Annotated in this window: 57 protein-coding genes, 2 pseudogenes and 1 riboswitch (2 of these 60 only partly in view); of the genes and pseudogenes, 31 read left to right on the top strand and 28 right to left on the bottom strand. The window is 67.5% G+C overall.

The genetic code is table 11. The annotated features are described in order from the left end of the window. From OQ789_RS12880 to OQ789_RS12855, 6 genes are all read left to right on the top strand, one after another. Positions 1-360, top strand: partial view of a carboxymuconolactone decarboxylase family protein gene (locus tag OQ789_RS12880; protein WP_324686234.1) — the 3' portion only. Its footprint begins 135 nt before the window's first position; 360 of the gene's 495 nt are visible here — the last part of the coding sequence; the start codon falls outside the window, past its left edge; its stop codon occupies positions 358-360. 80 nt (positions 361-440) lie between these two features. After that, positions 441-1,325: a TIGR03854 family LLM class F420-dependent oxidoreductase gene (locus OQ789_RS12875; RefSeq protein WP_324686232.1), complete on the top strand. Its 885-nt coding sequence runs from the start codon at positions 441-443 to the stop codon at positions 1,323-1,325. Between the two features lie 51 nt (positions 1,326-1,376). Then, positions 1,377-2,729 carry a glutamine synthetase family protein gene (locus OQ789_RS12870; protein ID WP_324686230.1) on the top strand — a complete coding sequence of 451 codons (1,353 nt, stop codon included), beginning with the start codon at positions 1,377-1,379 and terminating at the stop codon, positions 2,727-2,729. A gap of 11 nt (positions 2,730-2,740) precedes the next feature. Next, positions 2,741-3,853, top strand: coding sequence for an amidohydrolase family protein (locus OQ789_RS12865; RefSeq protein WP_324686369.1), 1,113 nt, complete (start codon positions 2,741-2,743; stop codon positions 3,851-3,853). 31 nt (positions 3,854-3,884) lie between these two features. Beyond that, positions 3,885-4,718 carry a lysophospholipid acyltransferase family protein gene (locus OQ789_RS12860; protein WP_324686228.1) on the top strand — a complete coding sequence of 278 codons (834 nt, stop codon included), beginning with the start codon at positions 3,885-3,887 and terminating at the stop codon, positions 4,716-4,718. Next, a complete protein-coding gene (locus tag OQ789_RS12855) occupies positions 4,718-5,152 on the top strand; it encodes an SRPBCC family protein (protein ID WP_324686226.1) in 435 nt (144 codons plus the stop codon). The genes OQ789_RS12860 and OQ789_RS12855 overlap by 1 nt, the downstream gene beginning before the upstream one ends. A 51-nt stretch (positions 5,153-5,203) precedes the next feature. Here OQ789_RS12855 and OQ789_RS12850 read toward each other — a convergent pair whose 3' ends face one another. Continuing rightward, on the bottom strand, positions 5,204-5,647 hold the full coding sequence (locus OQ789_RS12850; RefSeq protein ID WP_324686367.1) for a nuclear transport factor 2 family protein: 444 nt from the start codon (positions 5,645-5,647) through the stop codon (positions 5,204-5,206). Between the two features lie 97 nt (positions 5,648-5,744). Between OQ789_RS12850 and OQ789_RS12845 the strand changes: the two genes are divergently transcribed. Next, on the top strand, positions 5,745-6,755 hold the full coding sequence (locus tag OQ789_RS12845) for a class I SAM-dependent methyltransferase (RefSeq protein WP_324686225.1): 1,011 nt from the start codon (positions 5,745-5,747) through the stop codon (positions 6,753-6,755). 76 nt (positions 6,756-6,831) lie between these two features. Here OQ789_RS12845 and OQ789_RS12840 read toward each other — a convergent pair whose 3' ends face one another. The 7 genes from OQ789_RS12840 to ag85B all read right to left on the bottom strand — a co-directional run bounded on the left by OQ789_RS12840 (position 6,832) and on the right by ag85B (position 12,237). Continuing rightward, on the bottom strand, positions 6,832-8,154 hold the full coding sequence (locus OQ789_RS12840) for a cytochrome P450 (RefSeq protein ID WP_324686224.1): 1,323 nt from the start codon (positions 8,152-8,154) through the stop codon (positions 6,832-6,834). A gap of 58 nt (positions 8,155-8,212) precedes the next feature. Beyond that, the gene (locus OQ789_RS12835; protein ID WP_324686223.1) at positions 8,213-8,635 is read right to left on the bottom strand and encodes a lipoprotein LpqH; all 423 of its coding nucleotides are present in this window, start codon (positions 8,633-8,635) and stop codon (positions 8,213-8,215) included. Between the two features lie 12 nt (positions 8,636-8,647). Continuing rightward, positions 8,648-9,478: an SDR family oxidoreductase gene (locus OQ789_RS12830; RefSeq protein WP_324686222.1), complete on the bottom strand. Its 831-nt coding sequence runs from the start codon at positions 9,476-9,478 to the stop codon at positions 8,648-8,650. A gap of 5 nt (positions 9,479-9,483) precedes the next feature. Further along, positions 9,484-9,957, bottom strand: coding sequence for an SRPBCC family protein (locus OQ789_RS12825; protein WP_324686366.1), 474 nt, complete (start codon positions 9,955-9,957; stop codon positions 9,484-9,486). A 35-nt stretch (positions 9,958-9,992) separates the two neighbouring features. Then, positions 9,993-10,442, bottom strand: a complete 450-nt coding sequence (gene rpfC, locus OQ789_RS12820; protein ID WP_420716108.1) for a resuscitation-promoting factor RpfC — start codon at positions 10,440-10,442, stop codon at positions 9,993-9,995. Between the two features lie 93 nt (positions 10,443-10,535). Then, positions 10,536-11,108, bottom strand: coding sequence for a chorismate mutase (locus OQ789_RS12815; RefSeq protein WP_324686221.1), 573 nt, complete (start codon positions 11,106-11,108; stop codon positions 10,536-10,538). A 136-nt stretch (positions 11,109-11,244) separates the two neighbouring features. Beyond that, positions 11,245-12,237: a diacylglycerol acyltransferase/mycolyltransferase Ag85B gene (gene ag85B, locus OQ789_RS12810; protein ID WP_324686220.1), complete on the bottom strand. Its 993-nt coding sequence runs from the start codon at positions 12,235-12,237 to the stop codon at positions 11,245-11,247. Between the two features lie 710 nt (positions 12,238-12,947). Between ag85B and OQ789_RS12805 the strand changes: the two genes are divergently transcribed. Next, positions 12,948-14,099: a DUF7159 family protein gene (locus tag OQ789_RS12805; protein ID WP_324686219.1), complete on the top strand. Its 1,152-nt coding sequence runs from the start codon at positions 12,948-12,950 to the stop codon at positions 14,097-14,099. 16 nt (positions 14,100-14,115) lie between these two features. Here OQ789_RS12805 and OQ789_RS12800 read toward each other — a convergent pair whose 3' ends face one another. Genes OQ789_RS12800 through OQ789_RS12790 form a run of 3 tightly spaced genes read right to left on the bottom strand, consistent with a single transcriptional unit; the run spans position 14,116 to position 17,014 of the window. Beyond that, a complete protein-coding gene (locus OQ789_RS12800; protein ID WP_324686216.1) occupies positions 14,116-14,676 on the bottom strand; it encodes a YceI family protein in 561 nt (186 codons plus the stop codon). A gap of 13 nt (positions 14,677-14,689) precedes the next feature. Beyond that, positions 14,690-15,703, bottom strand: coding sequence for an alcohol dehydrogenase (locus OQ789_RS12795; RefSeq protein WP_324686215.1), 1,014 nt, complete (start codon positions 15,701-15,703; stop codon positions 14,690-14,692). Positions 15,704-15,715: 12 nt separating this feature from the next. Then, entirely contained in the window at positions 15,716-17,014 is a 1,299-nt protein-coding gene (locus OQ789_RS12790; protein ID WP_324686214.1) for a cytochrome P450, read from the bottom strand. Positions 17,015-17,260: 246 nt separating this feature from the next. On the opposite strand from OQ789_RS12790, the gene OQ789_RS12785 reads away from it, so the two are divergent. From OQ789_RS12785 to OQ789_RS12775, 3 genes are all read left to right on the top strand, one after another. Continuing rightward, positions 17,261-17,659 (top strand): hypothetical protein, encoded by a 399-nt coding sequence (locus OQ789_RS12785; protein WP_324686213.1) that lies wholly within the window; start codon positions 17,261-17,263, stop codon positions 17,657-17,659. Next, complete coding sequence (locus OQ789_RS12780) at positions 17,656-17,973, top strand: hypothetical protein (protein ID WP_324686211.1); 318 nt, start codon at positions 17,656-17,658, stop codon at positions 17,971-17,973. The genes OQ789_RS12785 and OQ789_RS12780 overlap by 4 nt, the downstream gene beginning before the upstream one ends. A 78-nt stretch (positions 17,974-18,051) precedes the next feature. Then, the gene (locus OQ789_RS12775) at positions 18,052-18,276 is read left to right on the top strand and encodes a hypothetical protein (RefSeq protein ID WP_324686210.1); all 225 of its coding nucleotides are present in this window, start codon (positions 18,052-18,054) and stop codon (positions 18,274-18,276) included. A gap of 6 nt (positions 18,277-18,282) precedes the next feature. On the opposite strand, the gene OQ789_RS12770 is transcribed toward OQ789_RS12775, so the two are convergent. Both OQ789_RS12770 and OQ789_RS12765 read right to left on the bottom strand, forming a co-directional pair. Then, on the bottom strand, positions 18,283-19,413 hold the full coding sequence (locus OQ789_RS12770) for a nitronate monooxygenase family protein (RefSeq protein ID WP_324686208.1): 1,131 nt from the start codon (positions 19,411-19,413) through the stop codon (positions 18,283-18,285). Positions 19,414-19,525: 112 nt separating this feature from the next. Next, positions 19,526-19,990, bottom strand: a complete 465-nt coding sequence (locus tag OQ789_RS12765) for a hypothetical protein (RefSeq protein WP_324686207.1) — start codon at positions 19,988-19,990, stop codon at positions 19,526-19,528. Between the two features lie 236 nt (positions 19,991-20,226). Between OQ789_RS12765 and OQ789_RS12760 the strand changes: the two genes are divergently transcribed. The 5 genes and pseudogenes from OQ789_RS12760 (at position 20,227) to OQ789_RS12740 (ending at position 27,455) form a co-directional block, all read left to right on the top strand. Beyond that, positions 20,227-21,147 carry an ATP-binding protein gene (locus OQ789_RS12760; protein WP_324686206.1) on the top strand — a complete coding sequence of 307 codons (921 nt, stop codon included), beginning with the start codon at positions 20,227-20,229 and terminating at the stop codon, positions 21,145-21,147. Then, positions 21,096-22,823: a hypothetical protein gene (locus OQ789_RS12755; protein WP_324686205.1), complete on the top strand. Its 1,728-nt coding sequence runs from the start codon at positions 21,096-21,098 to the stop codon at positions 22,821-22,823. Before OQ789_RS12760 ends, OQ789_RS12755 begins: the two co-directional genes overlap by 52 nt. A gap of 176 nt (positions 22,824-22,999) precedes the next feature. Next, a pseudogene (locus OQ789_RS12750) lies at positions 23,000-24,365 on the top strand (HNH endonuclease signature motif containing protein). A 104-nt stretch (positions 24,366-24,469) separates the two neighbouring features. Next, positions 24,470-26,419, top strand: coding sequence for an NAD(P)/FAD-dependent oxidoreductase (locus OQ789_RS12745; RefSeq protein WP_324686203.1), 1,950 nt, complete (start codon positions 24,470-24,472; stop codon positions 26,417-26,419). 10 nt (positions 26,420-26,429) lie between these two features. Beyond that, positions 26,430-27,455: an alcohol dehydrogenase catalytic domain-containing protein gene (locus tag OQ789_RS12740; protein WP_324686202.1), complete on the top strand. Its 1,026-nt coding sequence runs from the start codon at positions 26,430-26,432 to the stop codon at positions 27,453-27,455. 4 nt (positions 27,456-27,459) lie between these two features. Here the strand turns inward: OQ789_RS12740 and OQ789_RS12735 are convergent, their stop codons facing one another. Both OQ789_RS12735 and dtd read right to left on the bottom strand, forming a co-directional pair. Next, positions 27,460-28,371 (bottom strand): class I SAM-dependent methyltransferase, encoded by a 912-nt coding sequence (locus OQ789_RS12735; RefSeq protein ID WP_324686201.1) that lies wholly within the window; start codon positions 28,369-28,371, stop codon positions 27,460-27,462. A 65-nt stretch (positions 28,372-28,436) separates the two neighbouring features. Further along, positions 28,437-28,868, bottom strand: a complete 432-nt coding sequence (dtd, locus tag OQ789_RS12730; protein WP_324686199.1) for a D-aminoacyl-tRNA deacylase — start codon at positions 28,866-28,868, stop codon at positions 28,437-28,439. Positions 28,869-28,919: 51 nt separating this feature from the next. Here dtd and OQ789_RS12725 point away from each other — a divergent pair, with 51 nt between their 5' ends. Both OQ789_RS12725 and OQ789_RS12720 read left to right on the top strand, forming a co-directional pair. Then, the gene (locus tag OQ789_RS12725; protein WP_324686198.1) at positions 28,920-29,225 is read left to right on the top strand and encodes an MTH1187 family thiamine-binding protein; all 306 of its coding nucleotides are present in this window, start codon (positions 28,920-28,922) and stop codon (positions 29,223-29,225) included. Positions 29,226-29,280: 55 nt separating this feature from the next. Beyond that, entirely contained in the window at positions 29,281-30,585 is a 1,305-nt protein-coding gene (locus tag OQ789_RS12720) for a competence/damage-inducible protein A (protein WP_324686197.1), read from the top strand. A 2-nt stretch (positions 30,586-30,587) separates the two neighbouring features. On the opposite strand, the gene OQ789_RS12715 is transcribed toward OQ789_RS12720, so the two are convergent. Together OQ789_RS12715 and OQ789_RS12710 are read right to left on the bottom strand one after the other, a co-directional pair. Further along, positions 30,588-31,862 carry an MFS transporter gene (locus OQ789_RS12715; protein ID WP_324686195.1) on the bottom strand — a complete coding sequence of 425 codons (1,275 nt, stop codon included), beginning with the start codon at positions 31,860-31,862 and terminating at the stop codon, positions 30,588-30,590. A gap of 41 nt (positions 31,863-31,903) precedes the next feature. Further along, positions 31,904-32,782, bottom strand: coding sequence for a lipase family protein (locus OQ789_RS12710; RefSeq protein WP_324686193.1), 879 nt, complete (start codon positions 32,780-32,782; stop codon positions 31,904-31,906). A 264-nt stretch (positions 32,783-33,046) separates the two neighbouring features. Here OQ789_RS12710 and OQ789_RS12705 point away from each other — a divergent pair. The 3 genes and pseudogenes from OQ789_RS12705 to OQ789_RS12695 all read left to right on the top strand — a co-directional run bounded on the left by OQ789_RS12705 (position 33,047) and on the right by OQ789_RS12695 (position 35,867). After that, positions 33,047-33,496 (top strand): annotated as a pseudogene (locus OQ789_RS12705) (amidohydrolase family protein). Positions 33,497-33,614: 118 nt separating this feature from the next. Next, positions 33,615-33,817: riboswitch (cobalamin riboswitch) on the top strand. 197 nt (positions 33,818-34,014) lie between these two features. After that, on the top strand, positions 34,015-35,313 hold the full coding sequence (locus OQ789_RS12700; protein WP_420716110.1) for a PPE family protein: 1,299 nt from the start codon (positions 34,015-34,017) through the stop codon (positions 35,311-35,313). 164 nt (positions 35,314-35,477) lie between these two features. Continuing rightward, a complete protein-coding gene (locus tag OQ789_RS12695) occupies positions 35,478-35,867 on the top strand; it encodes a phage holin family protein (RefSeq protein WP_324686191.1) in 390 nt (129 codons plus the stop codon). Between the two features lie 2 nt (positions 35,868-35,869). Here OQ789_RS12695 and OQ789_RS12690 read toward each other — a convergent pair whose 3' ends face one another. The 5 genes from OQ789_RS12690 to OQ789_RS12670 form a co-directional block, all read right to left on the bottom strand. Continuing rightward, positions 35,870-36,838, bottom strand: a complete 969-nt coding sequence (locus OQ789_RS12690) for an FAD-dependent oxidoreductase (protein ID WP_324686190.1) — start codon at positions 36,836-36,838, stop codon at positions 35,870-35,872. A gap of 69 nt (positions 36,839-36,907) precedes the next feature. Then, positions 36,908-37,441 carry a hypothetical protein gene (locus OQ789_RS12685; protein ID WP_324686188.1) on the bottom strand — a complete coding sequence of 178 codons (534 nt, stop codon included), beginning with the start codon at positions 37,439-37,441 and terminating at the stop codon, positions 36,908-36,910. Between the two features lie 70 nt (positions 37,442-37,511). After that, complete coding sequence (locus tag OQ789_RS12680) at positions 37,512-38,006, bottom strand: SRPBCC family protein (protein WP_324686185.1); 495 nt, start codon at positions 38,004-38,006, stop codon at positions 37,512-37,514. After that, on the bottom strand, positions 38,006-38,647 hold the full coding sequence (locus OQ789_RS12675) for a nitroreductase family protein (protein WP_324686184.1): 642 nt from the start codon (positions 38,645-38,647) through the stop codon (positions 38,006-38,008). Before OQ789_RS12675 ends, OQ789_RS12680 begins: the two co-directional genes overlap by 1 nt. Positions 38,648-38,738: 91 nt before the next feature. After that, positions 38,739-39,338, bottom strand: coding sequence for a TetR/AcrR family transcriptional regulator (locus tag OQ789_RS12670; protein WP_324686183.1), 600 nt, complete (start codon positions 39,336-39,338; stop codon positions 38,739-38,741). A gap of 106 nt (positions 39,339-39,444) precedes the next feature. On the opposite strand from OQ789_RS12670, the gene OQ789_RS12665 reads away from it, so the two are divergent. Beyond that, a complete protein-coding gene (locus OQ789_RS12665) occupies positions 39,445-41,013 on the top strand; it encodes an NAD(P)/FAD-dependent oxidoreductase (RefSeq protein ID WP_324686181.1) in 1,569 nt (522 codons plus the stop codon). Between the two features lie 9 nt (positions 41,014-41,022). On the opposite strand, the gene OQ789_RS12660 is transcribed toward OQ789_RS12665, so the two are convergent. Both OQ789_RS12660 and OQ789_RS12655 read right to left on the bottom strand, forming a co-directional pair. Next, complete coding sequence (locus OQ789_RS12660; protein ID WP_324686179.1) at positions 41,023-41,631, bottom strand: YbhB/YbcL family Raf kinase inhibitor-like protein; 609 nt, start codon at positions 41,629-41,631, stop codon at positions 41,023-41,025. A gap of 66 nt (positions 41,632-41,697) precedes the next feature. After that, positions 41,698-42,144: an SRPBCC family protein gene (locus OQ789_RS12655; protein WP_324686177.1), complete on the bottom strand. Its 447-nt coding sequence runs from the start codon at positions 42,142-42,144 to the stop codon at positions 41,698-41,700. Positions 42,145-42,208: 64 nt separating this feature from the next. Here OQ789_RS12655 and OQ789_RS12650 point away from each other — a divergent pair, with 64 nt between their 5' ends. From OQ789_RS12650 to OQ789_RS12635, 4 genes are all read left to right on the top strand, one after another. Then, a complete protein-coding gene (locus tag OQ789_RS12650; protein ID WP_324686176.1) occupies positions 42,209-42,919 on the top strand; it encodes an MBL fold metallo-hydrolase in 711 nt (236 codons plus the stop codon). A 229-nt stretch (positions 42,920-43,148) separates the two neighbouring features. Then, the gene (gene aceA / locus OQ789_RS12645) at positions 43,149-45,437 is read left to right on the top strand and encodes an isocitrate lyase ICL2 (RefSeq protein ID WP_324686175.1); all 2,289 of its coding nucleotides are present in this window, start codon (positions 43,149-43,151) and stop codon (positions 45,435-45,437) included. A 265-nt stretch (positions 45,438-45,702) separates the two neighbouring features. Then, positions 45,703-46,113: a hypothetical protein gene (locus tag OQ789_RS12640; RefSeq protein WP_324686173.1), complete on the top strand. Its 411-nt coding sequence runs from the start codon at positions 45,703-45,705 to the stop codon at positions 46,111-46,113. A 166-nt stretch (positions 46,114-46,279) separates the two neighbouring features. After that, positions 46,280-47,443, top strand: a complete 1,164-nt coding sequence (locus OQ789_RS12635; protein ID WP_324686171.1) for an LLM class flavin-dependent oxidoreductase — start codon at positions 46,280-46,282, stop codon at positions 47,441-47,443. 9 nt (positions 47,444-47,452) lie between these two features. Here OQ789_RS12635 and OQ789_RS12630 read toward each other — a convergent pair whose 3' ends face one another. Next, positions 47,453-47,920: an SRPBCC family protein gene (locus tag OQ789_RS12630; RefSeq protein WP_324686170.1), complete on the bottom strand. Its 468-nt coding sequence runs from the start codon at positions 47,918-47,920 to the stop codon at positions 47,453-47,455. A 208-nt stretch (positions 47,921-48,128) separates the two neighbouring features. Here OQ789_RS12630 and OQ789_RS12625 point away from each other — a divergent pair, with 208 nt between their 5' ends. Genes OQ789_RS12625 through OQ789_RS12615 form a run of 3 tightly spaced genes read left to right on the top strand, consistent with a single transcriptional unit; the run spans position 48,129 to position 51,969 of the window. Then, the gene (locus OQ789_RS12625; RefSeq protein WP_324686168.1) at positions 48,129-49,994 is read left to right on the top strand and encodes a fatty acyl-AMP ligase; all 1,866 of its coding nucleotides are present in this window, start codon (positions 48,129-48,131) and stop codon (positions 49,992-49,994) included. Positions 49,995-50,049: 55 nt separating this feature from the next. Further along, positions 50,050-51,282 (top strand): serine hydrolase domain-containing protein, encoded by a 1,233-nt coding sequence (locus OQ789_RS12620; protein WP_324686166.1) that lies wholly within the window; start codon positions 50,050-50,052, stop codon positions 51,280-51,282. A 36-nt stretch (positions 51,283-51,318) separates the two neighbouring features. After that, positions 51,319-51,969, top strand: coding sequence for a hypothetical protein (locus tag OQ789_RS12615; RefSeq protein ID WP_324686165.1), 651 nt, complete (start codon positions 51,319-51,321; stop codon positions 51,967-51,969). A gap of 18 nt (positions 51,970-51,987) precedes the next feature. Here the strand turns inward: OQ789_RS12615 and OQ789_RS12610 are convergent, their stop codons facing one another. Then, positions 51,988-52,767, bottom strand: a complete 780-nt coding sequence (locus OQ789_RS12610; protein ID WP_324686163.1) for an SDR family oxidoreductase — start codon at positions 52,765-52,767, stop codon at positions 51,988-51,990. A 57-nt stretch (positions 52,768-52,824) separates the two neighbouring features. Between OQ789_RS12610 and OQ789_RS12605 the strand changes: the two genes are divergently transcribed. Then, positions 52,825-53,301 carry a nuclear transport factor 2 family protein gene (locus tag OQ789_RS12605; protein ID WP_324686161.1) on the top strand — a complete coding sequence of 159 codons (477 nt, stop codon included), beginning with the start codon at positions 52,825-52,827 and terminating at the stop codon, positions 53,299-53,301. Positions 53,302-53,354: 53 nt separating this feature from the next. Here the strand turns inward: OQ789_RS12605 and OQ789_RS12600 are convergent, their stop codons facing one another. Then, positions 53,355-54,116: a DJ-1/PfpI family protein gene (locus OQ789_RS12600; RefSeq protein ID WP_324686160.1), complete on the bottom strand. Its 762-nt coding sequence runs from the start codon at positions 54,114-54,116 to the stop codon at positions 53,355-53,357. Between the two features lie 32 nt (positions 54,117-54,148). Beyond that, positions 54,149-55,099, bottom strand: a complete 951-nt coding sequence (locus OQ789_RS12595; protein WP_324686159.1) for a GlxA family transcriptional regulator — start codon at positions 55,097-55,099, stop codon at positions 54,149-54,151. A gap of 111 nt (positions 55,100-55,210) precedes the next feature. Between OQ789_RS12595 and tpx the strand changes: the two genes are divergently transcribed. Further along, positions 55,211-55,594 carry the 5' portion of a thiol peroxidase gene (tpx, locus tag OQ789_RS12590; RefSeq protein ID WP_324686157.1) on the top strand. It continues 111 nt past the right edge of the window, so 384 of the gene's 495 nt are visible here — the first part of the coding sequence; the start codon lies at positions 55,211-55,213; its stop codon lies beyond the right edge, outside the window.

Genomic DNA, 55,594 nt, shown 5'->3' with positions numbered 1-55,594 from the left:
CTGGCCCGCGCCGTCATCGCCCACCGCAACGAGTGCGTCGTCTGCGTCAACACCCGTGACGAGGACGGACCCGCCGCAGGCGTCGACGAGGAGCTATACGACCACGTCCACGAGTGGCGCACCTGGCCCGGCTACAGCGAGCAGGAACGCCTTGCCGCCGAGTTCGCGGACCGCTTCGCCACTGAGCACACCGCGCTGCGCGACGACGAAGACTTCTGGCGCCGGGCACACGAGCAGTTCTCCGACGAATTGCTGGCCGACCTGGCCCTGTCCTGCGCGCTGTGGGTTGGCATGGGTCGGGTGCTGCGGACCCTCGACATCGGACAGGCCTGCAAGCTCACCATCCCCAGCCGCGCCTAGTCACCTGACGTCCGCGGGCAACAAACGGCGCCGCCGCCGGGTTGCGCTGGTACGCGACGACGGGCTGGGAGGGTGAGGACGTGAAGATTCGTTTCGGCGTCGGCCTGGGCGCCGACACCGCGCCGGGCCGGCTGGCCGCCATCGTCGATCACCTCGAGGCCGGCGGCGTGGACTCGCTGTGGTTTTCCGAACTGGTGTACTCCCCGGCGGTCGATCCGGTGGTCGGCATGGCGTATGCGCTCGCGCGGACCACTCGGTTGAAGGTGGGCACATCAGTGGCCGTGCTGCCGGGCCGGCATCCGGTGCTGGTGGCCAAACAGCTGGCGTCGCTGGCGGCGATCGCGCCCAAGCGGGTTCTTCCCGTCTTCGGTCTGCGCTCGGCAATCCCGGCCGAGCGCGAGGTTTTCGTGGTGCCCGACGGCGAACGCGCGGCGGTGTTCGACGAGTCGCTGCGGCTGCTGCGGGCGGCGCTGGTCGAGGAGTCGGCGACGTTCGCCGGCCGGCATTTCAGCGTCACCGGCGTGGCCGTCGCGCCGAAACCGACACCGCCGCTAGATATTTGGGTGGGCGGTTCGGCGCAGGCGGCGTTTCGGCGCATCGGCGCGCTGGCCGACGGCTGGCTGGGCAGCTTCCTCACCCCGGCCGAGGCCCGGGCCGGGCGCGAGGCGATCGAGCGGGCCGCCGAGCACGCCGGCCGCAGCATCGAACCCGACCACTTCGGCATCTCGCTGGGCGTGGCAGACGGTGCCGAAGTGCCCGCGGAGTACGCCGCGGCGATCCGCCGGCGTCGCCCGGACCGCGACCCCGGCGAGCTGATCGCCGCGGGCTGGGATCAGCTGCACCGACAGCTCGACGCCTACATCGACGCGGGGCTGACGAAATTCGTGATTCGTCCGGTGGGCGGCGGACCGATGGACGGCTTCGTCGATCGGTTCGTCACCGAACTCGTCGGCCGCCAGAACTAACGGCCGGCGTTTGCCTCCCAGGGGTAGCTCGAGGTGGGGAGAATGGCTGCCATGACCGGCACACCCCTCGCCGCCGCGGCCATCGCCCAGCTGGAGGCCGAGGGTGTCGACACCGTCATCGGGACCGTGGTGAATCCCGCCGGGCTCACGTTGGCCAAGACCGTGCCGATCCGGCAGACCAACACGTTCGCCGATCCCGGCTTGGGAGCCAGCCCGTCCTGGCACGCGTTCGCCATCGACCAGACCGGCATCGCCTTCACCGCCGAGACGGGCGTGGTGGGGGACCAACGTCTTCGCATCGATCTGTCCGCATTGCGCATCGTGGGCGACGGCCTGGCGTGGGCGCCCGCAACGTTTTTCTCGCAGCACGGCGCGCCGGTTGCCACCTGCAGCCGCGCCACGTTGCGGCGGGTCGAGGCCGCGCTCACCGAAGCCGGCATCGAGGCGTCGATCGGACACGAGATCGAATTTGTTCTGGTCGGCCCCGACGGCGGCAGGCTGCCGTCGACGTTGTGGGCGCAGTACGGTCTGGCCGGCGTGCTGGAGCACGAGGCATTCGTGCGCGACGTGATCGGCTCGGCGACGGGCGCGGGCGTCGGGGTCGAACAGATTCACCCCGAGTACGGCGCCAACCAGTTCGAGATCTCGCTGTCGCCGCAGTCCCCGGTGACCGCGGCCGATCAGCTGATCCTGATGCGGCTCGTCATCGCCCGCGCCGCCCGCCGGCACGGGATGCGCATCAGCCTGTCACCCGCACCCTTCGCCGGCGGCGTCGGATCCGGTGCACACCAGCATTTTTCGCTGGCGATGCCCGACGGGCCCCTGTTCTCGGACGGACCCGCGGCCCGGGGCATGACGGCGGCGGGGGAGAGCGCGATCGCCGGCGTGGTCCGCGGCCTGCCGGAGGCGCAAGGCATATTGTGCGGGTCGATCGTCTCCGGCCTGCGGATGCGTCCCGGCAACTGGGCCGGCGCCTACGCGTGCTGGGGAACCGAAAACCGCGAGGCCGCAGTGCGATTCGTTGCCGGCGGACCGGGAAGCCCACGCGGCGGCAACGCCGAGGTGAAGATCGTCGACCCGTCGGCGAACCCATACCTGGCCTCGGCGGCCATCCTCGGCCTCGCTCTGGACGGGATCACGTGCCAGGCGGCCCTGCCGCCGGAGACCACGGTCGACCCGGCCGTCCTGTCCGAAGCCGACCGTGAGCGTGACGGCATCGTGCGCCTGACCGACACGCAGGCCGAAGCGATTGCGGCACTTGATCGCTCGGAGTCGATGCGGCGCATCCTGGGCGATTCCGTGGTCGACATGGTCGTCGCGGTTCGCCGCCTGGAGCAGGAGCGCTACCGCGGCCTGGCGCCCGAGCAGCTGGCGGACAAATTCCGCATGGCCTGGAGCCTGTGACGGCACCGGCCATGGTTTCCGACACTCCCGCGCTGACCCGGCACGTCCGCGACGTCGCGCTGATCGACCAGCATGTCCACGGTTGCTGGCTGGCGCGCGGGGACCTGCAGCGATTCGCCAACGCGCTCAATGAGGCCAACACCGAGCCCGTGACCGATTCAGGTTTCGACTCTCAACTCGGCTTCGCGGTGCGGGCGCATTGCGCCCCCGTCCTGGGGCTGCCCAAACACGCCGACCCGCAATCATATTGGGAGCGTCGCAGCCAATTCGACGAGAACGAACTGGCGCGGCTGTTCCTGACGGCCGCCGGGGTGAGTGATTGGCTGGTGGACACCGGGATCGGCGGGGGCGGTGTCGCCGGGGCCGCGGACATGGCCCGGCTGTCCGGCGGTGGTGCGCGTGAGGTCGTCCGGCTCGAGGAGGTGGCCGAGCAGGCCGCACAGGCGCCGAGTGACTACGCGACGCGGTTCGAGGAGATCCTGCACCGGCGCGCGGCCGACGCGGTGGGCACCAAATCGATTCTGGCCTACCGGGGTGGCTTCGACGGCGACCTGAGTGCTCCACCGATCGCCGCGGTTACCGAAGCCGCCACCCGCTGGCGCGAAAGCGGCGCTACGCGTCTACAGGACAGGGTGCTGCTTCGGTTCGGGCTGCACCAGGCGCTGCGGCTGGGCAAACCACTGCAGTTGCACGTCGGGTTCGGCGACCGTGACTGCGATCTGATGAAGGCCAATCCGCTACTGCTGGTTGATTTTCTGCGGAACACCGCAGATGTCCCGATTGTGCTGCTGCACTGCTATCCCTACGAACGCGAGGCCGGTTACCTGGCCCAGGCATTCAACAACGTCTATCTGGACGGCGGATTGAGCGTTAACCACCTGGGGGCCCGGTCGCCGGCTTTCCTGGCCCGATTGCTGGAGATGGCGCCGTTTTCCAAGATCCTCTATTCGTCCGACGGCTTCGGCCCGGCAGAACTGCATTTCCTGGGTACGGTCCTGTGGCGCAGGGGCATTGAGCGGGTGCTGCGCGATTTCGTGCACCGCGGCGAGTGGAGCGAGGCGGACGCCATCCGGGTGGTCGACCTCATCGCCCGGGAGAACGCCGCGCGCATCTACCGCGTTTGACCCCCGGTGACCCCGGGGTATACCCCCGCTCATGGCGACCGCGCGGGGCGTCTTGGACTGGGCCCGGGACAAGGTCGTGTCGTGGGTGCCCAAAGCCGACCTCGATCAGCGGGATCCGGACTACATCCGCGACCAGCTGCCGGGAACCTGGTTGCTGGCGTCGTTCTATTTCAGGGCGGACGTACGGGGCTTGCACCGCATCCCGGCCGAGGGTCCGGTGCTGTTGGTGGGCAACCACAGCGGCGGCAACGTGCCGCCCGACACCTTCGTGTTCACCCTGGCCTTCTGCTCGTATTTCGGCGTCGAGCGGCCCTTCTACCAGTTGGCCCACAACCTCGTCGTCTCCGCGCCGCCGCTGGGCTGGCTGCGCAAGTTCGGCACCGTGGCCGCTAACCCCGAAAATGCCCGTGTCGCACTGGATTCCGGCGCCGCGCTGCTGGTCTATCCCGGGGGTGACTACGAGGTGTTCCGGCCCTCGTGGGAACGCCACACCGTCGACTTCGGCGGGCGCATGGGTTACGTCAAGCTGGCCCGCGAGGCGGGCGTGCCGATCGTCCCCGTCGCCAGCATCGGGGGCCAGGAAAGCGCCCTTTTCCTCAACCGCGGGCAGTGGCTGGCCAAGCTGCTGATGGCCGACAAGCTGCTGCGACTCAAGAGCATCCCGATCTCGCTGGCGCTGCCCTGGGGCGTCAACATCAGCGACCTGGCGGGGCACATCCCGTTGCCCACCAAAATCGTGATCGAGGTTCAGGATTCGATCGAGGTCGACGGCGACGATCAGGCGGTGCACGACAAGGTGATGGCCAGCCTGCAGGGCGGCGTCGACCGGCTGGCCGCCGAACGACGGTTCCCGGTGATCGGCTGATGCGCGTCGAACGCCGCTGCCTCATCGACGCCGACCGTTGCGCGGTATGGAAGATCGTCAGCGACCCGGACCGCTACCCGTCGTTCATGACGAACCTGGAGCGATGGGAGTCGGCGAACGACAAGCCGCCCGGCGTCGGCGCGCGTTACACCGTCCACTGGAAGATCGGCTCCGTACCCGTCGGCGGGGTGGTCGAAGTGGTCGAGTTCGACGACGGCCGCGACATCGCCTGGGTGGGTATCACCGGCGTGACGTTGCGCGGGCGGATACGGCTGCGCGACAGGGGCGACGGCCGTACCAACGTGACGTTCCGGCTGTCGTATCAGGCGCCAGGCGGATTACTCGGTTATCTCGCCGACCGGATCGCCGTGCGCCAGGTCGGACGCACGCTCGCGGAAACGCTGAAGCGCCTGCGCGCACTGGCCGAGTCGTAGCCGAATAACGTGAAAATTGGTGTGCGATAGCGCGATTGAATCCTTGAAATGTCAGACCAGCGCCGAAGCGTCGAACACCCAGCTGGTGTCGCCGGTCGCCAGGTTTTCAAAATGGTTCGGGGGAGCGAAGGCAACCAGGCTGTTGAAGTCCCAATAGTCTTTCCACACAGTCACCTTGCCGTCGATGACCTTGTGGACCGTCACGAATCGCAGCACACCCTGCTCCCCGCTGGCGAACGTCCAGGTCTCGGAATGCTCGTAGAGCACGTCGGATCCGTTGGACACCAGCGCACCGGGATGGTTCTCGTAGCCGGCCAGCTGCTCGAGACCCACCTTGAGGCGTTTGACGATGTCCTGCGGGCCACGCGCCGCCAACGCGGGGACCGGCATGTCGACATAGAGGCAGTCGTCGGACAGGAAGGTGGTGATCGCCTCCCAGTCTCGGCGCGAAAGGGCCTGCCACAGCCCACGCACCACGTCTTCGACCGCGACCATAGATACCTCTGTCATAGCGGCAAATAAACTCTGTTGCCGCCACGGTGTCAACCGGCGGCCGTCGATCGGGGTCGGCGCGGGTGCGGTGGCCAGAGCGGTGACCCAGGCGCAGCCGCCGCGCCGATGGCAGACCGATATCGCCACGCCTGCACCAACCCCCGCGCCTGTCGAGTACCTCGCTACGCATTGCCCGGCGCCGAGCAGCTGCCATGATGTTGGCAGTGGTGGTGACCATCGCCGTCCTCGTTTGTGTGGTGGGCAGAACGGAGCATCCATGTCTGATCCCCAACCACCGGTCGATCGCGGGGCGCGAAGCGCCGATGACGACAGCTATCTGTTGAATTCAGCCGGCACGGATGTCGAAATGGAAACCGCCCGGCTGCGCGAACTGCAACAAGCCAGTGATTCGTCCACCATCAGTCATCTCGACGCCATCGGGGTCGGCCCGGGATGGCGCTGCCTGGAGGTCGGAGCCGGTGCAGGTTCGATCGCTCGCTGGCTTGGGAGCCGGGTAGGCCCGACGGGATCAGTACTGGCCACTGACGTCAACATAGGCCGCCTGGGCAATCTCCCCGGCAATGTCGAGGTGAGTCGACATGACATCAGGAACGAGGAATTGAAGCCGGCGGCCTATGACCTCGTGCACTGTCGTTTCGTCCTGATGCATCTCGCGGACCCCGCTGCCGCATTGAACAAGATGACAGCGGCCCTCGCACCCGGCGGCTGGCTCGTTGTGGAAGAAGGCGACTTCGGGCTCGTCGAATTCTCCGGTGCGCCGGAGTCCGCCCGGGCGACGGAAATCGTGCGCACGCTGCATGCGCAGTGGGCAGCCGCGGGCATCGTCAACAGCTACTTCGGCCGGCGGCTTCCCGGGCTGGTTCTTGCCCTCGGCCTGGAATCGTTCGGCGTTGACGTCTCTACGCAGACCGGGAGGCCCGGCCAACCTGCGCACGAGGCGACGCGCCTGGGCTGGCCCAACATTCGCGCTGGATTCGCAGCGACCGGCACTTCCGAGGACGACCTACGTTGCGTCGACGCCGCGGTCGCCGACTCCGGCTTCGTCATCGGTATCACCACCGTCGGCGTCTGGGGCAGGCTGCGACGGTGATCTGCCCGCGGTGCCACTGCATTGGCGCGGTTTCAGGCGTGAATCGGCAAGAATTGCCGGACTCAGCCGCTGAGCGCTAACCGTCCACCGCGGCCATCGAACGGGCCGGCCCCAGATTGACCGGCAACGACGACCATCCACGCAGCACCCGGGTTTCGCGCCTGGATCCGGCGCCCGCCGCGCGCACCTCGGGGAAGCGGTCGAAAAACGTGCGCAGTCCGACTTCGCCCTCGGCACGGGCGAGGGCCGCACCCAGGCAGAAATGCCTGCCGCCGGAGAAGGCCAGATGCCTTCCGGCGTTGTCCCTTTCGATGTCGAAGCGATGCGGGTCGGCGAACACGGCCGGATCCCGGTTGGCGGCGGCCAGATATACCAACACCAGGTCGCCGGGGCTCAATTGCCGGCCGGCGATCTCGACGTCGTTGAGCGCTACCCGCGCGGTCAGCTGCACCGGCGATTCCAGCCTCAGGATCTCTTCCACTGCGTTGGGCCACAACTCGGGACGCCGTCGCAGGGTGTCGAGGTGCTGCGGCGAGTCCAACAGCATGCGAATGCCGTTGCCGAGCAGATTCACCGTGGTCTCGAAACCGGCGGCCAACACCAGGCCCGCGATCGCCTGCAACTCCTTCTCGTTGAGATGCATTTCCGCAGAGCCACTTTCGGCGGTCTGGATCAGCTGACTCATCAGGTTGTCGCTGGGGTCCATGCGTAACTGCCGCAGGTGCTCGCTCAGCCACGAGCTGAAGCCGCCGATCCCTTCCTGCACGCTGCGGTACTGCCGCCACGGCAATCCGATGTCGAGACTCGGCGCGGCCAGCTCACCGAACTCCAGGACACGCCGCCGCTCCGACTCGGGCACACCGAGGATGTCGCTGATGATCGAGACCGGTAGTTGCGAGCAGTATCGGCCGACGATGTCCACCACACCCGACTCGCCGGCCAGCCGGTCCAACAGCTCGGCGGCCGTCTGCTCGACGCGGTCTCGCAGCGTGGTGACCTCCCTCGGGGTAAACACCGCCGATACCGTCTTGCGGTAGCGGGTGTGGTCGGGCGGCTCAACGGCCAGGAGCGACGGGGCCCGCAGCGGATGCAGGAAGTCGTCACGGGTGCGGCGCTCCAGCCACCGCAGCGGCGCCGGCAGATTTGCCCCGAAGATCAGCACCCGGAAGTCATCGGACCGCAGCAGCACGTGGGCGAGCGCGTGATCGGCCGTCAGATAGGCGACGCGGCCCTTCACCAGCTTGCCGCCGGCGCGGACTTCGTCGTAGTACCGCACCGGGTCGGCGGCCACCGCCGGATCGGCGATCAGCCGGGCCTGCACGTCGCCCCGCCGGGCCCCGAGCGCCGCGGCGCCCCGGATGAAGCCGTGCATCGCGAGCCAGTGCAACCGTTCCCTCACTGGCGCCTCCCTTGCTCAGGTGTGGTTTCGAGCCTAATGGCGCGGACCGCCCCGAGAGTCAGCACTGCGCGACGATCTTGAAGTCGGTGGTCACCACTTTGTTGGGGTTGCTGGCGCTGATGCCGTACGCGCTGCCCGTGATCGTGTACGCGTCGTTGGCCAGATCAACGCGCGCGTCTCCCACGCCGCCTTGCCAAAAACTGCCGGTGAAGCCGTCGATGTTGCGAATCTTCACCCACTGCGGCATCACCCGCTGACCGCTGAGCAGCACCACCGCTTCGACCCCGCCGTCGCGGTCGGGGATGGTGATGGTCCGATACATCTGGTCTTGCCGGCATGCCGGGGGACGCGTCGTATGGGTGGCGCCGTCGATGGTCAGCCGGGCGGCCCGGCGAGATGTGGTCTGCGCCGAGCCGCACCCCGCGACGCCGACAACGACCGCCGCCATGGTCACAGCGACCGTGAGCAACCGAGTGCGCATCAACCGTGCTCCTTAATGCCGCTTCGGCGCCAGCGCCGGTAGGGACTTGACGATGCTGCGTCGCACGAGTTCCGGACTCAGACCCTTGAACAAGTCAATCAGGCGAATGCCTTTCGGTACATACCAATGCAGCCGTTTGTCATGGTGGTAGGCCTGCCACGCCGTCTCGGCCACGCTGCTTGCCGGTACCAACCGGAACATGCCCTTCTTGGGCGCGGCGGCGCGCAGTTGCTCGGCCGTCATGGGCGCGCCGCCGCCGGAGTGGTTGGGCGTCGTGGTGAGGATGGCGGTGTCAATCAGCCCGGGGAGTACGTCGGCGACGCGCACCCCGTGTCGCTGCCACTCCACACTCAGCGCCTCGGTCAGACCTTTGACCGCGTGCTTGGTGGACGAGTAGACGGCCAGGCGCGGCATGCCATAGGTCCCCGAGGACGACGACGTCGAGAACATCAGGCTGCCGGGCGTCTTCGTCAGGTACGGCAGTGCGGCGTATGCACCCGTGAGTACCGCTTTGAAGTTCACGTCGACGACGCGCATCGCGGCGTCATAGGGCACGTCCTCGAACCAGCCGGATTCGCCGATACCGGCGTTGTTCCACATCATGTCGAGCCCGCCGCCGCCGTTGCCGGCGCAGAAATCGGCCAAGGCGCGCTCGAGTGCCGCCTTGTCCGTGACGTCGACGACGTGGGTCCACAGGCGATCGCCGCCGAGTTCGGTGTTCAGGGTCGCCAGGGCGTCGTCGTTGCGATCGACCGCGCCCACGCGCCAACCCTTGGCGTGGAACAGCTTTGCCCCCTCGCGGCCCATGCCGCTGCCCCCGCCGGTGATGAAGACCGATTTCACCGGCGTCAGCCCGCCTCGACCACGTCTTTGATGCGGTTGAGCGTCTTGGTCATGTCGCGGATGTTGCGGCGCTTGCGCAGAAAGCCGCCGAACAGCCAGTACACGCCCAGCCACGGTGCCGGGTTGAGCCGAAACGACTCGGTGACGTCGGTCCCGTCGCCACTGGGCGCCAGGCGGTAGTGCCAATTGTTGACCGCACGGTCACCGAGGAGCACCGTGAAGCCGAATTCGCGTCCGGGATCGCACGCGGTGACCTTGCATGTCGTCCAATACACCGGCCCCATCTCGTTGCGTTTGACGTGGCCGCGGAATTTCGCGCCGAGGGCCGGGCCGGTCGCATCGCCCAGCCACTCGGCTTCGAACACTTCCGGAGAGAATTTCCCGGTGTTGCGGACGTCCGCGATCAGATCCCAGATCTTGGCGGCAGGCGCCGCCATGTGAACAGTCGCCGAACCTTCCATGGGCTGATCCAAACACAGCCACGCGGCCGGTCATAGAGCCCAGGTGCGTTTCATCAGTGCGGGACGGCCGCCTGGATCAGTCCGTTGATGATCTGCTTGATGCCCTGGGCCGGGTGGGAGTACCAGCCGATCGGCAGGCCCGAGTTGGCGCCGCACTTGGGCCAGGGCTCCACGCCCTCCTCGGCGAAAACCCGGTTGGCCACCGCGATCTGCTGCTCGCGGGATGCGGCAGCGGGGTTGCCGACGCCGCCGTAGCGGGCCCAGGTGGCCGGTTTGAACTGCAGTCCACCGTATTCGCCGTTTCCGGTGTTGGCTTGCCAGTTGCCACCGGACTCGCATTGCGCGATCGCGTCCCAGTTGGGGGCGGGGGCCGCGTTCGCCACACCCGTGGACGAAGTCATCGACGCTGCAACGAACCCGCCGACCACTATGGCCTTGACGAGAGGCTTGCAGAGAACTTTCATGTCCAGGATTTCGGCGCGTGTGGCCAAAGCGTTACCCATTTGAAAATGGCGCGAGATATGCCGCCTATCTGCGAAAATCGCCTTTTTCGCAGGCCAAATGGGACGGTTAGAAATCGGTGAGGAAAAAGTAAATTATCGCTGGCAGTAGGACCGCGTCGCCGATGACAGCGCCTGTCCGTAGAGGTCATCGAGCTGACGGGAGCGGATGACATCTCCCGTCGCGGCGTCGAGTTGCGCGGCACAGTCCGGCGAGTGCAGCAGGCCCCAGTTGGCCGCAATCTGCGCCTGCATCGTCTGGTTCAGCGTGTCGATCGCTGCGCGCGACACCGAGAGGTCCGGCGCGTCCGTCGGGGCGCTTGCCGGATTGAGCTTCCAGGACGCGAACCGGCTGTATTCGATGGCTTCGGTCGCGTTGATCTGGTCACCGAAAATCCTTGTGACGTAGTCGCGGTCGTTGTGCGCGGCGACGGCCTCGTCGCCCAGCCTGTCCAGCTCTTGCTGGACGCGGGCCGGATCTTCGACGGCGCCATGGGTGTTCCACTTGTAGGCGGCGACCGGATCGGCAATCTGCAGCCGCTGCGCGGCGGCGTCGATCAACGGCCCGAGGGGACTCGGGGAGTCGGCCCGGGCCGGCGCCACGAGCACCGCCAGGCTGCACATCACGGCGGGCACCGCCAGGAGGGGCGAGGAAACCCTACGGTGCATGACGACGATTCTGGCGCGCCCCGTGGTCCTGCATAAGTGATTTGGCGGGTGATTTGGTGCCGGACCGCAAATCAACCCGATAAACACTGCTGCGCCCGACGGAATCGTCAGGCGCAGCAGCGAGGAGGGTCCGGGCTTATCCGCCGCCGCCGGGCGTCGCGCCGAGGGTGCCCTGCAGGTCGGGCTTCATGGCGTTGAGCTGAGCTCCCCAGTATTCCCAGCTGTGCGTTCCGTTGGCGTTGAAGTTCCACACGGCGTTGTGGCCGCCGGCCGCGTTGTAGGCGTCCTGGAACTTCAGGTTGCTGCTGCGCACGAAATTCTCGAGGAATTCGGCCGGCATGTTCGCGCCACCGAGCTCGGACGGTGTGCCGTTACCGCAGTAGACCCAGAGCCGGGTGTTGTTGCCGACCAGCTTCGGGATCTGGATGGTCGGGTCGTTGCGCGCCCACGCCGGGTCGCTCGACGGGCCCCACATGTCGTTGGCCTTGTAACCGCCCGCGTCGCCCATTGCCAGACCGATCAGACTCGGACCCATGCCCTGCGACGGGTCCATCAGGGCCGACAGCGAGCCGGCGTAGATGAACTGAGCCGGGTGGTAGGCGGCCAGGATCAGCGCCGACGAACCCGCCATCGAGATGCCGACCGCGGCGCTTCCGGTGGGTTTCACACTCTTGTTGGACTGCAGGTACTGAGGCAGCTCGCTGGTCAGGAAGGTCTCCCACTTGTACGTCGAGCAACCGGCCTTACCGCAGGCCTGGTTGTACCAGTCGCTGTAGAAGCTGGACTGCCCGCCGACCGGCATGATGACCGACAGGCCCGACTGGTAATACCACTCGAACGCCGGGGTGTTGATGTCCCAGCCGTTGTAGTCGTCTTGAGCCCGCAGGCCGTCCAGCAGGTACACCGCGGGAGAACCGTTGCCGCCGCTCTGGAACTGGACCTTGATGTTGCGGCCCATGCCGGCGGACGGCACCTGCAGGTATTCGACGGGTAGACCCGGCCGCGAAAATGCGTTCGCCGTTGGCGCGCCGCCGGCAAGACCGATCAGGCCCGGCAGCGTGGCCGCTGCCGCTGTGCCGACCAAAAGCCGGCGCCCCCAGGCCCGGACCTTCTCGCTCAGATCTGTCATACCTGCCCCTTGTCGATGTGGTCAGTGTGATCGTGGTCTCAGAGAGAATTTACCGTGTGAGTCTGCGAAATGTCGATTAGGACACGAACGCGTCTCGTTTCGGCATCGCTATTCACGTCGACAATTTCGCCATCCGGGCGCAGCCGGGGCGGCGCCAGGCGACGCGTACCCGCTTTACCACCGGCCCAACCGCTCGGACGGGAAAGCGCCAGGCAGCACCCCGTCCGCGGCCGGGTCAGCGCCCAGGGCCAGGCGATACGCCGCGCAATACAAAACGCCGAAAAAGGCGGCCCGACCGGATTTCGGCGGGCAGCGTCACCCGGCGTCCACGTGTCGCCTGTTTGACCGTTTGACGGCGCCATCCGGACACCGCGACACCGGCAATTATTTTCCCCGCCGATAAAACGCTGTGACTTTCGCGCCCCGGGGCCACCGCCCGAATCTGCGCCCGTGTCACGGCCGCACCGCCGCTCGCCGGACCCGGCGGCGACGGGGGACCGGCCGCGGCCCCATCTCGCTGGCCATTCCGGGGCGATGCAAGGCCGGGGCAGCCGGACTCTCGCCGACCGCGTAGGCTCACCCGAAGCAAGCCGATGAAGACCACGCTATCCCGGGTCTGTTCCGGCCCTCACGAATCACCGCACCTGCGGCTTTCTGGTGCGCGCGGTGGCTGAGGGCGTCGGAGACGCGGGACCGATTGGGGCATAGATTTGGACACGGTTCTTGGCCTATCAGTGACGCCGACCGCCGTTGGCTGGGTGCTCGCCGAAGGACACGGCGCAGACGGCACCATCCTGGATCACCAGGAGCTGGCACTGCCCACAGGCCACGGCATGCGCGCCGTGGGCACCGCGGAACAAGTAGTCGACGAGATTCTGCGCGTGGACACGGCGGCGGCCGCAAGCGATCGCCGGCTGCGGGTCATCGGAGTCACCTGGAACGACGACGCGTCCGCGCAGGCGGCACTCGTGCTCGAGGCGTTGACCGACGCGGGATTCGACAACGTGGTACCGATCCGGTTCCTGGAGGCCGTCGAGACGCTGGCTCAGGCCATCGCGCCCGTCATCGGCTACGAGCAGACCGCGGTCTGCATCCTCGACCGTGACTCGACGACCGTCGTCATGGTCGACACGCACAACGGGGAGACGCAGACGGCGACCAAGCACGTGCGCGGCGGCTTCGACGGTCTGACCCGCTGGCTGACCGGCATGTTCGAGCGCGACGGCTGGCAGCCGGGCGGTGTCGTGGTGGTGGGCGGCCACAGCGACATCGACGGGCTTTCCTGGCAACTCGAAAAGGCCCTGCCGATACCGGTTTTCGTGCAGTCGATGGTGCAGGTGACCATTGCGCGCGGGGCGGCGCTGTGCGCGGCCCGCAGCACGGAGTTCACCGATGAGCGGCTGGTGGAACACCTCAGCGAGCCCGACCCGGCGCCCGCCGAGAAGCGGCAGTGGTCCTACTCCGGCGCCGTGGCCGCGCTGGCCGCCGGCGCCGTCACCTTCGTCGGCTCGGTATCGCTCGCGGTGGGTATTCACGTGGGCCCGGCCGCCGGCGTCGCCGCCGCGCCCAGGCACGCTACACACCCGCCCACACCGCAAATCGCCGAGGCGGCCCCGGCTGCCGCGCCGCTTCCGGCCGCCCCGCCGACCAAGCCGGCGGCACCGCAGGCTCAGCCGCCTGCCGGGCAACCTGTTTCGGAGCCCAATGCTTCGGAAGAACAACCGGCCGCCGGCGGCGAGGGACAGTCGGACGGCGGTATTCGACGGCCCTACCTGACCCGGGTCCTCGAGCACATACCCGGTGACGCCGGCGACCCGGCGGTCGATTCGGCCCCGCGCGCGGCCGTGGACCCCCAGCCCTGATCCGACGCGATAGCGCTCAATCGTTATGGGCTCGAACCGCGGAGAAGGCCAACGAGACCTCGTCTGCGACTCGCACCGATCCCATCAGCAGCGAGTAGGGCCTGATACCGAAATCGGACTGACGGATGGTCGATTCCACCGACATCCGCCATGAGTCCCCGAGATCTTCGGTGCGCACCTCGACTACGTGGTCCCGCGTCTCTCCCCGGATATGGAGCGGGCCGGTCAGACGATAGCCGTCATCCGCCTTCTCGATGGTGTCTGCGCTATAGCGAATCTGCGGGAATCGACTGGCCGACAATGACTTCAGGGCGTTGGACCGCACGAGCGCCTTCTCGGCCCCCGACAGCCCCTTGACACCACCGTCGCCGCGCAGCACCTCGAACGAATCGGTCTCGACCGCGAGCTCTGCGCCGACGGGACGAGAGCCGGCCCAGCCCACCGTGGTCCGCCATCGCGTCATCGCGATGGTGAGACGATGGCCCATCCGTGCCGCCCTGCCGGCAACGCCGGTGTACAGCAACAATTCACCGTCGGCCGGGCCGATCGTCCACGTCGGATCCTTGCGGGAAGTCACCAGACCGACTGTGTCACATGGTCAACACGGTGCGGTAATGCGCCCGGCCTTCCGCCAGGGCCGCATAGCCCTCCGCGGCTTGCGACAACGGCAGTTCCTCGATCCACGCCCGCACGCCGGACAGGACTGCGAAATGCATTGTGTCTTCGACTTCTTTCGCCGTTCCGGAGGGATGGCCGACGATGCTGACGCCCGGCGTGATCAGCTGCAGCGGGCTGATCGGCAACGGCTCGGGCGTGACCCCGATGGTGACCAGCTCACCTCGGGGGACGATGCCGCCGACCGTGGCGGCCATCGCTTCCGAATTGCCCGCGGTGGCCAGGACAACCGTCGCGCCGCCGAGGTCCTTCAGCGCTTCGGCGGGGTCGTCGGCCGTGGAGTCGATGTAGTGATGGGCGCCTAATTTTCGGGCATCCTCGGCCTTCGCGGTGCCGCGGTTGATCGCGATCGTCTCGAAGCCCATCGCCCGGGCGAACTGCACCCCGAGGTGGCCCAGCCCGCCGACACCGACAATCGCTACGCGGTCGCCGGGCAGCGCCTTGGTGTGCCTCAAGGCGTTATAGGTCGTCACGCCCGCACACCCCATCGGGGCGGCTTCGGCGTCCGATAGCTCCTGCGGAATTCGGGCCAGCGCGCTCACCGGGACGGTCACCGACTCCGCATATCCACCGGGATACTGCCAACTCGGCACCTTGCCGTTCTCGCAGTGTATGAACAAGCCCTTGCGGCATTGGTCGCAGCGATAGCAGCATCCGCCGAACCAGCCGACCGCGACGCGGTCACCGACTTCGAAATCCTGTACACCGTCGCCGATTTCGGCGACCTTGCCCGCGATTTCATGTCCGGGGGTCAGCGGCCACGACGTCCCGGGGAATCCGCCGTTGACGAAGTGCGCGTCGGTACCGCAGATGCCGCAGGCGGCGACCTTCAGTCGTACCTCGTCGCGACGGGGCGGTGTCGTTTCGGCGTCGACCAGCTCCAGGGCTGCGCCTGCGGACGGGACATGGACGGCTCGATGAGTGGGCATGTCCCTAGCCTGTCATCCGTGGGCGTGATGCGCGACGGGGCAGTTCTGGGCCCCGTTGGTGTGGTAGTCGACCTGCCAGTGCTTGATCCCGTTGAGCCAGCCCGACCGGAGCCGTTCGGGTCTGCCGACCGATTCCAGATCGGGCATGGCATCGGCGATGGCATTGAACATCAGGTCGATGGTCATCCGGGCCAGGTTGGCGCCGATGCAGTAGTGCGCGCCGGTACCGCCGAACCCCACGTGGGGGTTGGGATCGCGCAGGATGTTGAAGGTGAACGGATCGTCGAACACCTCCTCATCGAAATTAGCTGAGCGATAGACCATTACGACGCGTTGACCCTTTTTGATCTGAACGCCGGACAGTTCGTAGTCTTCCAGGGCGGTCCGCTGGAATGAGGTGACCGGGGTAGCCCACCGGACGATCTCGTCGGCCGTCGTGACGGGACGCTCGCGCTTGTACAGCTCCCACTGATCGGGGAAGTCGGTGAAGGCCATCATGCCCTGCGTAATGGAGTTGCGCGTCGTCTCGTTTCCGGCCACGGCGAGCAGGATGACGAAGAACCCGAACTCGTCGTCGGACAGCTTGTGCCCGTCGACGTCGGCCTGGATCAACTTGGTGACGATGTCTTCGCCGGGGTTCTGCGCCCGCTCGGCAGCCATCTGCATGGCGTAGGTGATCAATTCGACCGAGGCGCCCATCGCGTCGTTGCGCGCGAATTCGGGATCCTGGTCGCCCACCATTTCATTCGACCAGTGGAAGAGCTTCATGCGGTCTTCCTGCGGCACTCCCAGCAAACCGGCGATGGCCTGCAACGGAAGCTCGCACGAAACCTGCGCGACGAAGTCGCCGGAACCCTCGGCGGCCGCTTGGGCGACGATCTGTCGGGCGCGCACGTTCAGGTCGTCGCGTAACCGCTCGACGGCGCGGGGGGTGAAACCGCGGGAGATGATCTTGCGCAGGTGGGTGTGCTGCGGGGCGTCCATGTTGAGCAGCACGAATTTGCCGGTGTCGCGCTGCTCTTGCACGGTGCCCTCTTTGTAGCGGGGGAGGGCGGTGTTCTCCAGGCTCGAGAACACGTCGCTGCGCCGCGAAATCTCTTTGACGTCCTTGTGCTTGGACACCACCCAGAAGCCGCCGTCATCGAAGCCGCCAATGCCTTTCGGCTGTTCGTTCCACCAGATCGGGGCGGTGCGGCGCAACTCGGCCAGTTCTTCCACCGGGAGTCGCTCGGCGTGGATGTCCGGGTCGGTGAAGTCGAAGTCGGGAGGCAGATTGGGGACCCGCTTGACGGTTGGCTCGACGGTTGGCATGGCCCGCTCCTCGATGACGAAGTGGTCTAGTCGTCCATGTGCAAGGAAACCACTGCCGCACCTTGGTTGGGAAGCGTTGACGCAAGATCACCGGGGCCGAACTGGAACGTGTTCTCCACCGGCGGTTTCGCGCCGCGCGGCGGGCCCGCACCGGCGATCGCGGTCGCCGGCCGAAACGGCCTTGTGGCCGACCGTCCGACCGATATGCTTTGGTGCAGGTCACCGGTGACGACAGGCGGGGTAGACATGATTCGGGAACTGCTCAGCGCCGCTTCGATAGCGGGCATCACGATCGGCTTGGCACCGTGCGCGGCCGCCGGTTACGACGGCGACGTTCCGGGGATGAACTATCAGGCTTCGCTGGGCGCGCCGTGCGACAACTACGAGCGCTTCATCTTCGGACGAGGCCCCAGCGGCCAGGCCGAGGCCTGCCACTTCCCGCCGCCCAACCAGTTCCCCGCGGCCACCACCGGATACTGGGTGGCGTCGTATCCGCTGTATGGAGTCCAGCAGACCGGTGCGAAATGCCCGGGCTCACAGGCTGCCGCGCAAACTCCAGACGGACTTCCGATGTTGTGCCTCGGTGTCCAGGGATGGCAGCCCGGATGGTTTACCGGGGCGGGCTTTTTCCCGCCCGCCGGATGATCGTCGCGGCCATGAAGCCGGCCGCGAAGCGATGTGAGCCCGTCGCACCGCCCGTGCCCCGCTGGCTGCGCTTCGTGCTGGCCTCCGATCGCGCCGGGTCGGCGTGGTACATCGGCACCGGGTTTTTCTTCGCGCCGGTGCTCGCCGTGCTCTCGCCGTGGCCCGCAGTCACCGCAGTGCTGTGGGGGGTCATCGCGCTGGCGGGGCTGTGGCTGGGGCTGCTGGGCATCGCGATGGCCGTCGGTCTGGCGCGAATAATGCGCTCCGGGAAAGAAATTCCCGACGACTACTGGCGCTCGCTGGTTCATTACTGAGGCGCGACGCCGGCGAGAAGCGGCAGCCGCCCCCGTCTAGAGTCATAGCAACCGTCCTGCGATAAAAGGAGACTCGAGATGGCCTTCAATCCGAGAGATGCAGTCGACGCGGCGAGGGACATCGCGACCAACGCCGTCGAGAAAGCGTCCGACATCGTCGAACACGCCAGCGACATCATCCGCGGTGACGTGGCCGGCGGCGCCAGCGGCATCGTCCGGAACTCCATCGACATCGGCACCTACGCGCTCGACCGGACCAGGGAAGTGTTCACCGGTCACGACGACGACGTCGACGACGTCTAGGCGCGCCTAAACGGAGGCGGCCTCGTTGAGTTCGTCGAGGCGGCTGGTGGCTTCCAGGTATTCCTGCACCCAGCGTTCGATGACCGTTGCGGTCTTCTCCACCCTGGTGAACTGCCCGACCACCTGACCGACCGGGTTGAACGCCACGTCGACGGACTCGTTGGGGTACCTGTTGGTGGCTCGCACGGCCATGCCGGACACCATGTACTGCAACGGCATTCCCAGCGGCTTCGGGTTGTCCGGTGCCTCCCACGCCTCGGTCCAGTCGTTGCGCAGCATGCGGGCCGGCTTGCCGGTGAACGAGCGGCTGCGGACGGTGTCGCGGCTGCCGGCCTTGACGTAGGCCGCCTGTTGCACCGGGGTGTTCGAGGACTCCTCGACCATCAGCCATTGCGATCCGGTCCACGCGCCTTGCGCGCCGAGCGCCAGCGCGGCCGCGATCTGCTCGCCGCTGCCGATGCCGCCTGCGGCCAGCACCGGAACCGGGGCGACCTCCTTGACGACCTGCGGCCACAGCACGATCGAGCCGACCTCACCGCAGTGCCCACCGGCCTCGCCGCCCTGGGCGATGATGATGTCGACGCCCGCGTCGGCGTGCTTGCGAGCCTGCGAAGGTGAACCGCACAGCGCCGCCACCTTGAGTCCGGCGTCGTGGATGTGCTTGATCATCTCGGCCGGCGGAGTACCGAGCGCGTTGGCGATCATCTTCACCTTCGGGTGCTTGAGTGCCACCTCGACCTGGGGCGTGGCCGTGGCCTCGGTCCAACCGAGGAGTTGCAGGCTGTCACCGTCGCTGTCCTCGACCGGTACGCCATGGTCGGCGAGGATCTTCTTGCCGAAGTCGAGGTGCTCCTGCGGCACCATCTTGCGCAGCGTTTCGGCCAGTTCCTCCGCGGACAGGTGGGAGTCCATGCCCTCGTACTTGTTCGGGATCACGATGTCCACGCCGTAGGGGTGGTCGCCGATGTTCTCGTCGATCCAGTTGAGTTCGATCTCCAGCTGCTCGGGCGTGAAGCCGACCGCTCCGAGCACGCCGAACCCCCCGGCCTTACTGACCGCCACGACGACGTCGCGGCAGTGGGTGAAGGCGAAAATCGGGAACTCGATGCCGAGTTCGTCGCAGATAGGGGTGTGCATTACAACTCCTGGGAGCTCGCCGAATTGAAACGTGTTCTAGTTTATAACGTAGCTCACTGACGTGGCCAGCGGGTCCTGACCTGCGTCGTTTCACTACGATCCGTCGTGCATTTCAGATCACAGTGCTGTTTGCCACCCAGAGGATGAGAAACACGAGCATGCAGCCGGCGCAGACCAGATGGTCTCGGCAGATCGATCGCGCCAGGCGGGTCTGCTCGGACGGACTGTCCGCGCGATGGCCGAGCCGAACCGCATCGGGAACCGTGTGCGTCAACGCCAACATGGTCGGGATGCCCGCGAGCGGGGCCGAGGTCACCAGTAACCAGCCGGGATCGTGTCCGCGCGCCGCCTGCAGCACCAGCGTGCCCAGCAAGGTGAGCATGACGAGCGCGATGAGCCGGCTCATCGGCCGAGACGTGGTGGTCGCGCGGTGGTAGTACGCCGCGACGGACTCCAGCACCGCCTCCGGCAGTTCGGTCGCGGACTTCCGGTAGCGCAGAACCTGGACGTCGAACATCAGGTCCATCCACAAGATGGCGAACAGGAACCCGCCACAGGCCATGAGCAACGAGGCCATGGCACTCACCCACCTCTGATCCGTTCCGTGCGCCGCAGCGCCGTTGCCGCTTGGACTCATTGTTCTCGGGGACGCAAGAGGGCGCGGAGCTCCCGGTGGCGGCGGGCTGTTCCGCCGATGTGCCAGGTGGGAGAGCCCCGGTTGTGAGATTCTGCAGGGGTGTCCGCCGCTGCGGCTGCTACCCCCGCGGGGGTGGTGACGTTTCTGTTCACCGATGTGGAGGGTTCAAGGCGCCGGTGGGAAGCCGACGCCGACGGGATGCGCGAGGCGCGGAGCACGGCGGCTGGTTGTTCAAGCACACCGGCGACGGCGTCTGTGCGGCGTTCGGATCGCCAAGGTCGGCGGTGGACGCCACGGTGGCCGCGCAGCGGGCGATCGAGCTGCCGGTGCGCATGGGAGTGGCCACAGGCGAAGCCCAGCTGCGGGACGGCGACTACTTCGGCACGGCTTTGAATCGCGCCGCCCGCGTGATGGCCGCCGGCCATGGGGGTCAGATCCTGCTGACCGAGTCCACGGCGAGCCTGCTCAGCGGAGTTGGACTCATCGACCTGGGGCCGCGGAGATTGCGGGATTTGCCCACTCCCGTCGGGGTGTTCCAGGTGCGAGCCCCCGGGCTGCGGGTCGACTTCCCGCCACTGCGGGCACTCGATGTGACGCCGGGCAATCTCCGGTCCGCGGTCACCAACATCATCGGGCGCGAGTCCGAGGTCGACACTGTGGCACGGGCGCTCCGTGAACATCGTTTGGTGACGTTGACCGGTGCGGGCGGGGTGGGCAAGACCCGCCTGGCCTTGGAGGTGGCTTCGCGGCTGCGCGACGAGTTTCCCGATGGTGTCTGGTTTTTCGAGCTGGCCGCCGTGGCCGATCCGGCATCGGTGCCCGACGCGGTTGCAGCGATACTGGGTGTCACGCAGCAGCCGGGCAAGGGCGTGGCCGACAGCGTCGCCGCCGCGCAGGAGGGCAGAGTACGGCTGTTGGTGATCGACAACTGCGAGCATCTGCGCGACGCCGCCGCCGATTTGATCGAGGCCATCCTGGCGCAGTCGACGACCGTGGCGATCCTGTCCACCAGCCGCGAGGGATTGGGGGTCGTCGACGAGCAGTTGTGGGCGGTGCCCCGCTCGATGTCACCACGGGGGCCGACTCCGCCGGAGTGACGTTGTTCGTCGAACGCGCCCGCAGTGTGGCGCAACGATTCTCATTGGCCGGGGCGGACGACGCAGCGACCGTCGTGGACATCTGCCGACAACTCGACGGCATCCCGTTGGCCATCGAACTGGCGGCGTCGCGGATGGCGTCCATGACCCCGGGCGAGGTGCGCGACCGTCTCGGTCAGCGGTTCCGGCTGCTGGTCGGATCGGGTCGCGGCCTGCCACGCCACCAGACACTGCGCCACGCGGTGGCGTGGTCCTACGACTACCTCGACGAGGCGGAAAAGTCGCTGCTGGAACGGTGCTCGGTGTTCGCCGGGGGATTCGACCTCGAAAGTGCCTGTGCGGTAGCCGCATTCGAAGATGTCGATGACTACGTCGTCCTCGATCTCCTCGATGCCCTGGTACGCAAGTCGCTGCTGGTCGCCGACCGGTCGTCGGGGCGGACCCGGTTTTCGATGTTGGAGACGATCCGTCAGTTCGCCGAGGAGCAACTCATCGCCTGCGGCGAGGCGGCCGCAGCACGGGCCGCGCATGCCCGCTGTTTCGCCGGACGCGAACGCGACATCGCCGCGCTGTGGAACGGCCCCCGCCAGCGACAGGCGTACGACTGGTTCGCCGCTGAGTTGGCGAATTTGCGAGCCGCGTTCCGGTGGGCCGTCGACCAGGGCGATCTGGACGTCGGCGCCCCAATCGCGATACTTGCGGCGTGGCTTGGCTTTCAGACGGAGAACTACGAACCGATCGGGTGGGCCGAAGAGCTCATCGAGCCGGCGCGCGCTGTCAACCATCCCCGGCTCGCGGCCCTGTATGTGATGGCGTCCAACTGCTACATGGCCGGACGGGTCGACCCGGCTATCCACTACACGGAGGTCGCCGAGCGCGCGATCAGCGTTGGGAGCGAACATATCCCGTACGGAGCCGAAGGCTACGTCGGCGGGGCGTACGTCACCGTCCGCCAGCCGGATCGGTGGATTCGGTGGCTCCGCTCTCAGCTCGCACGCGGGCCGGACGACCACGCGTACATCACCGCGAACCTGCTCATCGCTCTGTCGGCAACCGGGGCTATCGACGAAGCGATGGCGGCCGCGGCCGGCCTGATCGATGCCGCCGAAGCCACCGGCAACCCGCAAGTGCTTTCCTCGGCGCTGCAAGGCTATAGCTTGGCCGTCAATGAGACCGACCCCCTCGGCTCGCTCGCCGCCATGCGCCGTGCGCTGGTGATCGCCCAAGACAGCGGCAACCGCGCCAATCAGTCACACATCGCGACCAACCTGTGCCGCGTCGAGGCCGAGCACGGCGATCCGCTGGCAGCCCTGGACTACTTCGCGATGGCGATCGCCAACTATCGCGACTCAGGCAACACCTACATGATCGGTGGCCCACTGGCGTCCCTTGCCACCTTCTTCGACCGGCTCGGACGATACGAGTCGGCGGCCACCATCGCCGGCTTCGCCGTCACAAGCCCTATCGCCGAACTTGCCCTCATGACAGGGTTCCACGCCGCGATCGAGCACCTTCGCGGTGTGCTCGGTGAGGTGAGCTACGAATCGCTCGCTCGCACGGGTGCGACGCTTACCACCACCGCCATGGCGACATACGCCTACGACCAGATCGACCAGGCCCGAACGGAACTCGAACAACGCGCGGGCCCCGTGGGCGACACGGCAGATCGAGGCTAGGGGCGTGTCCATGTTCACCGATGTGGAGTGTTGAAGCGTCGGCGGAAGGCGCCTGATGCCCACGACGACGTGTTGCGCCCGCCCAAGGCCCGCGGAGTGTAATCACTTGTGTCACTTAGGCTTCTCTGGTTTCAGCGCGGCGGTTTCTGTCGGTGGCTGGGCATAGTATTTCGAACATGAGTTCGGATGCTCGGGAAGACATCGATGCGGTGTTCGATGCCCTGGAATCCGACATGGACCGGCTCTGCGCGCTGTCGTTTGACGCCTTGACCACCCCCGAGCGGTTGCGGAAACTGGAACGCCTCGAAACGCTGGCACGCCGGCTGCGAGCGCCGAGTTATCAGTTGATCAATCAGGTTGGTGAGCAGGCGGATTCGGTGGAGTTGGGTGGCAGGTTGTCCTGGGCGCTGGCCGAGCGGCTGCACATCTCCCGCGCGGAGGCCGGGCGTCGCATCGCTGAGGCGGCCGATCTGGGTCCGCGGCGCGCGCTGACCGGTGCGCCGTTGGCGCCGGTGTTGGCTGCGACCGCGGCCGCGGTGCGTGACGGGGTGATCGGGGCCGATCACATCGTGGTGATCCGGCGATTTTTCCAGCAGCTGCCCGAGTCGGTCGATATCGAGACCTGCGCGCTGGCCGAAAAGCAGCTGGCGCACACCGCGGCCCGGTTTCGCCCCGATCAGCTGGCCAAGCTGGCCGCCCGGTTGCTGGACTGTGTGAATCCCGACGGCCGCTACACCGAGGCCGACCGGGCGCGGCGGCGCACGCTGGTGCTGGGTAACCAGCACGCCGACGGCATGTCGCCGGTGCGGGGCTGGCTGACCCCCGAGCTGCGCGCCGCCCTGGAAGCCGTGCTGGCCAAGCTGGCCGCCCCCGGGATGTGCAACCCCGAGGACGACACGCCGGTGGTGGACGGCGCGCCGTCCGAGCAGGCGGTGCAGGGCGACACCCGCAGCGCCGCCCAACGCAACCATGACGCACTGGGCGCCGCGTTGCGCGCGCTGCTGGCCAGCGGAGAACTCGGCCAGCACCACGGGTTACCGGCCTGCATCGTGGTGACCACCACGCTGGCCGAGCTGGAGGCCGCCGCCGGCACCGGGCTCACCGCCGGGGGCACCGTGTTGCCGATGTCCGATGTGATCCGTTTGGCCGGCCATGCCCGCCACTATCTGGTGCTTTTCGACAAGGGCAAGGCCCTGGCGCTGTATCACGCCAAGCGCCTAGCCTCCCCCGGGCAGCGAATTGTCCTGCACGCCAAGGATCGCGGCTGCAGCGCCCCCGGGCTGCGACGTGCCCGGCTTCTACTGCGAAGTCCACCACGTCGAAGACTGGTCCAAAACTCACCGCACCGACATCGACCAACTCACCCTGGCCTGCAGACCCCACCACCGCCTCCTCGACAACGGCTGGACCACCCGCAAAAACGCCCACGGCGACACCGAATGGATCCCACCCCCGCATCTCGAGCGCGGCCAACCCCGCACCAACACCTTCCACCACCCCGAAAAACTCCTCGCGGAAAGCGACGAGGATGACGACCCGTAGTCGATGCCTTGATCCGCTGCCGAGCAACCGGGTACGGTAGGGCTGCCAATTACGAAACTACGCGTAGCGTAATTGGCCTCCAAACCATTGAGAGGATCTGCTCGATGCGCAGCCGTTACGCCGGCGATCCCTTCACCACGCCCACATCCGAGATCGCCGCCGCGCTAGAGGATGTCAGCATCCCCACGCTGTTGCTCTCGCTCGTCCACATCACCGGCGACCCCCGCTTCATCCACGACTACAAGCAGATGGGCATCTTCCTCAACGAGGTCCAGGGGTTCATGTCGGAGGAGGATAAGGTGCGCGCCCGCGTCGAGGCCCTCACGGTGCTCACTGAATATCGGGACCGTGGCTGCCCCGAGCCACTGCCGCTGAGCCCCGAACTCATCCGGGAAATGATGGACTGGGCCGCGTGCGAGCACGTTCCCGACGACTATCTGTCGCTGGTGTCCGAAGAGCTCGACCTCGACGGCACCGACCCCCGGCGGCCCGCCCCGCTCCCGGCCGAGCGCACGGCCGACCTTCCGGTGATCGTCGTCGGCTGCGGCGAATCCGGCATCCTCGCGGGCGTGCGCCTCAAACAGGCCAACATCCCGTTCACCATCGTCGAAAAGAACGCGGGCCCCGGCGGAACATGGTGGGAGAACAGCTATCCCGGCGCACGGGTGGATGTGGCCAACCATTTCTATTGCTACAGCTTCGAACCCAACAACGACTGGACACACTTCTTCGCCGAGCAATACGAGCTGCGGGACTATTTCACCAACGTCATCGACAAGCGCGGGCTCGCCGAGCACGTGCGCTGGCGCACCGAGGTTCTCGCGGCCGAATGGGACGACGACGACGGCGCGTGGAGCGTCTCACTGCGTGCAACCGACGGCCAGACGACCACCGTGCGCGCGCGTGCGCTCATCACCGCGGTGGGCCAGCTGAACCGCCCCAACCTGCCGGCCTTCGAGGGAGCCGACACCTTCCGGGGACCGTCGTTCCACTCGGCGGCCTGGGACCACTCGGTGGACCTGAAAGGCAAGCGGGTCGCGCTCGTCGGCGCGGGCGCCAGCGGCTTCCAGATCGCCCCGGCGATCGCCGAGGACGTGGAACACCTCACCGTGTTCCAGCGGACCGCGCAGTGGATGTTCCCCAACCCCATGTATCACGACGAGGTCGGCGACGGAGTTCGCTGGGCGATGCGCCACCTTCCGTTCTACGGCAGGTGGTATCGCTTCCTGGTGCTGTGGCCCGGCTCGGACAAAGGCCTGGACGCAGCCGAAGGTGACCCGAACTACGCCGACCAGGAGCACGCCGTCAGCGACATCAACGCCGCCGCGCACATGATGTTCTCGCAATGGATCACCAGCCAGGTCGCCGAGGATTCCGGGTTGTTGGCCAAAGTGATGCCCGACTATCCGGCCTGTGGAAAACGCACGCTGCAGGACAACGGCAGCTGGCTGCGCACGCTGCAGCGCGACAACGTCGACTTGGTGCGCACTCCCATCGAGAAGATCACGCCACGGGGCATCGTCACCGATGACGGTGTGACCCATGACGTCGATATCATCTTGTACGCCACCGGGTTTCGACACACCGACGTGCTGTGGCCGCTGGAGGTCACCGGCCGAAATGGCACCGACCTGCACCAGATGTGGGGGAGTAGGCCGTATGCCTACCTCGGGATCACCGTCCCGGAATTCCCGAACTTCTTCATCGTCTACGGGCCGGGAACACACCTGGCCCACGGCGGCAGCCTCATCTTCCAGTCCGAACTGCAGATGCGCTACGTCGACCAGTGCCTGGCGCGACTGGCCGACGACAACGTGCATTCCATCGAGCCGAAGCCCGACGCCGCCACCGATTGGCACCGGCGGACGCAGGCCCAGATCAAGAAGATGGTGTGGTCGCATCCGGCGGTCAAACACTCGTATTTCAAGAACGCCGACGGGGAGATCCACACCGTGAGTCCATGGCGGCTCAACGAATATTGGTCGGCGGTGCGCGAACCCGACTGGTCACAATTCGTGGTGCGAGCGAAAGAATCAGCGCAACAAGGAAAGTGAGCACATCGATATGCGCACCGTAGTCGTGGATGGGCCCCGCAACATCCGGGTCGATACCCGCCCTGATCCGGCACTTCCCGGGCCCAACGGAGCGATCGTCGAGGTGACCGCCGCCGGCATCTGCGGATCCGACCTGCACTTCTACGAGGCCGACTTTCCGATGCCCGACCCGATTGCCCTCGGTCACGAAGCCATCGGCACCGTAGTCGAAGCCGGGCCAGAGGTGCGCAACGTCAAGGTCGGCGACCAGGTCATGGTGTCGTCGGTGACGGGCTGCGGCGCGTGCGCGGGATGCGCCACCCGCGATCCGGTGATGTGCCACTCCGGCTTTCAGATCTTCGGCGGCGGTGTGCTCGGCGGTGCGCAGGCCGATCTGCTCGCGGTGCCCGCCGCAGATTTCCAGCTGCTGAGGATGCCCAAAGGAATCAGCACCGAGCAGGCACTGCTGCTCACCGACAACCTGGCCACGGGTTGGGCCGCGGCGCAGCGGGCCGACATTCCCTTCGGTGGCACGGTGGCCGTGATCGGCTTGGGTGCCGTTGGCCTGTGTTCGCTGCGCAGCGCGCTGTTTCAGGGCGCTGCAACCGTTTTCGCGGTCGACCAGGTCGACGGCCGGCTGGAGCGTGCCGCCCGGTGGGGCGCGACACCGCTGAAAGCCCCGGCGCTCGAGGCCATCCTCGCCGCCACCGGCGGCCGTGGCGCCGACGCGGTGATCGACGCCGTCGCCACGGACGCCTCCCTGACCGATGCGCTCAACGCCGTCCGGCCCGGCGGCACGGTCTCGGTGGTGGGCGTGCACGACATGAATCCGTTCCCCCTCAACGCCTTGGGCTGCCTGATTCGCAGCATCACGCTGCGCATGACGACCGCGCCGGTGCAGCGCACCTGGCCGGAACTGATCCCGCTGCTGCAGTCGGGGCGGCTCGACGTCGACGGCATCTTCACCACCACAATGCCTTTGGACGAGGCGGCCAAAGGCTACGCCACCGCGGAGTCGCGATCGGGCGACGATGTGAAGATTCTGCTGACGCCTTAGGCCCTCACCTGGTCGCCGTGATGTATTGCGACCGCATGAAACCGTCGATCTTCACATCGACCTCCGGTGGGGTCATGCCATAGCCTGCTTGCAGATCGAGCGTGTTGCGGACGGGTTCGACGGCCCACCCGTGGGCCTTGAGCCACTCCGCGGGATCCGACTCGGGTTCATAGGTCAGGGCCGAAAAGTCCACGGTGCCAGACACATTGACCCCCGGGTGATTCGTCTCAAGCGCGTTGAGCTGGTCGTGGTCCAGTCGCGACCCCAGCGCACCGATGGCGATCCGGCTGCCGGGTGCACTGAGCCCGCTGATCCGGGTGAACAGCGCGTGTTGCGCCTCGTCGGTCAGGTAGGGCAGCAGCCCCTCCACCGACCAGGCGCTCGGAATTTCCACATCAAACCCGGCCCCTTCCAACGGTCGCGACCAGTCGGTGCGCAGATCGGCGGCGACCTCGATGCGGCGCGCCTTGGGGGTGGGGCCGTGATCGCCGAGAACCCGGGCCTTGAATTCGAGAACCTTCGGCAGGTCGATCTCGAAGACCGTTGTGCCTTCCGGCCATTCGAGCCGATAAGCGCGCGAATCCAGCCCGGCGGCGACGATGACCGCCTGCCGGATGCCCGCCGCACCGGCGGCGTCGAAGAAGTCGTCGAAGAACCGGGTCTGGACACCGTACAGGCGCGGAAAGGCCATCTCGTCGTCGGAGGTGCCCGGGTTGGCAAGTACCCCGGCCAGATACGCGTCCCGCGACGCGTCGATGAAGACCTTCGCGTATTCATCGCGCACCAACGGCCGCGGGCTCACGGCATGCAACGCGCGCCAGCCCGCCACCAACAGCGCGGTATAACCGACACTGCTGACGATGTCCCAGTTGTCGTCGTCGGAGCGGAGCGACCCGAACTCGGGTGTCGTGCTCATCGTGCCCCTCCCGTCGACGTCGGCCACGAGAAGCCGGCGCCTCCACGGTACGCGCCAGGGCGGCCTCAGAGCTCCAAGAGCACTGTCACCGGACCGTCGTTCACCAATTCGACCTGCATATTCGCACCGAACACGCCGGTCTGCACCTCGGCGCCGAGTTGCCGCAGCGCCTCTGCGAACTGCGCCACCAGCGGCTCGGCGACCGCTGCAGGAGCGGCCGCGTTCCTGGACGGGCGGCGGCCCTTGGCGGTGTCGGCGTACAACGTGAACTGGCTGACCACCACGACGGGGGCGTTGACATCGGAGGCGGAGCGCTGATCGTCGAGAATCCTCAGCTGCCACAGCTTCTCGGCGAGCCGGCGCGCTTTTTCACGGTCGTCGCCGTGGGTGACACCGACGAACGCCAACAGGCCCTGACCCTCAGGACGGATGGCCCCCACCACTGTGCCCTCGACCGAGACCGTGGCCGACGAGACCCGTTGCACCAAGACCCGCATGGACCTCGATGGTGCCAGACGGGCCGTTCGGAGCTTGGGTACGCTCGTAGAGTGTCTGTGCTCGTGGCGTTTTCCGTGACCCCGATGGGGGTGGGCGAGGGTGTCGGCGAGATCGTCGCCGAAGCGGTTCGGGTGGTTCGCGAATCGGGTCTGCCCAACCAGACCGATGCGATGTTCACCGTCATCGAAGGCGAAACCTGGTCAGAAGTGATGGCCGTGGTGCAGCGCGCGGTCGAGGCCGTGGCGGCCCGCGCACCGAGGGTCAGCACGGTGATCAAGGCGGATTGGCGGGCCGGGACCAGCGACGCGATGACGCAGAAGGTCGCTACCGTCGAGCGCTACCTCGCCGGAAGTTAGCCCGCGCACCCCGGCGACACCGCCGCCGTGGCGCGGCCGCGTGTGCCCGCACCACATGCGTAGGCTCGGGGCGGTGAGCGCACGCGCAGGAATCGTTGTCACCGGGACCGAGGTCCTCACCGGACGAGTCCAGGATGCGAACGGTCCCTGGATCGCCGATCGCCTCCTCGAACTCGGCGTCGAGCTGGCCCACATCACGATCTGCGGCGACCGGCCCGCGGACATCGAAGCGCAGCTTCGGTTCCTCGCCGATCAGGGGGTGGACCTGATCGTCACCAGCGGCGGGCTGGGTCCGACGGCCGACGACATGACCGTCGAGGTGGTGGCCCGGTTCTGCGAACGAGAATTGGTGCTGGACGCCGAGGTCGAAGAGAAGATCGCCAACATCCTCAAGAAGCTGATGGCGCGCAACCCCGCCTTCCAATCCGCCTTGGATCCAGGCACTTTCGAGTCGCTGCGCGCCGCCAACCGCAAGCAGGCCATGGTGCCCGCCGGAGCTCAGGTGCTCGATCCGGTCGGAACCGCGCCCGGCGTCGTAGTACCCGGCAAGCCGACGGTGATCGTGTTGCCGGGTCCGCCGCGTGAGCTGCAGCCCATGTGGCACACGGCCATCGAGACACCCGCGGCGCGGGACGCGATCGCCGGCCGCACCGTTTACCGGCAGGAGATGCTGCGGATGTTCGGGCTGCCGGAGTCGGGCCTGGCCGAAACGCTGCGCGACGCGCAAAAGGCTGTGCCCGGCTTCACGCACCTCGAGATCACCACCTGCCTGCGGCGCGGGGAGATCGAAATGGTCACCCGTTACGAGCCTGATGCCGCCGACGCGTACGCACAGCTGGTCAAGCTGCTGCGTGAGAGGCATGGCCATCAGCTGTACTCCGAGGACGCCTCGCGCGTCGACGATCTGGTCGCGCGGCTGCTGGCCGGCCACCGGATCGCCACGGCGGAGTCCTGCACCGCGGGGCTGCTGGCGGCGCGGCTGACCGACCGGCCTGGCTCTTCGGACTACGTGGCCGGCGGAGTCGTGTCCTACTCGAACGAGGCCAAGGCGGAGCTGCTCGGCGTCGACCCGGCGCTCATCGAAACGCACGGCGCGGTATCCGAGCCGGTGGCCGAGGCGATGGCCGCCGGGGCGCTGCGGCGCTTCGCGGCCGACACCGCGGTCGCGATTACCGGAATCGCCGGGCCCGGCGGCGGGACGGAGGAAAAGCCGGTCGGCACCGTCTGTTTCAGCGTGACGGCGGACGGTCGCACCGACACCCGCACGCTGCGGCTTCCCGGCAACCGCTCGGATATCCGGGAGCGCTCGACCACGGTGGCCATGCACCTGCTGCGGCGCCTACTGGCCGATACCGGCTAGCGTCACGTCACTTCGCTTGCGAGGAAAGCGCTTTCGCCGGTGCCGAACCGGATCCCGGTGGCGTCCTTTCCGATCAGCGTCAGCACCGCGACCGTGATCAGCACCGGCACGATGGTCGCCGCCAGCGCGAACGGGTAGCCGTGCGATTCGGCGAGGCGTTCCTGGATCGGCAAATTGAACGCCGCCAGCAGGTTTCCCAGCTGGTAGGTCACGCCGGGGTACAGGCCGCGGATGGCGTCCGGCGACATCTCGGTGAGGTGGGCGGGAATCACGCCCCACGCGCCCTGCACGAAGAGCTGCATCAGGAACGAACCCAGGCACAGCATCGCCGCGGCGCGCGAGTACGCGAACAGCGGGACGATCGGCAGCGCCAGGATCGCACAGAAGACGACGGTATAGCGGCGGCTGAATCGCTGGGACAGCGTGCCGAACACCAGGCCACCGATGATGGCGCCGACGTTGTAAGCCACCACGATCCATTTGACCGTGGTGCTGGACAGATCGGCGCCCTGGTTGTCGTGCGACCCCAGGAAGGTGGGGTAGACATCCTGAGTGCCGTGGCTCATCCAGTTGAAGGCCGTCATGAGCAACACCAGGTAGACGAACCGCCGGATGATCGCGCCGTTGCGCAGCACGTCGCGGATTCGGGTGCTGGTGAGCTTCATCTGGTCCTGCACGGCCTCCCACACCTCGGACTCCTCCACGCGGTAGCGGATCACGAGGCTGATCAGGGCGGGCACGATGCTCAAGCCGAACAGCCACCGCCACGACAGCCCCAGCCAGTCGATCACCACCAATGACGCGACGCTCGCCAGCAGGTAGCCGAACGCGTAGCCCTCCTGCAGCAGCCCGGAGAAGAAGCCGCGTCGCGCGACGGGAACCTTCTCCATGGCGAGTGCGGCGCCGAGCCCCCACTCGCCGCCCATGCCGATGCCGTACAGCAGCCGCAGGATGACCAGCACGGTGAAGTTGGGCGCGAAGGCGCACAGGAACCCCACCACCGAATAGAACATGACGTCGACCATCAGCGGCAGCCGCCTGCCGACGCGGTCGGCCCACAGCCCGAAGATCAGTGCGCCGACGGGACGCATGATCAGGGTGGCGGTGGTGACGAACGCGATCTCGGCCTTGCTGTGGTGAAACGTCTTGGCGATGTCGGCGTAGACGAGCACCACGATGAAGTAGTCGAAGGCGTCCATCGTCCAGCCCAACAGCGCCGCGATGAAGGAGTTTCGCTGATCGGCGGTCAGTTTCTGTCGGGGCCCTCGTGTCGTCACGTCAGTATCGTGCACGACACCCGGCGGGATCGCGCGCGCAGTCAGCCGGTGGGTTGCACAAGTTTTTCCAGCCCGGCCTGATAGGCCAAAAGGCTGTGCCGCCACAGCGGATCGATAGAGCCGCCGCTGTCGACCTTGACCGCGACGCCCGGTTGTTCGTAGGGCCACGGTGGCAGCAGCGGGATGAGGTCGAGGCAGTTCACCACGCGGTAGCAGGTACTGATGGTGCGGTTGAACGCTTTGGTGAAATCACACAATCCGGGTCTCGGTCCGGCGAAGGTGAGAAGGCGCGGCTCGATATGCGGGGCCATGTTCACGAAAATGTCGGGCGCGCCGACCACCGCAAGAGCCCCGCCCAAGCTGTGTCCGACGTCCAGGATCTTGTCGCAGCCCACGCATGCGGCGGCAAGGTTGGCGATGATGCTCCCGCGGAGGAGACGGTAGAGCGCATGAAAGCCGTCGTGCACGAGTCCGAATCCGCGGACGAATCCGTAGGGCACGGGAATCGCTTCGAGGTCCGTGATCACGTCGTCACGGTCCGCGGTGCCGCGAAATGCCACGAATGCGGTGCGAGTGGACTGGTTGCGGCCCAACAGCCCGAATATGTTGTTTTGCAGCACCGCCTCCGCCAGCAGGGGATGTTCCTCGGCCATTGAGGCGGCAAGAACACGGTCGGCCTGGATCAAGGCCGTCGCTACGTATCCCGTCGGAAGATTCAACGGGCCGCCGGACATCGCGCTGTAGGCGGCCAGCGCCAGCGGGATGCCCACGTCGAGAGCGAACTGCGGGTCGAATCCTGTGGGAACCTCCGCGGCCGGGCCGATGGCATTCGCCCTGGAGATCACCGGGCCGGCCCACGGCGTGAGAATTGCGCCGCCACCGACTAAAACGGCATTCCTCAGGAAGTCACGCCGCGCCATTCTCCGCAACAAAGCGCCACCCATCGATTTCCTTTCCTCAATTTCCTTTCCGGAAGGCTCGACACGAATACGGTACGGTACCGATGATCGACGAAAAGAATTCGTTGCACTTCTGTCGCCCTTTCGAAATTAACGGATTTGCATTTAAGGCGTGGCGAAGCAATTCAGATCTTTTCCCGGTCCCGTCGGAACTTGCGCGACCATTAACGGCACGGGATAGCGCCCATTTTTTTTGCGCAGCCCGCGCGAGCAAGTTCCGGATACATGCGGATCATCGACGCCGACGGACATGTGGCCGAAAATTCTTGGCTGGCAACCGAAGCGACGAAGCGATGGCCACAGCACGTCAGGCTCAGCACGGACGGGCGGCCGGGGCTGACGCTCGAGGGCCGCAAGTCAGCCTCGAAGATCCGGAATTCGCCGCGGGATTCTCGCGGCTGTACAACCAGTGGATCGCGGACTACTGCGCCTCGTCTCAGGGACGGTTGCGCGGCGTCGCCGTGACACCGGGCAACATCTGGGTGACGTGCGAGCCGGTGGAGCCGATCCTGCCCGGCGTGATCGATGTGCTTGGGCGATTTCATCATGTTTGCCAGCGACTACCCCCATTGAGGGGGTGAGTGGCCGCAGAGCACCAAGCACCTGCGCACGCGGAGCGGCATCGGCGAGGACTGCCGGGCAAAGATCGGCGGGTTGAACGCGCAGCGCTTTTAGCACCTGAACTGACCGCGCCTACCCGGCGTCAGTCGCTGTGTCAAATCAGACTTGGAGAATTCTCAGACTCGCCGGTAATGTGCTCCGCGCAACTGGTTTGCCAGGGTCACCGAGTGTGTCCCGGCATCTAACGGGGGGCGCTGCCAAAGGTCCATCGTGAGAGGGAACCCGGTGTGAATCCGGGACTGTCCCGCAGCGGTATGCAGGAACGACCGCCGTCATCGGCACTGGTCCACGGACTGGGAAGCGACGGCCACTAGGAGCACCGACCTCGGTGCGGGCCTGCGAGTCCGAAGACCTGCCCGTTGTGCCGGATGCGCCGCGTCCGGCGTGCGCGTCGCCTCGTGGGTTGGGCAGACGGCCGTTGGCAGGACAGCTTTGATGCCGAGCTATCGGTGCGCTGACCGGGTCTTCGGCTGAACGTCTTTGGAGCGACGAGTATCCCGTCGTTTCGAAGGACGATCGATGACACAGCCCCTGACGACTGAACGAACGAGCCGTCGACCATGACCGGCTTCGTGGATTTTGCCCTGTTGCCGCCCGAAATCAATTCCGGGCGTATGTATTCCGGGGCGGGGTCGGCCCCGTTGCTGACTGCCGCGGCGGGCTGGAAAGGCCTGGCCGCGGAACTGCGGTCGATGACGCAGTCCCAGGACTCGGTGCTCTCGGGGCTCACTGATCAGTGGCACGGTTCGGCCTCGGCGTCGATGGCCGCCGCGGCGACTCCTTACGCGGCGTGGATGGGCACCACCGCCGCCCAGGCCGAACAGACCGCCGCGCAAGCCACGGCAGCGGCAGCGGCGTATGAGACCGCGTTCGCGGCGACGGTACCTCCACCGGTAGTCGCGGCGAACCGTGCGCTGCTGGCGTCGCTGGTCTCGACCAACTTCTTAGGCCAAAACAGCGCCGCTATCGCGGCCACGGAGGCCCAATACGGCGAGATGTGGGCCCAGGACGCCGCCGCCATGTACGGCTACGCCGCCGATTCGGCCGTCGCCTCGGCGGTGACCCCGTTCACGCCGCCGCCGCCGATCACCGATCCGACAGGGCAGGCCACCCAGGCCGACGCGGTCACCCAGGCCACCGGCACCGCAACCGCGGCGAACACGCAGACCGCGCTGTCGCAGCTGCAGACCGCGGTGCCGACCGCGCTGCAGAGCCTCACGTCGCCGACATCGACGTCCACGCCCGCGTCGGGATTGATGGAGTGGTTGGGACTCGGTGGCGCGGACTTCTCCAGCCCGGAGGGAATCGAGAATTTCCTGGCCGGGACGGATGGTTCCCCGTTGGGAGCCTTCCTCAACGACAACCTGCTGAACACCGTATTTTCGTCCGGGTTCTACATGCCGGGCAACTACCTGGGCACCATGACCGACCTCGCCGGAATGGGCGGCTCGGGCGGGGCCGCCGTCGCAGGAGCGGCCGAAGGTGCGGCCGAGGGTGCGGCGGGGTCGCTCGAAGCCGGGCTCGCCAGCGCGGTCAACCCACTGGGGTCAACGGGCCTGGGTAGCGCGGTATCGGCGGGCCTGAACCAGGCGTCGTCGGTCGGCGCCCTGTCGGTGCCGTACGGGTGGACGACGGCGGCCCCGGAGATCACGCTCGCCACCCAGGCATTGCCGAGCGCCGGCCTCGGTGCCGCCCCCGCAGCCGCGGCGGGTGCCGAGGGAAGTCTGCTCAACGAAATGGCCCTGGCGAGCCTGGCGGGGCGTGGCTTGACCGGCGTGGGGGTGGGCGGGCGCCCCATGGGCGTCACCACCCCGGAAAACCGCCCGTTGCCCATCGTGATCGTGAAACCGCCGCCGTCCCCTGCCGACTGACCTGACCGTTGGAGGCCGCCGGCGGTGTCCTGGCAATCATGCTGCGCGGCAACGACCAACCGTGACCGGCCGCGCGACACCCGGTTCCGCAGCCCGGACACCCCGCAATGACGCGCGCCCGATTCCGCTTACCCTTTGGGCGCGCGGCTGGCAGGATCCGAGGCATGGGCCTTTTTCTGTTACGCGCCGCGTTGACTGGTCTGGCGTTGTGGATCGTCACCCTGTTCGTGCACGGCCTGAGCTTCGTGGGCGGCGACACGAAGCTGGAACGGGTCGGCATCATCTTCGTCGTGGCCGTGATCTTCGGTCTGGTCAACGCGTTCATCAAGCCGATCGTCCAGATCTTGTCGATCCCGCTCTACATCCTGACGCTCGGCCTGTTCCACGTCGTCATCAACGCGCTGATGCTGTGGATCACCGCATGGATCACCGAGCACACTACGCACTGGGGATTGCAGATCGACCATTTCTGGTGGACCGCGATCTGGGCCGCGATCGTGCTGTCGATCGTTAGCTGGTTGCTGTCCTTGATCGTTCGGCGCACCGGCGCCTGACGTCAGCGATCGCCATCGACGCGCTGCGCGAGGCGCACCACGTCGCGCGCACAACCCCACGACAAGGTGACGCCGTTACCGCCGTGACCGTAATTGTGGATGCAGTGCGTCAGGACCAGCGGCTCGGCTTGCACCCGCACCGACGGGCGGTCGGGGCGTAGGCCGGTGATCACCTCGATCACCTCGGCGTCGTTGAGTCGTGGCTCGACGCGGCGGCAGCGCTGCAGAATGCGCTCTGTCACGTCGGGGTCGGGCGTGGTGTCCCAGCGGCCGGGAATGCTGATGCCGCCGCAGACGACCCGCTGCGGATGGGGAAAGTAGCAGGTCCATTCCGGGCCACCGTTGAGTTCCAGAAACAGTTGCTGCAGACCGGGATTGGTGAGCACCACATGCTGGCCGAACAGCGGCCGCACGGTGTGGTCACCGGCCAGGGCACCCGCGGCGAGGCCGGCGCAGTTGACCACCACCTCGGCGGCGTCTGCGGCCTCGGCCAATGTGGCCACGGCTCGGTCCTCGACCTCACAGCCGGTGGCCGCGAGCCGCCGGGTCAGGTAGTCGAGATAGTGCGGCATGTCGATCATCGGCAGCGTCGCACGGAATCCGGTGGCGAACCCGTCCGGGACGTCGGACGTCGGTCGCAACTCGGGGATCAGCGACGCCGCCGATGACATCGCCTCGCGCGCGCTCAGCTCACCGACGGCCAGTGCGGGTGCCAGCCGCACACCGGAGTCGGGATCCTTGGCGAGATCGGTGAAGATCTGCAGAGAATGCTCGGTCCAGGCCAGCGTCTGCGACGCGCGCTCGGCCGGTCGCGGAGGAGCCCAGACCGCGCCGGCCACCGCCGAGGTCGTCTGCTTGTGTGTCGCCGCCGCCCAGACCCGGACCTGCCGGCCCGCCTCGGCCAGACAGATGGCCGACGTCAATCCGCTGACGCCGGCACCGACGACCACAATGCGCTGCGCGTGTCCCACGGCGCCACGGTAGCGAAAACGGGCCGGCCGCGGACCGCGGCGGGGTCATGTCGGCGGGTTGCGGGCCGGTCAGGAATGCCCGGAAGACGACGACGGCGGCCGCTGGGCATTGTTCCCGCCCAGCAGGCCGTTGAGGATGCCGAGCGTGCCCTGCACACCCGCGGGCGGCGCCGTGGCCGGCGGAACAGCGTCCGGCGTCAGCTGCCAGGGCTGGCAGCCCGAGGTCTTGAAGGCTTTGTCGCCCGGATCGATTTGCACCACCTGCGGCCTTTTCGACATGGCGTTGTCGATCAGAGTGCCGTCCGCGCTGCTGCGCTTCCAGTAGCAGGTGCCGTTGGCAACTGGGCCGCCGGAGCTGTAGACGCCCGGCGCGATGTCGCTACCCACGGCGTAAGTGCCATCCTTGTCAATGGACGTTTTCGGTCCCGACGCCGCGGGCGCCGGCCCTGGTGGCGCCGGCGACACCGGCGCCCCCGAGGCCGGACCTGGCGCCGGCCCCGGATCATCGTCGGGATCGGCGCCGGCGACCGCGTAGGACGCGGCCCAGCCCACGACCATCAGACTCGCGGCGAGCAACCGTGCCGCAGTAGGTACTCCACCCATAGACACCGAGGGTACCGGCGTCCAGCACCCAATTCACATCGTTGTGAAATCTACGGCCGGCGAGAAACGCCTAGGTGAGCCGCCGCACCCGGCCCGCGTAACCGAGTGCGTGCTCGTAGGTCGCGAGGTTGTCGCGGGAAATCTTGGCATACACCGGACGTTCGAGGAAGAACCGCACCACGGGGTTGTAGGCGTAGTACGTCTCGTGGAATGTCAGCACGGTGGTGCCGTCGGGCTGCTCTTCGAGCTGGTGATAACCCTCGGCACGCGACCACAACGGCGCACCGACCGCGGTGTAACGCGACAGCTTGTTCAGCTCGGCCTCGGTCACCGTCTCCCACGAGCGGGCCCTGCCACCGGTCAGCAGATACTTCGGCACTTCGAAGACGCACGTGCGGACCAGACCCTCGCCGGCCTCGTTGCCCTCGTTGAGGATTTTCATGCTGCCGGTCGGCCAAGTGAGCACCCGCGGCCGGGGCGCGTCCGGCGGCACCGGGGGGTGCAGCACGCGCCAGACCTTTTTCGGCGGTGCATCGACATGGAATCGCACGGTGTAGGACTGCATCAGCTTTCTCCATCAGCCGGTGTCCAACTGTTCCAAAACGTGATGTCCTCAGCGGGCGGTCGCTTGGCCGGCCGGAAGTCGGTGCCGATCGTGTAGGCGACGGGAAACAGCGCCGCCTGGGTGACGGTGGGCGGAATGCCGAGCAGTTCGGCGACCTCTCGCTCTTTGAACAGATGCATCGTCGTCCACACCGATCCCAGACCGCGAGAGCGCAGTGCCAGCAGAAAGCTCCAGCCGGCCGGGATGATCGACGCCCAGGCCGCGGCGGCTATGCCGGGTTCCGCGGTGTCGATGCGCTGATCGAGACAGGGAATGACGTGCACCGGCACGTCGCCCAGCGTCTCGGTGAGGCTCATCGCGCTCTGGTACACCCGCTTTGTCTGCGCGTCGTTCGCGTTGTCGGCCGCATAGGCCAGGTATTGGGCGCCGATGCTGCGGTAGATCTCTGCGATCGCGGCACGCTTGTCGGGATCGGTGATCACCAGCCACCGCCAGTCCTGCGTGTTGCTGGCTGTGGGTGCCTGCATCGCCAGCTGGATGCACTCCAGGATCACCTCGCGACCCACCGGGCGGGCCAGGTCGAGGCGTTTGCGAACCGACCGCGTCGTGCTCAACAGTTCGTCGACGGTGGCGATGTCCATCAGCGAACTCCTGCCCGCAAAATAGGTATTCGGCTGAGCAAACCAGACTCGTCGCCGGACTGTCTAGAGTCGCCCAAGGGCGTGGGCACCGTCAGGCAAGCGCAGCCATGCCGGAGCGCAGCAGATCCAGACTCGCGGTCACGTCTGCGCCGAGATCGCCCGCACAGCCGCCACGGCCCCAATTCTCCACTGCCGCAACCAGAGCCGCTGCGAGCGCGGAACCTGCCACCTCGGCGGTCAGCTCGATGTTCGCCAGATCCGGATGTCGCTTTCTGACGAAGTCGGTGAGCACGGCGGCGAACGAGGACTGGACAACGCGCAGGTGCGCGGCGATCCGCTCGGCGCCGATCAGCTCCGCTCGGGCGGTCGCGGCCTGGCGCACCACCTCGAGGTCGTGCGGGAAGGCGGCGACGCTGGCCAGCACCGCGTCGAACAGTGACTCCGAGGACGGGCGGTGGGCGAGCGCTTCGGCCAGCCACTCCAACTGGGTCTCGTAGTCCTGGAACAGCACGGCTTCCTTGGTCGCGAAATGCCGGAAGAAGGTGCGCTCGGTGACTCCGGCCTCGCGCGCCAGCTCGGTAACGGTGACGTTGGCAAAACCCTTGCGGGCGAAGCACTTCAACGCCGCCTGGCGGAGTGCCTCATGCGTCGATCGTCGTCGTTGTTCATGACGGTTGCCCGGGGCGGTCATCTCAGCGGTGATCGTATCCCAGGCCGACGGGTCATTCCGGACATCTTCCAATTGTGTCAGTACTGACATATTGTGGTGCATCGACGACGGAGACGGGGGCCGGGCCATGACCAACACCGATTACGACGCAATCGTGGTGGGCGCCGGGCACAACGGGCTGACCGCCGCGGCGATCCTGCAACGCGCCGGTCTGCGCACCCTGTGCCTGGAGGCCAACACCTATGCGGGCGGCATGGCCGCGACGGTCGAGTTGATCGACGGCTTCCGCTACGAGATCGCAGGCTCGGTGCAGTTCCCCATGGCGAGCCAACTCACCAAGGACCTCGGGCTGGACACGCTGCCGGCGGTGGAGCCCGACGTGATGTCGACCAACATCGGCGAACACGGCGAAGAGCCGATGATCTTCTACCGCGACCCGATGCGGCTGATGACGCACCTCAACGAACAGCATGGGCTGCAGGCGGTCACCGGCATGGCCGAACTGATCGGCTGGAGTCAGGGACCGGCAAAAGCGCTGGGCCGCTTCGACGTTCGCACACCCCCCAAGACTCTCGACCAGATGTATGCCTGCGCGGCCAACGAGGCCGAACGCCGCGCCATTCACGACATGCTGTTCGGCTCGGCCATGGACGTGATCGACCGCTACCTGCCCGACAAAGACCGACACGCCGTCATGCGCGGGATGCTGGCATTCCTGGCCGTCAACTCCACCTACCGCGGCCCGTACACGCCGGGCAGTGCCACGTGCCTGGCGTTCGCGCTCGCGGTGCCCGACAACAGCACCGCGATGATGACCAAGCTGAAAGGCGGCATCGGCGCGCTCACCGAACACCTGCGCGAGCTGTTCATTTCCCACGGCGGCGAGATCAGGTTCCGCACCAAGGCCGAAGAGATCCTCGTCGACGACGGCAGAGCGACGGGCGTGCGCCTGCGCGACGGGTCGACGATCTCGGCGCCCATCGTGGTGTCCAACCTGTCACCCGACGTCACGCTCAGCGACCTGATCGCACCCGAACACGTTCCGGCAGAGCTGATCTCACGCTTCTCCGGCCGTGACCACCGGGCCTCGTTCGTGCAGATCCACTTCGCCCTCGACGGGCTGCCCGAGTTCGCCCCGCCGTATGAGTTCCTCAACGAAGAAGGCATGCAACAGTCGGTCGGCATCTTCGGGTCACCCGAATCCCAACAGCTGCACTGGGAAAACTGCCGGCGGGGCATCGTTCCGGACAACCCGTCGATGGGGATGCAGATCCCGTCGGTGCACGACCCCGGCATGGCGCCCCCCGGCAAGCACGCGGCGAGCGCGTTCGCCTACGCCTTCCCGGTGGAAGTCGACCGCAACCAGCACGGGCATCTCAAAAACGAGATGGCGCAACGGGTTATCGACAAGATCAGCCGACTGGCGCCGAACTTCAAGGACATCGTGCTACGCCACATCACGTTCGCGCCCTATCACATGAACACCATGTTCGGCGCGCCCTCGGGCGACTTCTGCCACGGGCTGCTGCACCCCGACCTGATGGGGCCCAACCGGCCCGGCCCGAAAGGATTCCTCGACATGCCCATCGGGATCGACGGCCTGTACCTCGCCGGCGCCGGATGTCATGGCGGACCGGGCATCACCTTCACTCCGGGCTACAACGCCGCCTATCAGGTGCTCGACGACGCGTCGTGAGCCGTCGCGTCAGGCGCCGAACATCCCGGTGAGCTGCGCCTGCGCGGTCGCCGCGCCGGCGATCGTCTGCGCCGCCGCGACGCCGGCCAGGCCGCCGGGCAGCTGGTAGTCACCGGGCAGCTGGTAGAGGGTGAACCGATAGTGATGCGTGCCGGTGCCCGCCGGGGGACAGGGACCCTGGTACCCGGTCTGGCCGGCCGAGTTCGGCAGAACGGCCGCCCCGGCCGGCGTCTGCCCTTCGGCGGTGCTGCCGGAGCCCGGGGCGATTCCGATGACGACCCAGTGGACGTACAGGCCATGGACGGCGTCGGGGTCGTCGACCACGAGGGCCGCACCCAGCGGCGCCGACCACGCCAACGGCGGCGCGATGTCGGCGCCTTCGCACGTGTACTGCACTGGAATGGAGGCACCATCGGCGAAAGCCGTACTGCCGATCGTCAACGGCCCGTCCGCGGGCGCGCGCGGCGCCGTGCGGCCCAGCGTGGTGATCTTCGGCGTCGGCGCGGTGGTCGGGTGACCATTGCCGTGGCCACCGCAGCCGGCCAGCCCCGGCGCGATCGCCAGCGCGGCAATCATCGCCGCGATTCGCTGCGGGGTGGCCGCCGGGATCGATTCCATGAATGACAGTCTGACGTGCCCGACCGCGGTGGGGAAGCACCCGCTTATCACTCGACCACGATGTCGTCACGTGCCACGCTGCGCGACCTCGAGCACGCGCTTGCGCAGTCCCTGGGTGGCCGTCTCCATCAGGCTCTTGGCTCCCCGCTTGACCAGGAATCCGGGCACGGACGCCACCAGGTCGACGGTGAGTTCGAAGCGGACCCGGGTCGCGCCGCCTTCGGGTGTCGGGGTGTACCGACCATCCTGCGCGCGTTGCCGTTTGGCGCTGACCAGGGTCCAGCCCACGCCGCCGTCATGGACGATGTACGCCAGCTCCTGCTCGTCGCTCACGCCGACGAGTTTGACGACCTGCCGCGATCTGATCGGGTGGTTCTGCCCGTCGCGCTCGAGCACTTCGACCTTCTTGTGCACCGGCGACCACTCGGTCAGCGACTCGATGTCGAACAGCACCTCCAGCATTTCGTCGGGCGCCGCCTCGATCACGACCTCGCGGGAATCGGTGATAGCCATGCCCGGGGAGATAGCCGGTGCCGTGCGGCTCGAAACTCCTCGCCCGGGCGGCTACCGTCCTGGTGTGCGGCTCGCCTGGGAACGGCTGACCGGCAGTGTGTATCGGTGCCGGCTCGCGTTCTGCGACGTGACCGTGGGGCTGGTCCGGGGCCGCACAGGCGCGTTGCTCGTCGACACCGGGACCACACTCACCGAAGCCGCGGCGATCGACGCCGACGTCCGGCTGCTTGCCGGACGCCCGGTGAGCCATATTGTCCTGACGCACAAGCACTTCGACCACGTGCTGGGCTCCTCACTGTTCGTCGGGGCGCACGTGCACTGCGCGCCCGACGTGGCCGACCACCTGTCCTCGGCCGCCGGCCACCTCCGCGAGGACGCGCTGCGCCACGGCGCCGACGCCGCCGAGGTGGACGCGGCGATCGCCGCGCTGCGGCCCCCGCCCGGCGGCTATGACGCGGTGGTCGACCTGGGGGACAGGGCGGTGACGATCGCCCACCTGGGCCGCGGCCATACCGCGTCGGACCTGGTGGTGGTCGCGCCCGCGACGGGCGAGGGCGAGCGAGTCGTGGTGTTCACCGGTGACCTGGTGGAGGAGTCCGCCGACCCCGCGATCGACGCCGACTCCGACCTCGCGGCCTGGCCCGCGACGCTGGACCGGGTGCTATCGACCGGCGGCCCCGACGCGATCTACGTCCCCGGCCATGGCGACGTCGTCGACGCGGGATTCGTGCGTCACCAGCGGGACTGGCTGGCCCGTCGTGCGGCCGCCCCATGACCGCCACCCTGCCAAAAATACCGAAACGTGTTGTGTCCCAAGGTGTTGTCGGCCAGCGCGCAGTGTGAGTGACGCACGGTCCGTGCCGATCACCGGCGTGCCGCCGTGCGGCTGAGGCAAGTCCAACGGTGTGGCAACAGTTTTGGCTCGAGTCCCGTAGACCCTGATTGAACTGCCGTTCCCGGGGATAGACTCACGTTCAGAATCGTGCCGAAGAGGAGCGCAACACATGGCGATCATTGATAAGGACACGCAAGTTCGGCCATCGTTTGACGACGAGGTCGCAGCCACCCAGCAATACTTCGACGACCCACGCTTTTCCCGCATCACGCGCCTCTTCACGGCCCGCCAGGTAGCCGAGCAGCGCGGCACCATTCCCACCGACTACACCGTCGCCCGCAACGCCGCGGCGGCGTTCTACGAGCGGCTGCGCGAGCTGTTCGCCGAGAAGAAGAGCATCACCACGTTCGGCCCGTATTCGCCAGGCCAGGCCGTCGCGATGAAACGCATGGGTATCGAGGGGGTCTACCTCGGCGGTTGGGCGACGTCTGCCAAGGGCTCCACCACCGAGGACCCCGGGCCCGACCTCGCGAGCTACCCACTGAGCCAGGTGCCCGACGACGCCGCGGTGCTGGTGCGCGCGCTGCTGACCGCGGACCGCAACCAGCAGTACCTGCGCCTGAACATGAGCGAGCAGCAGCGGGCGACCGCAACGGAGTACGACTACCGGCCGTTCATCATCGCCGACGCGGACACCGGCCACGGCGGTGACCCGCACGTGCGCAACCTGATCCGCCGGTTCGTCGAGGTCGGCGTGCCGGGCTACCACATCGAAGACCAGCGCCCCGGCACCAAGAAGTGCGGCCATCAGGGCGGCAAGGTGCTGGTGCCGTCGGACGAGCAGATCAAACGGCTCAACGCCGCGCGCTTCCAGCTCGACATCATGAAGGTGCCCGGCATCATCGTCGCCCGCACCGACGCCGAGGCGGCCAACCTGCTCGACAGCCGCGCCGACGAGCGCGACCAGCCGTTCCTGCTCGGCGCCACCAACCTCGACATCCCGTCGTACAAGTCGTGCTTCCTGGCGATGGTGCGGCGCTTCTACGAGCTGGGTGTCGAAGACCTCAACGGTCACCTGCTCTACGCGCTGCCCGAAGGCGAGTACGCGCAGGCCGGGGCCTGGCTCGAGCGCCAAGGCATCCAGGAGGCGATCTCGGACGCCGTCAAGACCTGGCGCGAGAACGGACAACAGTCCATCGGCGACCTGTTCGACAAGGTCGAGTCCCGGTTCGTGGCGGCCTGGGAGGACGACGCGCGGTTGATGACCTATGGCGAGGCCGTGGCCGACGTGCTCGAATTCGACGCGAACGAGGGCGAGCCGGCCGAGATGAGCGTCGAGGAGTGGCGGGCCTTTGCGGCACGCGCATCCTTATACGCCGCTAAGGCCAAGGCCAAGGAGTTGGGCGTCGACCCCGGCTGGGACTGCGAGCTGTCGAAGACCCCCGAGGGCTACTACCAGATCCGCGGCGGCATCCCCTACGCGATCGCCAAGTCACTGGCGGCGGCACCCTTCGCCGACATCCTCTGGATGGAGACCAAGACCGCCGACCTGGCCGACGCCAAGCAGTTCGCCGACGCCGTCCACGCCGAGTTCCCCGAGCAGATGCTGGCCTACAACCTCTCGCCGTCGTTCAACTGGGACACCACCGGCATGACCGATGAGCAGATGAAACAGTTCCCCGAGGAACTGGGCAAGATGGGCTTCGTCTTCAACTTCATCACCTACGGCGGACACCAGATCGACGGCGTCGCGGCCGAGGAGTTCGCCACCTCGCTGCAACAGGACGGCATGCTGGCGCTGGCGCGCCTGCAGCGCAAGATGCGCCTGGTCGAATCGCCGTACCGCACACCGCAAACCCTGGTCGGCGGGCCGCGCAGCGACGCCGCGCTGACCGCCTCCTCGGGCCGCACCGCGACCACCAAGGCCATGGGCGAGGGCTCGACCCAGCACCAGCACCTGGTGCAGACCGAGGTGCCCAAGAAGCTGCTCGAAGAGTGGCTGGCGATGTGGAGCGAGAACTACCACCTCGGCGAGAAACTGCGCGTGCAGCTGCGGCCCCGCCGGGCCGGCTCGGACGTCCTCGAGCTCGGCATCTACGGCAACGACGAGGAGCAGCTGGCGAACGTCGTCGTCGACCCGATCAAGGACCGGCACGGCCGCAGCATCCTGCAGGTGCGCGACCAGAACACCTTCGCCGAGAAGCTGCGGCAGAAGCGGCTGATGACCCTGATCCACCTGTGGCTGGTGCACCGCTTCAAGGCCGACGCGGTGATCTACGTGACGCCGACCGAGGACAACCAGTATCAGACCGCGAAGATGAAGTCGCACGGCATCTTCAGCGAGGTCTACCAAGAGGTGGGCGAGATCATCGTCGCCGAGGTGAACCGGCCCCGCATCGTCGAACTGCTGCAGCCCGACCGGGTCGCGCTGCGCAAGCTGATCACCAAAGAGGATTAGCCAGCGGCTCGAGCACCGGTCGCATCTCCGGGACCTTCCTGCCGGCGCAGCCGTTCGCGACGGCCCACGGCCGGCGCCTCGCGCCCGCGCGACGGACCATCGCCGCCCGGCGCGATATGGGCGCCCGGGTTTGTTTGCGCGCGGACGCCGCGGGGTAAGAAAAAATGGTCGGCGCGAAGCGGCGCACCAGCGAGATCGCGAAGCGGCGCACACAAAGATGAAGTGGCACAAAGATGAAGTGGCGCACAGGGAGATGGGGGACCTGATGAGATCTGGACCGAGAACGACGGTCGCACTGCTCGGCGGCGCGGCGATGCTCGTGCTGTCGGTCGCCTGCGGCGGCGGTCATAAGGGCGGCCCGAGCAGCACCACTCCGACGACTACCTCGACCACCACCCCGTCGTCCAGTGTCGCGCCCTCCACCGCGCCCGGTGGCGGCGGCGGTGAACCCGGCGGCCCGACCGGAGGCGGCGGCCCCAACGGTGGCAGCGGCAGCATCCCTGGCGGCCCGACCGGAGGCGGTGGTCCCAACGGTGGCAGCGGCAGCATTCCCGGCGGCCCGACCGGAGGCGGTGGCCCCGGCGGCGGTGGCGGCAGCATCCCGGGCGTCGGCGGTGGCGGCGGCGGGCCGGGTGGCGGCGGCGGCTGCGTCGGCAACATCTGCGGCGGCTACTGATCGCCGGGTCGCCTTGAGCAGACGCTGAGGCGCAACCACAACGACTTGTTACCTAGCCGGTGGGGCCGGGATTACCTGGCCCCGCCGGCTGAACACTGTGTGGGCCTAGGGGTTGACCCGCAATCCGCGTTATGGTTCTGGCCAACTCGGATGCAAGGGGACTTCAATGTCGAAGCTCAGGTTCGGATACTTCATCGCCCCGTTCCATCGCGCGGGCACCAACCCGACGCTGGCCTTGCAGCGGGATCTACGGTTCGTCGAACACCTCGACGCGCTGGGGTTCGACGAAGTCTGGTTGGGCGAACACCACTCGGCAGGCAGCGAGATCATCAGTTCCCCAGAGATTTTCATCGCCGCCGCCGCCGAACGGGCGAAGCGCATCCGGTTCGGCACCGGGGTCATCTCCCTGTCGTATCACAACCCGCTCTGGGTCGCCGACCGGCTGATGCTGCTGGATCACCTGACACACGGCCGCATCATCGGCGGCGTGGGGCCGGGCTCGCTGCCCAGCGACTCGTCGATGATCGGGCTTACCCCCACCGACACCCGCGAGCTGCTGGAGACCAACCTCGACATCGTCGTGCGGTTGCTGGCCGGCGAGACGGTCAGCGCCAAGACCGCGACCCATCAGCTCTTCGACGCCAAGCTGCAGCTCGCCCCGTACTCCGACGGTGGGATTCCGCTGTCCGTCGCCGCGGTCGCGTCGCCGACGGGCGCGCGGCTGGCCGGCAAGCACGGCATCGGTCTGCTGTCCATCGGCGCGACCCTGACCGTCGAGGGCTTCAATGCGCTGTCCTATCACTGGGGCATCGTCGAGGAGCGCGCCGCGGCCTTCGGCACGCAGGTCGACCGCAGGAACTGGAGCCTGGTCGGTCTGTTCCACTTGGCCGAGACCGAGAAGCAGGCCCGCGAAGAGGTCAAGTTCGGCATCGAGCCGTGGTTCCGGTATTTCCAGAAGGTGGCCGCGTTCCCGCAGATGACGATGCCGGGGGAGCAGCTCGACGAGATGATCGACGTCATCAACGAGAACGGGGCCGGCGTGATCGGCACACCCGAGCGGGCTCGCGAACAGGTGCAGCGGTTGTGGGATCAGTCCGGTGGTTTCGGCTGCATGCTGCAGATGGGCCACGAGTGGGCCAATCCGGCGGCCACCCGGCGATCCGCCGAATTGTTCGCCGCCGAAGTGATGCCGCATTTCCAGGGGCAGGCGCAGCCGACGCTGGATGCCGCCGCGCGCGCCGGACAGGCCAGGGACAACCTCGCCCAATCGCAGTTGGACGCCGTCGCGCACATGACCAAGAAGTATCAGGACGAGGTCGACGCGAAGTAGCGCGAAAAGCTAGCGCGCACCGCCGGTTTCGCGCTCGGCCGCCTTGACCAGCCGGCCCGCGAAGAAGCGGACCGCCCCGCCCATGGCGGCGCGCATCAGCGGGCCCGTCCCGCGAACGCCTTCGGTGAACGACCCCGTCCAGCGAATGTCGGTTCCGCCCGCCGCATTCGGCGTGAGGACCACCTCGCCGGCGTAGTCCTTGGCCGGGGTGGGCGGACCCACCAGTTTGTAGGCGTGGCGACGGTCCGGCTCGTACTCGACGGTTTCCTCTTGCACGTAGACGGGCCACATGCCCACCTTGCGGACGGCCCCGATGCCGCCCGGCGCGGGATCGCCCTGGCGGGCCCAGCTCGAGCGCATGACGATCGGCTTGGCCCACTGTGACCAATTTGCCCCGTCAGCCACCAGCCGGAACAGCGTCGCGGCGGGAGCACTGCTGGTGCGGTTGATTTCGAAGGAATAGTTCCGGCCCGACATGTTGACTCCTGGTGACGGCGGACGGACGGCCTGGGCGCCGCTCGCCGGTAGGCTACCGCCCGCGCGGATCGGCGAGCGGATCGGGTTGATCGTCGTCGCAGGCCGGGGTCTTCCGGCGCCTGCCGGAATCGTCGAATGAGTCCGCCGCTCTTGACGTTTGCCTGTTAACCGCCCGGGACCGCCGTGGGGGATTGCCTAGACTGCAGGAATGGATCGCGATTCTCGGCGGGACGGCCCGGGCGTCGCGGGTTTGCTTCGGATCGAGGACTGCCTGGACGCGGCGGGCGCTGTCACGCTGCCGCCCGGGGTCAACCTGATATCACTCATCGACCGCAACATCGCGAACGTCGGCGAGACCGTCGCATATCGCTATCTCGACTACAGCCATTCCGCCGACGGGGACGTCGACGAGGTGACATGGAGCCAGTTCGGTGTGCGGCTGCAAGCCATTGGCGCGTGCATCCAGCAAGCCGCCGGTCGGGGCGAACGCGTCGCGGTTCTCGCACCGCAGGGTATCGACTACGTCGCCGGGTTCTACGCGGCGCTCAAGGCCGGGACCATCGCGGTCCCGCTGTTCGCCCCGGAACTGCCCGGGCACGCCGAACGGCTCGATACCGCGCTGCGCGATTCCGAGCCCGCCGTCGTGCTCACGACGTCGCCCGCACGGGCGGCGGTGCAGAAGTTCCTGGCCGACCATCCACACCTGCACCGGCCGCGGGTCATCGCGATCGATCAGATCCCTGACTCGGCGGGTGATTCGTTCGTGCCGACCGAAATCGGTATGGACGATGTCTCGCACCTGCAGTACACGTCGGGCGCGACCCGGCCGCCGGTCGGTGTCGAAATCACCCATCGAGCGGTGGGCACCAACCTGGTGCAGATGATCCTGTCGATCGACCTGCTGGACCGAAACACGCACGGCGTCAGCTGGTTACCGCTGTACCACGACATGGGGTTGTCGATGATCGGCTTCCCGGCCGTCTACGGCGGGCACTCCACGCTGATGTCTCCGACCGCGTTCGTCCGCCGGCCCCAACGATGGATTCAGGCCCTGTCCGACGGGTCGCGGCAGGGCAACGTCGTCACCGCCGCGCCGAACTTCGCATACGAGTGGGCCGCGCAGCGCGGCCTGCCCGGCCGTGGCGCGGACATCGACCTGCGCAACGTGGTGATGATCATCGGCTCCGAACCCGTCAGCATCGACGCGATCAGGACCTTCAACAAGGCGTTCGCGCCGTACGGGTTGCCCCGCACCGCGTTCAAACCGTCCTACGGCATCGCCGAGGCAACATTGTTCGTCGCGACCATCGCGCCCGCCGCCGAGCCGACCGCCGTCTACTTCGACTCGCAACGGCTGGGCGCCGGCCGCGCGGTGCTCGTCGACGCCGATTCTCCCAACGCCGTCGCTCAGGTGTCGTGCGGCCAGGTCGCGCGCAGCGAATGGGCCGTCATCGTCGACCCCGCCAGCGGGTCGGAGCTACCGGACGGCCAGGTGGGCGAAATCTGGTTGCAGGGCAACAACGTCGGACGCGGCTACTGGGGAATGCCGAACGAGACACGGCGGGCGTTCGGCGCCAAACTGCGATCGCCGCTCGCCGGCGGCAGCCACGCGCGGGGCGCCGAACCGAACCGCCCCTGGCTGCGCAGCGGCGACCTGGGTGTGTATGTCAACGGTGAGCTGTACGTGACCGGCCGGATTGCCGACCTGGTGACGATCGACGGCCGCAACCATTACCCGCAGCACATCGAGGCCACCGTCGCCGAGGCGTCCGACATCGTGCGGCGCGGATACGCGACGGCGTTCTCGGTGCCCGACGGCGACGATCCGGACGCCACCCGGCTCATCGTCATCGCCGAACGCGCGGCGGGCACCAGGCGCCAGGATCCGCGGCCGGCGATCGAGGCGATCCGCACCGCGGTCGCGCGGCGCCATGAGCTCACCGTCTCGGACGTGCGGCTGTTACCCGCCGGTGCCATCCCACGGACCACCAGCGGCAAGTTGGCCCGCAGGGCCTGCCGGGCGGAATATCTCGGCGGCACGCTCGGCGTCCACCGAAGGGACGTCGACGGATAACCCCGAAGACTCTGTTTGCCGACTGGGCTGGCTAGTCTCCACAGGGAGGCGCGAGATGGTTCTCAAGTTGAAAGTGTCGCCGGATTTGATCGGCGGCGAGGTGGAGGCCGGCTACGGCAAGGTGGCCGACGCGTTTCGCGCGACCCTTCGCGACGGTGCCGAAGTCGGTGCGGCCGTGGCCGTCTACCGTGACGGCGTCAAGGTGGTCGATCTGTGGGGCGGCTACCGCAACGGACTGACCAAGGATCCGTGGCGGGCCGACACGATGGTGAACATGTTCTCCACGACCAAAGGCGTCGCCGCCCTGGTCGTGGCGGCGGCGGTGTCGCGCGGACTCCTCTCGTATGACGCCAGGGTCGCCGACTACTGGCCAGAATTCGCGCAGGCGGGCAAGAGCGAAGTCACCGTCCGCCAACTCCTGGCGCATCAGGCCGGAGTCTGCGCGCTCAAGCCGAAGCCGACGCTGGCCGACGTGGCCGATCCGGCGAGGCTGTCGTCGATCCTGGCGGCCCAGGCACCGGCCTGGCGACCGGGCACCCGGCACGGCTATCACGCGATCACGCTCGGCTGGTATGAGTCGGAGCTGATCCGCCGGACCGATCCGGCCGGCCGCACGCTGGGCCGGTTCCTTGCCGAGGAGATCGTCGCGCCGGCGGGACTCGACCTGCACATCGGGCTACCAGACTCGGTCGACCGCACCCGACTCGCCCACGTTCACAACTGGGTTCGCGCGGAGACGATGCTGCACCTGGCCGTCATGCCCCCGGGCTTCCTGGGCGCGTCGCTGAACCCGGTGGGCCTGACCGCGCGCACCATCGCCGTGCCGCGCGGCGTCAACCCGTTCAACGGGGACTACAACCGGGACGACGTCCGGGCGGTCGAGATCCCGTCGGCCAACGGGATCGGCACCGCCAGGTCGGTCGCGCGCATGTACGGCAGCGCCATCAGCGGCGGCGCCGGGGTCGCGCTGAGCCCCGGCACCCTCGACGCGCTCACCGCACCGCCGATCCCGCCGAGTCGCGGGGTGCGCGACAAGGTGATGCATATCGATGTGGCCTATTCACTGGGCTTCTGCAAACCCGTCCCGCAGTTCGAATTCGGCTCGTCGGACAAAGCCTTCGGTACCCCGGGTTTCGGGGGATCGTTCGGATGCGCCGACCCGGACACCGGCATCGGGTTCGCCTACGTGATGAACCGGCTCGGGTTTCACCTGTGGAGCGATCCGCGTGAACTGGCCTTGCGGCAGGCATTGTTCCGCGATGTACTCGGGGTGCGCCCGCAGAGTTGACGTCGAGCCGGCCATTCCCGGTGGCATCCTGGCCATGTGGGTTTGCTAATCCGGTTGGCGGAGCTGTTGATCGTGATCCTGCCGCTGACGGGCGCGGTCGTCGCCGCCGTGCGCGCGTTGGGCGCCCACCGACGCCGCACCCATCAGCGGTCGCCCGACCCATCCGACGGCGCCGCAGCTGTCAATCCGGCGGCCCAGTGGCGTTCGGCCCGGCGCGTCCTGGACGAGCACGCCCGCACGGACGCGCGCTGGCTCGAGTACGAACTCGACATCGCCAAGCTGCTGGACTTCCCGCTGATGACCGACATGCGGCACGCGAACACGATCGCGTTCCACAAAGCCAAGCTGCGGGCCGACTTCCTGCGCCCCACCAAGGCCGAGGATCTGCTCGACGACCGCGAGGGCGCCGCGCAGTACATGGCCGCCGTCGAGAACTACGTCACGGCGTTCAACGCCGCCGAGAGCGAAGCGATCCGCAGACGCCGCAACGATTTCTCCCGGGCGAATCAGCAGCGAATTGCGCGGGCGCAGACCCTGTTACGAGTCGCCGCCGACCCCGCGGCCACGGCGCCCGAACGCCAGCGGGCCTATGACGTGGCCCGCAGCGAACTCGACGGCCTGCTGGTGCTGCCAACCGCGACACAGGCGAACCTCGAGCGCGGGATCTCCGGCGAGCTGGAACGTTAGGGCCCGGCCCGGAGTGAGCTAGGGACAGGTGTATCCGCCGTCGATCACCACGTCCGAGCCCGTCATATAGCTGGACGCGTCGCCGGCCAGGTAGACGTAGAGTCCGGTGAGCTCTTCGGGGCGGCCGATGCGTCCGAGCGGTATCTTGGGCTCCCACTGGCGGTGATACTCCGTCAACGGCTCCACGAGCTCGGTCAGGATGTAGCCGGGGCTGACGCTGTTGACCCGAATGTGGTGCGGCGCGAACTCCACCGCCATCGCCTTGGTCAGGTGGATGACCGCGGCTTTGGAGGTGCAATAGTGGCCGACCTGCTGGGGGACGTTGATGATGCTGCCCGACATCGAAGCGGTGTTGATGATGACGCCGCCGCGGCCCTGCGCCACCATCGCCCGGGCCGCCGCCTGCGCGGTCAGGAAGACGCCGGTCACGTTCGTGTCCTGGATGCGCTGAAATTCTTCGGGCGACATGTCCAGCATCGGGACGACCGAGATGATGCCGGCGTTGCACACCGCGATGTCGATGCCGCCCAGCTCCGCGACCACCCGGTCCACCATGGCCTTCACCTGGTCGGGTCGGGTCACGTCGCATCCGATCGGCACCACCTTGCCGTCGACGTCACCGCCGTGCGCCGCCAGCTCGACGGCGATCGTGTCCAGCGCCTCGACATTGCGGGCCGCGATGGCCACATCGGCACCGGCTTGCACGTAGGCCCGGGCCACTATCCTGCCGATACCGCTGGACGCCCCGGTGACCAACGCCGTCTTGCCGCGCAGGCCGAACATGTCCATCACGTTCATCCGATATCCCCTTCATACGAGCGACCCGAAACCGAAACACGTTCTAGTGTGTCCGCTATGGGCAAATTCACCAGGGCAGAAATCGACAGCGCCATCGACAACTACACCAAAGTCGTCGAAGGGTGCAGCGCTTCGGGCGACTGGCGGCCGTTTGCGGACCTGTTCACCGAGGACGTCGTCTACACCGAGCATCACTACGGTGTCTTTCACGGACGCGAAGCGGTGCGCGACTGGATCGTCGCGGTGATGGCGCCGTTCCCGCACATGCGTTTTCCCAATGACTGGGTTGCCCACGACGAGGACAACGACGCCGTCGTCGTCATGATCAAGAACCTGCTCGACCACCCATCCGACCCGAACGGTGAACCGTTCTGGTTCCCGAACTGGACCCGGCTGGTCTATGCGGGCGACGGGCTGTTCTCCAGCGAGGAAGACATCTACAACCCCGACCGAGACGCCCCCGGTGTGGTCGCGGCCTGGCTGGAGGCCGGAGGCCGGCTAGCTACGACGGAGATCCTGCAACCTGGCGCCTGACGCCTTTCACGTTGGGGGCGACGGCGTTTCCCGACCCGCCGCGCCGGAAGCGCTCAGACGGTAGCGGTGCCGCGGCTCGAATCACTGGCCTGCGCCCGCCCGCGTCGGCGCGATCGGACCTTGCTCAGCGCCTGCTCCCAGGCGAGCAGGGTCGCGGCCTTGATGTTGGGGGGCTTGACGCTGTCGCGGGAGAGCAGCGCCGTCGCGGCGGCCTTCGTGGTCGCCGACGCCTTCGAGATGTGACCCGAGTCGAACGGCGGCTGGGGGTCGTACTCGAGCGCGAGCTGAATGGCCCTGGCCCGGGATTCGCCCGCGATCTGCGCGGCCAGCCACAGCGCCAGGTCCAGCCCGGCGGACACGCCCGCACTGGTGACAATGTCGTCCTGATGCACGATGCGCTCGTCGGACACGGGGACCGCGCCGAACGCCTTCAGCGCGGGAACGGTCAGCCAATGCGACGTTGCGCGCCGGCCCTCGAGCAGGCCGGCGGCCGCCAGGATCACCGACCCCGAGCACACCGACGTCGTCCAGCTCGCGCTCTGGTGGGCCCGGCGCAACCAGTCGAGCAGCGCATCGTCCCGTGCGTGCACCGGCGTCGCCGGACCCCCGGGCACCAGAATCACGTCCGGGCAAGGGGTTTCGGCCAACGAGTGGGTGGCGCCGATGACCAGCACCCCGGAGTCGGCGATGATCGGCCCGGCGGCGTGCCACACGAAGCGCACCTCGGCGCCGGGTAAGTTGCGCAGCACCTCGTATGGGCCGATCATGTCCAGCGCGGTGAATCCGGGATAGGCCACGATGGCGATTTGGGTCATGGTGTCGTCCTCTCGGGTCAGGCGAATCGGTGTCAGGCGAAAGCTTTGCGGTATTGGTCGGGCGAAATACCCACGCGGCGAAGGAAATTGCGTCGCATGGTTTCCGCGGTGCCGAAGCCGCACCGGGCGGCGATCGCGACGACGGTGTCGTCGGTCTCCTGCAACTGCCGGCGCGCGGCTTCGGTGCGGATGCGTTCGACGTACTGGCCGGGCGCCTCGCCGATTTCGGCGGTGAACACCCGGGTGAAGTGGCGTGGGCTCATCGCCGCCCGGCGAGCCAGGCCGTCGATGCTGTGCGGGCCGCCCGGATCGGCCTCGATCGCCTCCTGTACCTCGCGGATCGAGTCCCTCCTGGCCCGCGGCATCCACACCGGCGCCGCGAACTGTGTCTGGCCGCCCGGCCGGCGCAGATACAGCACGAGCCAGCGCGCGACCGCCTGCGCGAGCTCGGTGCCGTGGTCGTCCTCGACGAGCGAGAGCGCGAGATCGATGCCCGCGGTGACGCCGGCGGCCGTCCACACCGTGTCGGAGCTACGGACGAAGATCGGGTCCGGATCGACGTCGACGCTGGGGAATTCGTCGGCCAACCGCTCGGCGAAGGCCCAGTGCGTGGTCACCCGGCAGCCGTCGAGCATGCCGGACTGGGCCGCGAGGAACGCACCCGTGCAGACGCTGACGATGCGTCGCGCGTTTCCGGAGGCCGCCTTGATCCATTCCGTCAGCGCGGGATCGCGGCGCGCCGCGCCGACGCCACCGCCGCCCGGCAGCACGAGCGTGTCGATGGGGTCGCCCGGTTCCGGGAGCGGTTCGGCCACGAACGCCAACCCGGTGGGAGTGCTGACCGGCCGGCCGCCGACCGAGCACACCACGACGTCATAGCCGCCGCCGGTCAGCAGGGACGCGGTGGTGAAGACGTCGTGGGGCCCCACCACGTCGAGCGCCTGGACCGCGGGGAACCCGACGATCACCACCTTGCGAGTCATGAACCCAGTGTTCGCCAGGCGAGGGCGCGTCGTCTACGCCAGGTACCCCACTAATTAAGACATGGGACCTGCCCCATCGCGGCCGCGGCGGCCTTGGCAGACTGTGTGCCCATGGCACAGATAACGTTGCGTGGAAACCCGATCAACACTGTCGGCGAGCTGCCTGCCGTCGGATCCAAAGCCCCGGCCTTCAGCCTGGTCGGCGGAGACCTGGCGCCGGTCAGCAGCGAGCAATTCAGTGGTAAGCCCTTGGTGCTCAACATCTTTCCCTCCATCGACACCCCGGTGTGCGCGACCAGCGTGCGGACCTTCAACGAGCGCGCCGCGGGCGCCGGGGCGACCGTGGTCAACGTCTCGAAGGATCTGCCGTTCGCGCAGGCGCGCTTCTGCGGCGCCGAGGGCATCGAGAACGTCAAGAGCGGTTCGGCGTTCCGCGACAGCTTCGGTGAGGACTACGGCGTCACCATCGCCGACGGCCCGATGGCCGGGTTGCTT

Source organism: Mycobacterium sp. 94-17, assembly GCF_035617725.1.
Taxonomy (GTDB): domain Bacteria; phylum Actinomycetota; class Actinomycetes; order Mycobacteriales; family Mycobacteriaceae; genus Mycobacterium.
The sequence above is the reverse complement of the archived record's forward strand: the minus strand, read 5'-3'. Positions and strand labels throughout refer to the sequence as shown.

Bases quoted from the DNA above. Each gene is read 5' to 3' on its own strand.
- OQ789_RS12675 (WP_324686184.1), bottom strand. From the start codon at position 38,647: ATGGACATCGCCACCGTCGACGAACTGTTGAGCACGACGCGGTCGGTT.
- OQ789_RS12790 (WP_324686214.1), bottom strand. From the start codon at position 17,014: ATGCCAACCGTCGAGCCAACCGTCAAGCGGGTCCCCAATCTGCCTCCC.
- OQ789_RS12695 (WP_324686191.1), top strand. From the start codon at position 35,478: ATGGGCCTTTTTCTGTTACGCGCCGCGTTGACTGGTCTGGCGTTGTGG.
- OQ789_RS12855 (WP_324686226.1), top strand. From the start codon at position 4,718: ATGCGCGTCGAACGCCGCTGCCTCATCGACGCCGACCGTTGCGCGGTA.
- OQ789_RS12870 (WP_324686230.1), top strand. From the start codon at position 1,377: ATGACCGGCACACCCCTCGCCGCCGCGGCCATCGCCCAGCTGGAGGCC.
- OQ789_RS12745 (WP_324686203.1), top strand. From the start codon at position 24,470: ATGCGCAGCCGTTACGCCGGCGATCCCTTCACCACGCCCACATCCGAG.
- OQ789_RS12710 (WP_324686193.1), bottom strand. From the start codon at position 32,782: ATGGCGCGGCGTGACTTCCTGAGGAATGCCGTTTTAGTCGGTGGCGGC.
- OQ789_RS12595 (WP_324686159.1), bottom strand. From the start codon at position 55,099: ATGACTCGCAAGGTGGTGATCGTCGGGTTCCCCGCGGTCCAGGCGCTC.
- OQ789_RS12815 (WP_324686221.1), bottom strand. From the start codon at position 11,108: ATGCACCGTAGGGTTTCCTCGCCCCTCCTGGCGGTGCCCGCCGTGATG.
- OQ789_RS12680 (WP_324686185.1), bottom strand. From the start codon at position 38,006: ATGCAGTCCTACACCGTGCGATTCCATGTCGATGCACCGCCGAAAAAG.
- OQ789_RS12625 (WP_324686168.1), top strand. From the start codon at position 48,129: ATGGATCGCGATTCTCGGCGGGACGGCCCGGGCGTCGCGGGTTTGCTT.
- OQ789_RS12685 (WP_324686188.1), bottom strand. From the start codon at position 37,441: ATGGGTGGAGTACCTACTGCGGCACGGTTGCTCGCCGCGAGTCTGATG.
- OQ789_RS12610 (WP_324686163.1), bottom strand. From the start codon at position 52,767: ATGAACGTGATGGACATGTTCGGCCTGCGCGGCAAGACGGCGTTGGTC.
- ag85B (WP_324686220.1), bottom strand. From the start codon at position 12,237: ATGACAGATCTGAGCGAGAAGGTCCGGGCCTGGGGGCGCCGGCTTTTG.
- OQ789_RS12635 (WP_324686171.1), top strand. From the start codon at position 46,280: ATGTCGAAGCTCAGGTTCGGATACTTCATCGCCCCGTTCCATCGCGCG.
- OQ789_RS12735 (WP_324686201.1), bottom strand. From the start codon at position 28,371: ATGAGCACGACACCCGAGTTCGGGTCGCTCCGCTCCGACGACGACAAC.
- OQ789_RS12765 (WP_324686207.1), bottom strand. From the start codon at position 19,990: ATGGCCTCGTTGCTCATGGCCTGTGGCGGGTTCCTGTTCGCCATCTTG.
- OQ789_RS12640 (WP_324686173.1), top strand. From the start codon at position 45,703: ATGAGATCTGGACCGAGAACGACGGTCGCACTGCTCGGCGGCGCGGCG.
- OQ789_RS12860 (WP_324686228.1), top strand. From the start codon at position 3,885: ATGGCGACCGCGCGGGGCGTCTTGGACTGGGCCCGGGACAAGGTCGTG.
- OQ789_RS12605 (WP_324686161.1), top strand. From the start codon at position 52,825: ATGGGCAAATTCACCAGGGCAGAAATCGACAGCGCCATCGACAACTAC.
- OQ789_RS12835 (WP_324686223.1), bottom strand. From the start codon at position 8,635: ATGCGCACTCGGTTGCTCACGGTCGCTGTGACCATGGCGGCGGTCGTT.
- OQ789_RS12620 (WP_324686166.1), top strand. From the start codon at position 50,050: ATGGTTCTCAAGTTGAAAGTGTCGCCGGATTTGATCGGCGGCGAGGTG.
- OQ789_RS12655 (WP_324686177.1), bottom strand. From the start codon at position 42,144: ATGGCTATCACCGATTCCCGCGAGGTCGTGATCGAGGCGGCGCCCGAC.
- dtd (WP_324686199.1), bottom strand. From the start codon at position 28,868: ATGCGGGTCTTGGTGCAACGGGTCTCGTCGGCCACGGTCTCGGTCGAG.
- OQ789_RS12665 (WP_324686181.1), top strand. From the start codon at position 39,445: ATGACCAACACCGATTACGACGCAATCGTGGTGGGCGCCGGGCACAAC.
- OQ789_RS12630 (WP_324686170.1), bottom strand. From the start codon at position 47,920: ATGTCGGGCCGGAACTATTCCTTCGAAATCAACCGCACCAGCAGTGCT.
- aceA (WP_324686175.1), top strand. From the start codon at position 43,149: ATGGCGATCATTGATAAGGACACGCAAGTTCGGCCATCGTTTGACGAC.
- OQ789_RS12795 (WP_324686215.1), bottom strand. From the start codon at position 15,703: ATGCCCACTCATCGAGCCGTCCATGTCCCGTCCGCAGGCGCAGCCCTG.
- OQ789_RS12600 (WP_324686160.1), bottom strand. From the start codon at position 54,116: ATGACCCAAATCGCCATCGTGGCCTATCCCGGATTCACCGCGCTGGAC.
- OQ789_RS12720 (WP_324686197.1), top strand. From the start codon at position 29,281: ATGCGTAGGCTCGGGGCGGTGAGCGCACGCGCAGGAATCGTTGTCACC.
- OQ789_RS12865 (WP_324686369.1), top strand. From the start codon at position 2,741: ATGGTTTCCGACACTCCCGCGCTGACCCGGCACGTCCGCGACGTCGCG.
- OQ789_RS12660 (WP_324686179.1), bottom strand. From the start codon at position 41,631: ATGGAATCGATCCCGGCGGCCACCCCGCAGCGAATCGCGGCGATGATT.
- OQ789_RS12780 (WP_324686211.1), top strand. From the start codon at position 17,656: ATGATCGTCGCGGCCATGAAGCCGGCCGCGAAGCGATGTGAGCCCGTC.
- OQ789_RS12785 (WP_324686213.1), top strand. From the start codon at position 17,261: ATGATTCGGGAACTGCTCAGCGCCGCTTCGATAGCGGGCATCACGATC.
- OQ789_RS12670 (WP_324686183.1), bottom strand. From the start codon at position 39,338: ATGACCGCCCCGGGCAACCGTCATGAACAACGACGACGATCGACGCAT.
- OQ789_RS12740 (WP_324686202.1), top strand. From the start codon at position 26,430: ATGCGCACCGTAGTCGTGGATGGGCCCCGCAACATCCGGGTCGATACC.
- OQ789_RS12770 (WP_324686208.1), bottom strand. From the start codon at position 19,413: ATGCACACCCCTATCTGCGACGAACTCGGCATCGAGTTCCCGATTTTC.
- OQ789_RS12850 (WP_324686367.1), bottom strand. From the start codon at position 5,647: ATGGTCGCGGTCGAAGACGTGGTGCGTGGGCTGTGGCAGGCCCTTTCG.
- OQ789_RS12775 (WP_324686210.1), top strand. From the start codon at position 18,052: ATGGCCTTCAATCCGAGAGATGCAGTCGACGCGGCGAGGGACATCGCG.
- rpfC (WP_420716108.1), bottom strand. From the start codon at position 10,442: ATGGGTAACGCTTTGGCCACACGCGCCGAAATCCTGGACATGAAAGTT.